Below are 57,464 nucleotides of genomic sequence, written 5' to 3'. Positions count from 1 at the left end.
ATCCGCGATCCTTCAAGGACTCAAACGGCGACGGGATCGGTGATATTCCTGGCATCACCTCAAAGCTCGACTATCTGCAAAAGCTTGGGGTAAATGTCATCTGGCTCAGTCCGCATTACGACTCTCCCAACGCCGACAATGGCTATGACATTCGCGACTATCGCAAAGTGATGGCCGAGTTCGGCACTATGGCTGATTTCGATACGATGCTTGCCGGTATCAAGCAGCGCCACATGCGTCTGATCATCGACCTCGTCGTCAACCACACCTCTGACGAACACCATTGGTTCGTCGAAAGCCGCAAATCCAAAGACAATCCTTACCGCGACTATTATTTCTGGCGTGATGGAAAGCCCGGCCCCGCCGGTCCGGATGGCAAGACAAGGATGCTGCCGCCAAACAACGATCCGTCGTTCTTCTCCGGCTCTGCGTGGCAGTTCGATTCTGCGACTGAGCAGTACTATCTCCACTACTTCGCGGTAAAACAACCTGATCTCAACTGGGACAATCCCAAGGTTCGCGAAGAGGTTTACAGCCTTATGCGATTCTGGCTCGACAAGGGCGTCGATGGCTTTCGTATGGACGTGATTCCGCTGATCTCGAAGAATCCGGCCTTCCCGGATCTGACTCCTGACCAACTTCACAACTACGGCAACGCGTACGCCAACGGGCCCCACATGCATGACTATCTGCAGGAGATGAATCGTAACGTCATGGCCAAGTATGACGTGATGACCGTAGGCGAAGCTCTTGGCATCTCCCTGGAGCAGACTCCGCTTATGGTGGGTGAGAATCGCCATGAATTGAACATGATCTTCAACTTCGATGCCATTCGTTCTAACCGCGAGGGCATCAAGCTGAAGCCCTTCGATCTGCTTATGCTCAAAGCGATCTACACCCATCACGCAGAGGTGCTCGACACCCATAGCTGGGATACGGTCTTCCTCTCCAATCACGACAACCCGCGCATCGTATCCACCTTCGGCGACGACTCTGCTGAGTTCCGTGTTCCTTCTGCTAAATTGCTTGCGACGATGCTGCTTACTCTCCGCGGAACGCCGTTCCTTTACCAGGGGGACGAGCTCGGAATGACCAACTACCCTTTCCGCAGCATTAATGACTTCGACGACATTGAAGTCAAGAATGCTTATAAGGCAAATGTTCTGACTGGCAAGATTCCCGAGGAGACTTTTATTGCCGACCTTCGACATACGAGTCGAGACAACTCGCGAACTCCGATGCAGTGGGACGAGTCTGCGAATGGCGGCTTCACGACGGCAGCTAAGCCCTGGCTTGCTGAGAATCCAAACTACACGCAGATCAACGCCAACGCCGAAGTAGCCGATCCGAATTCTATCTACAACTACACCCGGAAGCTGATCGATCTTCGTCATGCCCACCAGGCATTCGTCTATGGCGAGTACAAAGATCTTGACCCGGAGAATAAGTCTATTTTTGCCTACACTCGCGCTCTTGGGTCGGATCGATATCTCGTTGTCTTGAACTTTAGCTCAGGCCCTGTGGCGTACACCCTACCAGCTAAAGTCAAGGTGGATTCTCTTGTTTTGTCGAATCTCGATTCTGCGGGCCTTGTTACCGATACCTTCAATCTTGCAGGCTGGGAGGCTCGCATCTACAAGCTGAAGTAGTCCGCGCGTACCGCTCTCACCGTAAAATAGGACTATTCGCATGGGACGCAACCTCTATATCCTCGCTGGCAGTCTTGTTTTGTTTGCTTTCATCTCCTGTGGCGTTGCGTACACCAACATCGCGCAGCAGCCCGGGTCTCCGGGCGATGTCTCTCTCTGGCGCACCATGGGCCTTGGCCTCTTTGTGGTTGGCCTGCTGGTTGCGCTTGCCGGCATCCTCTCGTCGCTCTTCGAGCAGGCTGAGCGCCGCGACGAGGAAAGCCGCCGAGCAAAACGCCGCCGCTAGCCCGTCCGTCCGCGCAAAACGGTACAATCGAAGAGAGGCTGCCGCCACGTCCTCAGCCCACCTCACACTCCTCCAGACGCGGCACTGAAAGATCGAAGGGATTCCTAGAACCATGTTCGAAGTAACTGTAGAAGCCGGCTTTTCTTCCGGCCACTACCTCCGTAACTACCGAGGCAAGTGCGAGAACCCGCATGGGCACAACTACAAAGTCTTCGTCACGCTTGTTGGTGAAAAGCTTGACGAAGCTGGAATGCTGCTAGATTTCAAACTGCTTAAGCAGGTGATGCGCCCCACTGTCGATTATCTTGACCATTTCATGATCAACGACCTTGCGCCCTTTGACAAAGAGATCAATCCGAGTGCCGAGAACCTTGCCAAATACTTTTACGAACAGACGAGCAGTCAGCTTCATGAGATGACCGGTGGACGGGTTCGCGTGAAGGACTGCACCCTCTACGAGACCGACACGAGCTTTGCCCGCTACTACGAGTAGTGAAACTCATTGGTTCGGGCACTCCTCTCCCTTTGCCATTGAAGTATCTTTCGACATGAAATGCATCTAATCGAACTTTACAAATCCGTCCAGGGCGAGTCGTCCTTTGCTGGCCTCCCATGCATCTTTGTCCGTCTTGCGGGCTGCAATCTTCGTTGTGTCTGGTGTGACTCCGAGTACACCTTCTCGGGCGGTAAGGCGTACACCGCCGATGAGATCGTCGCGCAGATTGAAGCTCTTGCTCCTTGTCGTCTCATCGAGTTTACTGGCGGAGAACCCATGCTTCAGGCCAAGGAACTCCTGCCGTTGATGGAGCGGCTGCTGGCGCAGAACTACATCTTGATGATGGAGACCAGTGGCGAACGTCCTTTGGCGGATGTTCCCAAGGCGGTTCACAAGATTGTCGACGTCAAATGCCCTGGGGCGGGCAGCGCAGCCAACAGCTTTCGTATGGAGAATCTCGACGCACTCACAAAAAATGACGAGATAAAGTTCGTGATCTCGAATCGAACAGACTACGATTTCGCACGCGACTTTATCCGCGCTCATGGTCTCCATGAGAAGGCTGGCCAGATCCTTTTGAGCCCGGCCTTCAACAAGGCTCCGAGCTTGCTCCGAACAACCGACAACGCCATCCTCGATCCTCGCATCCTCGTGGAGTGGATGATGGCCGACGGAATCGACGCTCGATTGTCGCTACAGATTCACAAGTTCATCTGGGAGCCTGTCAGGAAAGGCGTCTAGCTCGAATCAGTTCAGCAGGGCCAGCGAACATAGCGACGTGATTATTGTAATCAGCACGACCGTCTCGTATCCATGTCCCTTTTTGTCGCGGGTCTTAGACTTCATCTCGGACTTCATCTCGAAGACGCGGGCATTCTTGCTCTGTCGCTCGGGCTTCGGTTGCTTGCGCATCGCCCTTCCACAACACTCGACTAAAGGAATCCAAGCGGCCATCACCGCAAAGAAAGCGATGGTCACTACAACTGCAGCAGTGTTTTCTGACATGTCAGTCTCCTTCCTTGCTTATGCAAGATAGTGCAGGAGCTCGTCAGTCCGTTACAAAGGCGTGCGGTTGCTGCGATACCATTTGCCATGCGCCTCTTTTTCATGCTCCTTTGGTCTGTCGCGTTGAGCGTGTCTGCAAGTGCCTGTTGTCCCCCTCCGCTGGCTCCAATTGCCACTATCGATGAGCACCTGACCGCTTTCATCGAGGTTCCGGAGAAGCCTTCGAAGCCGATTGAGATCAAAGTGGTGGTCATCAATATGTTTGAAGTAGGCTCCGATACGGGCGATGCACCTGGTGAGTATCAATACTGGGTTGAGCGAGAACATCTCGATACGGTCATTCCCTTTCCCATGGGTTATCACGACCTCCGGCTCAATGAAAAGAGCGGGATCCTTGGTGTGCTGACCGGAGTTGGAACCGCCCGCACCGCCGCCACGATCATGGCACTGGGCCTCGACCCGCGCTTCGACCTTACGCACGCCTACTTCCTCGTTGCCGGCATCGGCGGCATCGACCCTCGCATGGGTTCGCTTGGATCTGCAGTCTGGTCTGACTACATCGTCGACGGCGACCTTGCCCACGAGATCGACGCTCGCGAGATTCCCAAAGACTGGCCGACGGGATACGTGCCACTTGGCAAATCCACTCCGTATGAGCAGCCCCGAACTGCCAGGTTTGGCGACGACGGCAACATCTATCACCTCAACAGCTCTCTGGTTGACTGGGCCTTCGCGCTTACCAAGGAGATGCCGCTTCCTGATACGCCTGCAATAGCGGCTCGCCGGCAGCAGTATGCTGAAGAAGCGGCACATCGCGCTCCCTTTGTTCTGCGGGGCGATAATCTTTCCGCCTCGACCTTCTGGCATGGCAAGCTCCTCAACCAGTGGGCCCGGGATTGGGTGAAGTATCAGACCGATGGCCACGGCACCTATGCGATCTGCGGCATGGAGGACACCGGGACCATGCAGTCGCTCACTTGGCTTGCTCATGCACACAGGCTCGATATCAACCGAGTCCTTATACTTCGAACGGCTTCGAACTTCGATCAGCAGCGGCCCGGAATCACCGCGGCCGAAAGCCTTGGCGAAACCAAAGTCCGCCAGTACAGTGCGTACCTTCCGGCGCTCGATTCCGCTTATCGTGTTGGCCACCTGGTCGTGGATCAACTGGTTGCCAACTGGTCGCAGACTCGTGATCACATCCCTGCCGGCACCGGCCCGGTAAAATAGGCTCTGGAGCCGACACTGAAGATCCTTATCCTCTCTCCACACCGTGATGACGCTGCGTTTTCACTCTCGCTTGCCATGACTCACTGGCTTACTGCGCGCCATACTGTGACGTTGCTCAACGTGTTCACGCGCAGTCGCTATGCTCCTTACTCGGATGCGGCGTTTGTGCACGAGAATGATGAGCTTTCGTACGTCTCGGCTATGCGTCTGCGTGAAGATGAGCTTTTTGTCCGGCGGATGAAGGAGTCCTTGCCGAAGGGTCTCAAGAACAATCTTCAGATGCTTGATCTGAACCTCAAGGACGGACCGATCCGGCTCAGAGTGCCGCTTGATCAGTTGCGTGCGACTCCGGTGAATCCTGCTGATCCGTCTATTGAAAAGATTCGTAAGGCTCTCGCTCGGCAATCCGAACTAGGGGCGATGGAGACGCTTGTTGTTCCGGCGGCGGTGGGCAATGATGTCGACCACCTTACGGTACGGGAGGCGGCGATGCCCTTTACTGCATTGCTGCCTACTGCTTTCTATGAAGACCTGCCGTATCTGGCTACTGATGCCTCCGCCTCTGATGACCTCGAGACGATGCGAGGGTCTGCATTAGAAGCTGGCAGTCCGCTTACCCCGGTTGTCCTTTCTGCCGACGAAGCTTCAGACGCCGCGATCGCTCGCAAGCGAAAGCTGGTTCTAAACTATGCGTCGCAGATTGATGACGAAGCGGGCGCCGTCATCAGCGGCGTTGCTGCCAACTATAACGGCGGCGAACGGCTTTGGGTGAATCTATCCTGGCTCATGTGCTTTGCTTCGGAGTGAAGCTGGTTTGGTTGTGTGACGGTGCCGTGAGAGACCTACCCCAGCATCTTTCTTACGACTCGGCGGACGGTTTCGGTGACCATGCCATAGACGACGTGGGTGGCCATTTCGCTGGTGCGCTCGCGGGTGGTTTGATCTTCCAGTTCAGCGGAGAGACCTAGCGCCGGCAGTGCTGTGCCGTGGGTCAGGGAGGTGAGGGCCATTCCAAAGCCTGCGCCATCCTTTGCTGTGGCCTGTGGGTAGTACTCTGCCAGCGCTCCGTAGGCTGCTCCGGTGAGCGCTCCGAAGCTCCAGTGGATCGTCTCCATGGCTGCCAGCTTTTTCGCGCCCTCCAACCTATGTCCTGCAATCTTTTCTGCCAGCACCAGCGGAGGCTCTGGCTCGCCGTGAGTGCGTGGGGGATAGATCTTTTCGGCAAGTGTCTTTGCGGCTGTTGACACCAAGCCGCCAATCAGCCCCGCCAGCAAGCCTTTTGCCAGCGACCTTGTTACTGTTTTTTCCTGCAGGTGTTTCATTTGTTCGACCTCTTCTGAATTTATCTAGCTTACGATGCGTCCGAGGCTCCTTTGGGGTGTCGAATGAAATAACGCTCCACGGTCGGTCGAATCTTTTTCACACCCTTCCCATAGGGCTATGGCGATCGCTGCGGCAAGGCAAAGGCGCTGCACGGATGCAGCGCCTTGAGATGCGCCCGGCTGGGGAGGCCTATTTTGACTCGACTTTGTCGTGCCAGGAGTGGGCAAGTTTGAGGGCGTTGTTGACATTGGTGATGTTTTCTACACCGGTGGTGTTGAGCCAGTCTTCGAAGGCCTTGGCACCCTGCTTGGCGTAGATGGGGATGCCATCCTTCCAGGTGGCTCGGCCGCAGAGGACGCCGTTGAAGCTGGTTCCGGATTCGACGGCGAGCTCAAGGGTCTCGATGAAGACGGGGTTGGAGACGCCGGCCGAGAGATAGATGAAGGGCTTGTGGGTCATGGTGGCGGCGTCGCGGAAGTGCTGGAGGGCCTCGGCGCGGGTATAGGCCTTCTCTCCCTTGAAGGATTTGGTGCCTTCGACGAAGGCCATCTCGACGGGGACTTCGACCTTGAGGACGTCGACGTGGTACTTCTCTTTGCCAAACTCGGCCATGGACCCGGAGACGATCTCTGGCTTCTTTTTGGCGTAGCCTATCGATTTTTCGTCCCCACCGTCGGCGTCGTAGCCGACAAACTCGAGGAAGAAGGGGATGTCGTGCGCGATGCACTCGGCGCCGATGCGCTCGATCCACGCCTGCTTGAGATCGTTGACGGGCGACTTCTCGTATGGGGTGTAGTAGAGGAGGATCTTGATGCAGTCGGCTCCGGCTTCCTTGAGGCGGGCAACGCTCCAGTGGTCGAGGAGGTCGGGCAGGCGGCCGGGGGTGGTGGCGTCGTAGCCGGTCTTCTCATAGGCGAGCAGGAGGCCTTTGCCGTTGCGGTGCTTGGAGGCGGGGAGGCCAAACTCGGGGTCGAGGAGGATGGCGGAGGCGTGCTTGGTGAGGACAGAGGTGACGAGGGTCTTGAACTGCTCGAGGTCGTGGGCGTCTGCGGCCGCTCCGCGCTCCTTGGCGAGGGACTTCTGGAGGGATCCGCGCTGGTCCATGGCGGCGGCGGCGATCACGCCACGATGGTCGGAGACGGCTTTGAGGCCGGCTAACTTTCCTGGTGTCAACTTGATCATAAGAGCTTGTCTCCTGAGACGGTTCGAGTGATGGAAGGACTACGAAGGGCCATTTTACACAGCGGAGGATGGGGCAGGTGTGAAGGGGCGGGCTGTGGTTTGTATCCGAGGGAATCAGCATCCCCTTAGGGGTACCCCCCCTATTGCCGGGGCGTAAATTCCTTTGTTGCAGCAAGATACAGGGACCAACCTCGGCTAAATAAGTGCAAATAAAGGGGTTCCGTCCAAATACGTGCCAGTAAAGGACTTAGAGGCCGATGTCTAACATTATTGCGGGCTTTCTGAATATGTTTCTATTTTACCGGATTGGGGGTAACTGATACGCCACATGTAAGTGGTTTTGGATGAGTGGGTTGAGTGGTTTTGGGGGTTGACAAGGTTTTGGTGTGGCTTGCGTGATGTGGGTAGGGGCGGGGGAAGGCGAATGCGGGGGTCTCTCCGCTGCGCTGCTCACGATGAGACTGTGAGCAGCTTCGGTCGAGATGACGATGTTTTTTTGAGGGGGTTGTGGGACGACGGAGTGTAAGTGCAACCGCAACGCTAACAACAATAGCAATAGCAATAGCAATAGCAACTGCAGAGCAACTGCAAGAGCAAGCAACAGCAACAGCAACAGCAACAGCAACAGCAAGAGCAAGAGCAAGAGCAACAGCAAGAGCAAGAGCAAGAGCAACTGCAACCGCAGATCCCCTTGCGGGGATGACAACAAGAAAGGCAAAATGCAGCGACAACTGCAAAGCAACTGCAAGAGCAAAAAGCAAAAGCTATCGCCAACTGAAGGGTTTTAGTGGGCGGCGGCGGTGTGTGAGGCGTGGCGGGGATCTTGTTCGATGTCTTTGCGGCGGGAGGCGAGATAGCCGAAGACGGCGATGTAGATGTAGCAGACGGCTGGGATGATGAAGGCGTGCTGGACGCCGATGCGGTCGGCGAGGTGGCCTTCGGCGAGTGGGAGGATGGCTCCGCCGACGATGGCCTGGACGAGGAGGCTGGAGCCTTTGCTGGTGAGTTCGCCGAGTCCGGCGAGCCCGAGGCTGAAGATGCTGGGGAACATGATGGAGTTGAAGAAGCCTACGGCGAGGACGGTGTAGAGGGCGACGGGACCTCCGGTGGCCATGGTGGCGAGGACGAGGCAGAATGCGATGAAGGCTGCTGCTGCCAGGGCTTTGCCGGTGCTGACATAACGCAGGACGTAGGAGCCGATGAAGCGGCCGATCATGGCTCCGCCCCAGTAGAAGGAGACGTAGTGGGCGGCGGTGCGCTCGGAGAAGTTCATGATGTGGGGCAGGCCGAGGTAGTTGATGAGGAAGCTGCCGATGGAGACCTCGGCGCCGACGTAGACGAAGATGCCGATAGTGGCCATCAGAAGATAGGGCTGGTACCAGATGCTGCCTGCGGCGCGGCCGACGAGTTCGCCGGGGCGGAAGTCGCGGGTGAAGTCGGTGGTGGGAAGTTTGATGAGGCCGATGGCGACGGCGAGGACGAGAAGGGTGAGAGCGATGACGAGATATGGCATGCGGACCGACGATGCCTGCTGCTCGCGGTAGGTCTGGAGGGCTGCGGTGGAGAAGGATTTGAGCGCCTCGGGTGAGGCCTGGATGGCGCCGAGGATGAGCGCTCCCCCGAAGAAGGGAGCGATGGTGGTGCCGAAGGAGTTGAAGGCCTGGGCGAGGTTGAGGCGGCTGGCTGCGGTGGCCTGCGGGCCGAGGTTGGTGACGTAAGGGTTGGCCGAGACCTGAAGGCAGGTGATGCCTGCGGCGAGGATCACGAGAGCGGAGAGGAAGAGCGGGAAGGATGCGGTGCTGGCGGCGGGCAGGAAGAGCAGCGCACCGGCGGCCATGACGATGAGGCCGACAACCATGGACTGCTTGTAACCGCGCCAGTCGACGAGTTTGCCGGAGGGCATGGCGAAGATGAAGTAAGAGGAGAAGAAGGCGAACTGGACGAGCAGGGCCTGGCCGTAGTTGAGGCTGAAGATGCCTTTGAGGTGGGGGATGAGGATGTCGTTGAGACAGGTGAGAAAGCCCCACATGAAGAAGAGGACGGTGGCGATGCTCATGGCGCGAACGTCGGTGGCCTGGGGGTCGCGGGTGTCGGTCTGCTGGGTCGTAGTTGTGTTCAAAGGTTTTTCCCCTGCCTCTTCGAGCTAGTTATGATGGCGTCACAGATTCTACAGGTTTGGAGTGCGGCGATGGGCATTTGGTGGCAAGAGAGGTGTGCGCAGTTGCAACCCCGTGGAAGGGTGGGGTCATCTAAGAGGTGATTGCGGCGGAACGGGGGCTGCCAATTCCCTTGCCGAAAGCCAGTGGCATGCGGTTTTTGACGAGGTGAGCCTATGTCCAGGCAGAAGCGGATCAGTTTATTGGTGGTCTATGTGTTCGCCACGGTGCAGTTTGTGTGGTGCTATCTGTGGCTGACGCGGCCGTATGTAAATACGCTGCTGTATGAAGAGGGCCGGGAGCGGATGCCGTTCCAGGGGCGAAGCCTGATGATGCTGCCGATGCGGTGGGCGCATGAGAGCATAGGCCTGGCGTGGGTGGCGGGACCGCTGTCGAGGGCTCACTTCTGGTTTCCGAAGCCGGTGTCGCCCGAGGTGCTGGTGCAGGCGGCGATCGATGTGCTTTGCCTGCTTGTGGCCGCGTATATGACGACGAAGATCTACCAGGCGAGCTCCCGGCGGCGGCTGCTGACGCCGATGATCTATCCTCTGCTGCTGGTGGCCTGCGCGGCGACTTATGTGATGCACACGGTGCAGAACTTCCGGTTTATTTACGATCTGCCGAGCCTGGCGTTCTTTGCGACGGCGATGTACCTGATGTACTTTCGGTGGCACTGGATCTACTTTGCCGGGTTGTTTGTGGTGGCGACCTTGAACCGGGAGACGACGCTGCTGTTGCTGCCTCTGTTTTTGCTGAATGAAGCGGTGGAGGGCGGGCGGCTGCGCTGGTCGCGGATGCTGCGGGTACGCAGTCTGATGGCGGTTATGCCGCTGGCTTTGTTCTGGGCGGCGTGGCAGATCTTTCTTCGGCACGTGTTCGCGGGGAATGTCTCGGAGTTCTATCCGCGGATCGACTGGAATGTGAAGTCGCTGCTGTTTCCGCAGGCGTGGCCTCAGTTGATGAGCGCGTGCGGATATCTGCTGGTGTTTGTGGTGGTGATGCGAAGGCGGATTCGCGATCCGCGGCTGGAGGCGTGGCTTTGGCTGCTGCCGATCTGGTTCGGGTTCATGTTTGTGTATGGGATTTTGATCGAGACGCGGGTGTTTGGCGAGTTGATTCCGCTGATGGTGTGTGCGACGGCTTTGATTGTGGAAGAGGGGTTGCTGATGCGGATGCGGCTGAACCGGCAGCCTGCTTTGGAGTTGGCTGCGAGTGGCGCTTCGATGGGGGCTCGTGAGGCGGCTTGAGGAGGATTGTCCTGCCGGACGGGCTGCCTGCGCGGCAGGCGGTCACTTCGTGACTTGTATACCTTTTTGGGGTTGGGTAGGTGCCTGGGTCCTCCCTTTGGTCGGGATGATTGTTTAACTTATTTGGTTCAGGATTTCACGCTGTGCTGCGAGGAGTTCGTGAATGCCCTTTTCAGCGTAGTCGAGCATCTGGCCTAGCTGAGTGCGGGTGTAGGAGTCGTGTTCGGCAGTGGCCTGGGTCTCGACGAGGCCACCGTTGGCCAGCATGACGACGTTCATGTCGACGGCGGCGCGGGAGTCCTCTTCGTAGGCGAGGTCGAGCAGAACATGGCCGTCGACGATGCCGACCGAGGTGGCGGCGACCATTTGTTTGAGTGGGGATGTTTTCAAGGTGCCAGCCTTGAGTAGCTTGCCGAGAGCGAGTGCGAGGGCGACGCAGGCCCCGGTGATGGCTGCGGTGCGGGTTCCGCCATCGGCCTGGAGGACGTCGCAATCGAGGATGATGGTGCGCTCGCCGAGAGCTTTCATGTCGACTACGCTGCGGAGGGAACGGCCGATGAGGCGCTGGATCTCGTGGGTGCGGCCGCCGACCTTGCCGCGTTCGCTCTCGCGTGCGGTGCGGGTGAGGGTGGCTCGTGGGAGCATGCCGTACTCGGCGGTGACCCAGCCGCGGCCGGAGTTGCGGAGCCAGCCGGGGACGCCCTGCTCGATGGTGGCGTTGCAGAGGACGCGGGTGTTGCCGGACTCCATGAGGACGGAGCCTTCGGCCATGGCGATGTAGTGCGGGGTGATGCGGACCTGGCGGAGGGCGTCGGCAGAGCGGTGGTCGGGGCGGAAGATCTGGGGGGAGGGTGTGGCGGTGGTTACGGTGGTTACGGACATGGGGGAATTATAGTTGCGGGGTTTTGCGGGGGGATGGAGCGGTGGCGTGTGAGTCCTTTGGGGGAGTGTTCCGAAATGGGATTGGTTCCATAATGGGAAGCTGAATTTGGAGCTGAGTTTTGTTGAGGATTTGCGGGAGAGTGAGGATCTCGCGTTGGCTCGGTTCCCATATTGGAACGGTGTCTGATTTGGGCGGGCGAGGGGATTTGAGGTGTTTTGGATTGATGTGGAATCACTTAGGAAGGGAGTTCCAGTTTGGCACTTGAAGTGATTACAGGAGTGCATCTGCTGTAGGTTACTAAGCAGGAGAACGGTGGATTTAGAGAATGCAGGCAATGCAGAGCAGTACTGCCTCGGGGCCAGAGAGTTATTCAGGGAAGTTTGCGGCACTTCGCCACGTGACACGCCAGATGGGTCTTGGTGGGTTGGCGATGCCGACGGTGCGCAAGACGGTGGATGCGCCTGCTGCCGCGGAGGTGGCGGCGATTGCGGGCGTGGCGATTGCGGGTGTGGCGGAGGGCGCGGGACTGGCGCATGACGCGGGGAATCTGCTGGGGGCGCTGAGTCTCTACTCTGACTTGCTGGCGCTGCCTGGAGTGCTGCATGACGAGCATAAGGAATATGCCAACGAGTTGAGGATGTTGAGCGATCGCAGCTGGGCGATGATTGACCGGCTGGTGAATCATGCGCGGGCGGGCCGGGCGACGAAGGGGTTGGGTGAGTTTGCCGTGCTGCCGGATGTGGTGGATCGATGCAGAGGGCTGCTGAGCCGGGTGGCGGGGCGGACGGTGGAGATCTCTTATGGTGTGGGCGCGTTTCAGGCGGTGAAGGTGCCGGTGGAGTCGGTGGAACGGATACTGACGAACCTGGTGAAGAACGCAGCGGAGGCGACGCCTTGGGTGGGAGCGATCTCGATCCATGTGGAGGGCGTGCTGCAGGAGGGAGAGAACGAAGGCGAGGAGCCGCGGCGCAGGGTGGTGATGACGGTGAGCGATCGTGGCTGCGGGATGGATAAGGCTGCGGTGCGGAGGTTGATGCAGGCTGGCGGGATCTCTTCTGCGAATGGGAGGGGGCTGGGCTTTCGCGTGGTACGGGAGCTGGTGGCTATCGCGGGTGGAGTTGTGAGTATCGACAGCCAGCCGGAGGTGGGGACGAGCATCTCGGTGGAGTGGAGTGCGATGAAACGGCTGGACGCGGTGGTCGAGCAGGAGAGGTTTGAGATAGAGGAGTTTGAGATGACCGAGAAGCGCATGAATGATTCGACGGTGAAGATGGTAGTGCGGGGAGAGGCAGGATGGATCGCATGCTAAGGACGGGTTTCGAGACGGCGGGAGCGGGAACCAGTAGCGCAGGAGGTGTTTCGGTGTTGAGCGAGAGAACGAATAGTGAGCGGAGAAGAGACGATGGGGGAGCGGATTCGCCATCGGGAGTGCTGGTGGGCGTGTCACCGGTCTTGTCGACGATTTCGGCGCCGGATGCGAGAGCGCATGCGGTGAGCTCTGCAGAACATCTAGGGCTGCTGCATGTGCTGGTGGTCGATGATGATGAGGCAGTGCGGAAGGCTTGCTGCGAGATTGCTGCGGGGATGGGATTTGAGGTGGTGGGTGCCGAGAGCGCTACGGCGGCGCGGGCGATCCTGAAGCAGAGGCGGATTGATCTGTTGCTGCTGGATCTGAAGCTGCCGGGTGGTGGCGGGCTGCCGCTGCTGGAGCAGGTAAAGGCGCTGCATCCGGAGATGGCGGTGATTGTGATGACGGCGTTTGCTACGGTGTCGTCTGCGGTGGAGGCGATGCGGATTGGTGCGGGAGACTATCTGACCAAGCCGTTTGCGCTGGAGGAGTTGACGGCGGTGCTCGAGCGTACCGGGCAGCAGCTGCACATGGATGTTCAGAGCCGGCAGCTTCGCGAGAGGCTGAGGACCCAGCAGGGGATGGGTGGGCTGGTGGGCCGGTCTCCGGAGATGGAGAAGCTGTATCGGATCTTGTCGAAGGTGGCTTATTCGACGCATCCGGTTTTGATCCTGGGCGAGAGTGGGACGGGCAAGGAGTTGGTGGCGCGGTCGATCCACTTCAATGGGCCGAATGCGGCGAAGCCGTTTGTGCCTGTGGACTGCGGGTCGCTGGTGCCTACGCTGATTGAGAGCGAGTTGTTCGGGCATGTGAAGGGGGCATTCACGGGAGCGGATCGCGCGAAGGAGGGACTGCTGGCCTCTGCCGAGGGCGGGACGGTGTTTCTGGATGAGATTGGCGAGTTGCCGCTGGATCTCCAGGCGAAGCTGTTGCGGGCACTGCAGGAGAAGGAGGTTCGGCCGGTGGGGGCGACGCAGGCCAGGCCGATCTCGGCGCGGGTGCTGGCGGCGACCAATCGCGACCTTGCGACGATGGTGGAGCAGGGGCGGTTTCGCAAGGATCTTTATTTTCGTTTGAACGTGGTGAATCTCAGGATTCCTCCGCTGCGGGACCGGCGCGAGGATATTGCGGTGCTGGCGACGCACTTTCTGAAGCAGATGGAGAAGGAGACTGGAGTGGAGAGAAGCTTCTCGGACTCGATGCTGCGGACGATGGCGGAGTACGACTGGCCGGGCAATGTGCGGGAGTTGGAGAATGCGATCGAGCGGGCGTGTGCGCTGTCGTCGGGGCCGGTGCTGCATCTGGGCGATCTGCCGACACAGCTGCAGAACTTTCGCATGCAGCAGGGGCCGGCGATCCATGCGGTTGAGGAAGACGGAATGGGGCGGGAGACGGTGGGCGCTTCGCAGGGCGGCGGGATCGTGTCGATTGCGGAGATGGAGAGGCAGGCCATCCTGGGGACGATTCGGCAGTTGAAGGGCGATAAGCTGATGGCGGCGAAGCTGCTTGGGATCGGGAAGACGACGCTGTACCGGAAGCTTAAGGAGTATGGGATTACGGAGGGGATGGGGGATTAAAGACTTGTCCTGCCGGACGGGCCCACTTCGCTGGAGCGGCCACTTCGTGGCGGGTATACCCTTTCGGTTGGCGCTCCCGTTGGTCGCGAAGGAAGATAATTCCGACCAACGAGAGGACCACGCGAAGCTCTAAAGAGGCGTGCGAACGCCCGCGCTCCGCGCAGGAGGCCCGTCCGGCAGGACAGCTTCTACGCAGCCTCTTAGAGATAGAATCAGGCGAAGGCGGTGCGCGAATGGAATGTACTCATCTGGATCAGATTCGTAAGGTGAAGCCGTCGGCTAAAGGCTGTGAAGAGTGTTTGAAGATTGGCAGCAGCTGGGTGCATCTGCGGATGTGCCTGGAGTGTGGGCATGTGGGGTGCTGTGATTCGTCTCAGCACAAGCATGCGACCAAACACTTTCACAAGACACAGCATGCGATCATGCGGTCGGTTGAGCCGGGCGAGAGCTGGGGCTGGTGTTATGTGGATGAGATGGAAGTTGATGTGGTGTGATTGAGGGCTCTTGTCTTTTGAGTAGGGATGAGCAGGGATCGAACTTGAGGGTGGGGAGACAGGCTTCGCTGATCTGGTCGCGTCTGGATGGGGTGGATCTTCTTCGCGGCGTGGCCATTTGCATGGTGCTGATGAATCATGTCAACATGCGACTGCTTGGGGCGAATGTTCCCTACACGGATGGGCTGCCGCGGCAGCTTGTGTCTTCGCTGGTCTGGAATGGTCAGTTCGGTGTTCAAATCTTCTTTGTGATCTCCGGATTTCTGATTACCTCGACAACGTTGCGGCGTTGGGGTTCAGTGTCTGCGGTGAATGTGGGGGACTTTTATCGGTTGAGGTTCGCTCGCATCGCGCCTCTGATGGTGCTTGTTTTGGTGATCCTCAGTCTTCTTCACTTCGCGGGTGTCAAAGACTTTGTTGTTTATCGGAAGACAGGCGGGCTGGGGCGTGCTCTCGTCGCGGCGCTTACCTTTCATGTCAATCTGCTTGAGGCGCGAAGAGGATATCTACCTGCGAGTTGGGACATTCTATGGTCACTGTCGGTCGAAGAGATGTTTTATCTTGGTTTCCCGCTGGCTTGTAGAGTGTTTCGTCGCGTCAGCTTGCTCTCTGCTTTGCTCTTTGTCTTCGTCCTATTGGGACCCTTTGCGCGGTCGCAGCCCTTCAACCATAATCCGGTTTGGAGAGAATATTCGTACCTTGGTGGCATGGACGCGATCGCGTTGGGATGCCTGACGGCACTGCTCTCTGCGAAGGCACGTCTTTCCAGTACGACGCTGCGAGTACTTGGCACCGCTGGAATGATGATGTTGGTCTTTGTCCTCTGCTTTTCCGTCATCGCGCATCGTTGGGGGCTGGGCCGTACCGGGCTTGATATGACGGTGCTGGGCCTGGGTGTTTGTATGATGCTGGTCGTGGTTGCGCAGACGCGGTGGCAAGCGCCGAGATCTCTTGGTCCTATGGTGCTCATGGGGCGATTGAGTTATGAGGTCTATCTGACGCATGTTTTTGTTGTCTTGAGTCTTTTTCATCTTTTTCTGATTGTGGACAAACCAGTTCGGGCTGTTCCGGTGATGTTCCTTGCTGTTCTGCTGCTTTCGGGGGCGCTGGGAGCATTTGTCTCGCGGGGGTATTCAGAGCCGATGAATCGTTGGCTTCGAGCGCGCTGGGTGAAGGATGAAACGAGAGTTGGCTCGGTTCTCCAGGCAGAGGCGATGATTGTGAAGAGCAATGATGTTCTCTCGCTGTAGCGATGAGAGTAGAGGATCGGCCTCTTCTAGGCTGAGCGATGTGGCTGCCACGATTTTGCTATGCTGAACGCATCCTTTGTAAGAGAGAGAGTAACGAACGATGTCAGAAGAAGCGGTAAAGATTACGGTTCGGCCCAATGGACCGCTGCGGGTTGAAGGACATATTGTTTTGAAGGACGCAGATGGCAAGGAGTGGGATCTAACGGGGAAGCCTGCGATCTCGCTTTGCCGCTGTGGGGCCAGTGAGAAGCGGCCGTTTTGTGATGGATCGCATAATCGAGTGGGCTTTCAGTGTGCGGCTGGTCCTGAAGCAGTTCTGACCTAAATTAGGCCGCAGATTTCATTTGAAGAGATGGGCGAGTCTCACTTGATCCGTTCTCTTCCTGAGGATTCTGCGGTTTTTATTTTTCGTGCAATGATTTCACTTTGAGGTTGAGCTTGATGAAGATTCGTGGCTACTGTGCTTTGGTTCTTTCCGGATGGTTGATGGCTTCGGTGGCTGTGGGGGCGGCGCAGGAGGCGCAGACTGCTGAGAAGCATCATGCGATTACTCTGCCGGTTGGCGCGCTGGATGAGTACGTGGGGCAGTATCGGGATGAGGTGGAACCTGATGTGGTGAGCTCGGTGTATCGCGAGGAGGACAAGCTCTACATCGAAGGCGTGCGGTGGGCGCGATTGGAGCTGCAGGCTGAAGCGGCCGATCATTTCTATGCGAAGGGGCTGCGGATTGTGTTTGCGCGGAGTGCCGCTGGTAAGGTGTCTGGTTTGACTAGCACATATAGCGAACGTGGCGAGCGAGGCGTGGAAACGAAGGAAGAGCGCTTCAGTCCGGTGGGAATTCGGTTGAACCACTTCAGGGAGTACACGCGCAGTGAGGCGATGATTCCGGTGCGCGATGGGGTGAAGCTGCATGTGGTGATTCTGCGGCCGGCGGGGTCGGAGGCGACTGGAGAGGCGTTGCCGTTTTTGATGCAGAGGACGCCGTATGGGACTTCGTGGGCTTCGTCGGCTGCGGTGAATGGCAGCAAGCCGGAGCTGGCGGCGAGCGGATACATCTTTGTATTTGGCGATATTCGCGGGCGGTACGAGTCGGAGGGGAAGTTTGTGATGAACCGCGCGATCGTTGCGCATACGACGAAGAACGATGTGGATGAGACGACCGATACGCGTGACACGATCGACTGGTTGCTGAAGAGTGTGCCGAATAATAACGGCAAGGTGGGGGTGCTGGGGGTCTCGTATCCGGGGTTTTTGGCGATGTCGGCGGGGATTGAGGCGCACCCGGCGGTGAAGGCAATTTCGCCGCAGGCTCCGATGACGAATGTTTGGATGGGAGACGATTTTTTTCATAACGGGGCGTTTCGCGAGACGTATGGCTTTGACTATGTGCAACAGTTAGAGGCACAAAAGACGGATGCGCGGGTTGAGAGCAAGGAAGACACCTTCGATTTCTTTTTGCACCATGTGAACTTTGCCGGGGCTGCCGATGCGGTGAAGATGGAGAACCTGCCGACGGCGAAGATATTTCTGACGCAGCCTGCTTATACGAAGTTCTGGCAGGATATGGCGGTGGAGAGGCATCTGACGAAGGTGGAGGTGCCGACACTTGAGGTAGGTGGATGGTGGGATCAGGAGGATATGTGGGGGACGCAGGCGGAGTATGCCGCGTTGAAGCCGCATGATGCGAACGATGAGGTGTTCATGGTGCTGGGGCCGTGGAACCATGGTGGGTGGGGGCCGACGACGCGGCATCTTGGGGTGCTGGATTTTGGAGCGGCTACTGGGGATCAGTACAGGAAGACGATGGAGGCTCCTTTCTTTGAGAGGTATTTGAAGGGGCGCGGCGGGTTTGACCTGACGGGCGTGGCGAGCTTCCGGACTGGGGTAAATAAGTGGGAGCGGTATGAGGCGTGGCCTCCGAAGCAGGGGTTCAGAGAGGCGAAGCTGTTTTTGAATGCTGATGGAGGGTTGTCGAGGGATACGCCTGCGGCTGCCGGGAAGGCTGCGGCCAGCTACAACGCAGATCCCGCGAATCCTGTGCCGTATCGGAATCGGCCCATTCAATCGACGTATGGAGATGGATCGAAGTGGCGGACGTGGCTGGTGGAGGATCAGAGGTTTGTAAGTGGGCGGAAGGATTTGGCGAACTTTTCATCGCCGGTCCTGGAGAAGGATGTCACTGTGACGGGAGATGTCGTCGCGGATCTGTTTGCTTCGACGACAGGGACAGATGGTGACTTTGTGGTGAAGTTGATCGATGTTTATCCGGACGATGCGCCGGCGCCGATGGCGGGGTATCAGTTGATGATTGTGGATGAGATCTTTCGCGGGCGGTATCAGAAGAGCTTTGAGACGCCAGAGGCTTTGACGCCGGGAAAGGTGACTGAGTTCAGGTGGAGTCTGCATGGGGCGGATCATACTTTTTTGAAGGGGCACAAGATGATGGTGGAGGTGCAGTCCAGCTGGTTTCCTCTGTACGATCGGAACCCGCAGACGTTTGTGCCGAATATCATGACGGCTCCCTCGAGCGCATACCAGAAGCAGACGGTGACGATCTATGGATCGGGGGAGTATCCGTCGCATCTGGAGTTTTCGGTTCCTGACGGGGACTGAGTGGTGGTGGACGGGGGTGTCGTGGCGATAAAGACAATTAGCAGCCGGGAGGTCTATCGGAATCCGTGGACCAGGGTGCGCGAAGATGTGATCGAACGGGCGAATGGTAAGCGGGGGATCTATGGGGTCGTCGATAAGGATCCGGCTTGCATTGTGATTCCGCTGGAGGTGGGAGCGGAGGGTGAGTTTGTATATCTGATTGAGCAGTTCCGGTACACGGTGGGGGCGCGGCATTGGGAGCTACCGCAGGGCGGGTGGGAGTTGGCCGAGGTGGTGCCGGAGGAGTTGGCTCGGGGAGAGCTGCGGGAGGAGACCGGACTGACGGCCGAGCGTATGACGCTTCTGTCGACGCTACAGATTGCGTATGGAGTGATGAACCAGAGGCAGTATGTGTTTTTGGCTGAGGGGCTGACGATAGGCAAGGCCGACCCGGATGCTGAGGAGAGCGATTTGGTGGTGAAGCGGGTGAGCGTGGTGGAGTTCGAGGCGATGATTCTCGAGGGTACGATCGTGGATAACTGCTCGGTGGCGGCGTGGGGGCTGTATCGGCTTTGGCGGGAGCGGCGGGAGCTGGAGCTGTAATACCTGGTTACGAGAAGAGGTTGCTTCAAGAGCCTAGTACCTTCGCTTTGATGTTTGCATCTAAAAGTTCACCATGACTCTGCGGATGAAGTTTGTTCTGATTACTTTTTCTTTAGGCGGTTCCGTCGCGCTTGCGCAGCAGGGAGCTGCGTCGAACGTGCCTGGGAGGCAGTCTCCGGCGCAGCAGGTAGTGGTGCTGCGGAACGCGCGGGTGATTGACGGCACGGGTGCGGCGCCGCGGGAGCATGTTTCGTTGCTGCTGCGGAATGGAAAGATTGAGCAGATTGGTGGCGGCGAGATGGCTGCGCCGGCGGGAGCGCAGGTTCGGGATCTGACGGGAAAGACGGTGATGCCGGGGCTGATCAGCGCCCACTCGCACCTGGGTTTGCTGGTGGACGATGCGGAGTCTTCTGCTGCCGGGTATACGCGGGAGAATGTCACCGCGCAGCTGAAGCAGTATGAGCGATACGGTGTGACTGCGATCCTGTCGCTGGGCTTGAATCGCGATCTGGTGTTTGTGTTGCGGGATGAACAGCAGGCGGGACGATTGGGCGGTGCTTCGATCTTTACTGCTGGGAGGGGGATTGGAGTGCCGGAGGGGGCGCCTCCGCTGCCTGCGGCCGCGGATCAGATCTATCGTCCGGCAACGGAGAAGGAGGCGAGACGGGCTGTCGATGAGATGGCGGCACAGCGTGTGGACATCATCAAGATCTGGGTGGACAAGCTGCATGGCAAGTCACCGGAGATGACGCCGGAGATCTACAAGGCCGTGATTGACGAGGCGCATAAGCGGCATGTGCGTGTGGCCGCGCACGAGTATGCGTTGGAGGATGCGAAGCAGCTTGTAGCGGATGGTGTGGATGTGCTCGCGCATTCTGTTCGGGACCAAGTGGTGGATGATGCGTTTGTGCGGGCGATGAAGCAGCATCGTGTCTGGTATGTCCCTACGTTTACGGTGGATGAGTCGGCTTATATCTATGCGGACGATCCTGCTTTCATGAAGACGACCTTCTTTCAGCAGGCCGCGGGTCCGAAGCTGTTGGCGAAGTTCAGCGCGCCGGGGTATGGGGAGAAGATCGGTCAGGATCCGCAGACGGCGCAGCATAAGAAGGACTTCGACGTGGGGCAGCAGAACTTGAAAAAGTTGTTTGATGCCGGCGTGAGTGTTGGGTTCGGAACGGACTCGGGCGCGTTACCGGGACGCATTCCAGGGTTTGCGGAACATCACGAGCTTGCTTTGATGGTGAAGGCGGGGCTTACTCCTCTACAGACTATTACAGCGGCTACGGGAGGAAATGCGAAGCTGCTGCATGCGACCGATCGCGGAACGATTGAGGTCGGCAAGCGTGCCGATCTGCTGGTGCTGGACGCGGATCCGCTGGTTGACATCGGCAACACGCAGAGGATCTTCGCGGTGTATCACGATGGGCACAACATCGTCGATCTGCCCTCGCTTGTGAAGTAGCACAGGGCTTGCAGTTTGCCCGCGTGTCTTTTTCGTAGATGGCTTTTGTTTTGTAGTGTCACATAAGTGGCGGCCTGACGGATCGTGTTGGTTTGTTTTTGACCCTGAGCCGCTCTTCAGTTTTCCGCATCAAACCTCACGGAAGTTGTGATCGAAAAACATGAACGAATCGATAAGTGATTTGAAGACTCGGAGGCATCGAGGGGTGTGGGGTTGGATTTTGATCTCTTTGCTGATTGCGGTCATTGTTCTTGCGGTGATCGGCGAGATCGTGGTTCATCGGGCGATGCCGATTTTGAAGGGGCGCGTCATCGAGACGTTGAGCACTCGCTTCAACAGCAGGGTGGAGATGGATGGCTTTTCCGTCTCTGTGCTGAAGGGGCTTGAGGTGTCCGGAGATGGGCTGCGTATCTATCCGCAGGACGAGGTGGTTGCGGCTGGGGCTAAGGATGCTCTGATATCGCTTGGTCACTTTTCGTTTCATGCGAGCCTGTCGGGCTTGTTTGTGAAGCCGATGCATGTGGGAACGGTGCATGTTGCAGGTATGGCGATTCACATTCCGCCGCGAGAGATGCGGCAGCAGGCGCCGAAGGGACAGCGACATCTGGGCAAGATCAAGATCCTGGTGGATGAGATTGTGTTCGACGATTCGAAGCTGATCATCGGGACGATCAAGCCGGACAAAGAGCCGAAGGAGTTCGAGATGAGCCGCATTGTGATGCGGAACGTTGGGCCGGATGCGCCGTGGAGGTACGATGCGACGCTGGTGAATGCGATTCCGAAGGGCGATATTCATGCGACGGGAACGTTTGGGCCGTGGAATAACGAGAGCCCGGGCGACTCGACTGTGACGGGAAGATACACGTTCGATCATGCGGATTTGAATACGATCAAAGGGATTGGCGGGATGCTGTCTTCGGTGGGTGAGTTTGGCGGGCAGTTGAACAGGATTGTGGTGGATGGGACGACGGAGACGCCGAACTTTTCGCTGGATACGGCGAATCATCCGGTGCCGCTGCATACGAAGTTTCATGCGATTGTAGATGGGACGAGTGGCGATACGTATTTGCAACCGGTAGAGGCACGATTGGGCAGGTCGGAGTTTACGTGCAGCGGAGCGGTGGTGAATGTGAAGGGTAAGGGACACATTATTGATCTCGATGTGAATGTGCCGGCGGGGCGGATACAGGATTTTTTGCAGCTTGCGGTGAAGACCACGCCGGTGGTGATGACAGGTCGGCTGCAGATGAAGACGAAGCTGCATATTCGTCCGGGGCCGGAGAGCGTGGCGAAGAAGATCGGATTGAAGGGTGGCTTTGTGCTCGAGCAGATTCATTTCTCCAATCCCGAGATAGAGGACAAGGTGGATATGTTGAGCCTGCGGGCGCAGGGAGATCCGAAGGCCGCGAAGCCTGGTGCGGAGGACGTGCCTTCCGAGATGGTGGGAGAGTTTGTGATGGATGCTGGGCGGCTTAGTTTCAGCAAACTGAACTACAGCTTGCCCGGAGCGGATGTGATGCTGGCGGGAGAGTACACGCTGGATGGAGAGCGCTTCGAGTTCGCGGGGAAGGTGCGGACCAAGGCGAAGGTGTCGCAGATGGTGGCTTCGAGGTGGAAGTCGATTCTACTGAAGCCGGTCGATCCATTCTTCAAGAAGGATGGGGCAGGTGCTGTGATTCCTGTGAAGGTGAGTGGGACGAAGTCAGCACCGAAGTTTGGGCTGGATCTGCATCACTAGAAGTTATTTGAGAGTGCGCCGCCTGGAGAAGCGGGTGGCGCTTTCGATCAGGATGAGGGCAAGTCCGAAGAAGAGGATGGGGCCTGACCATGCGGAGGCCTGTCCGAGGTGGGGCGAGAGAGTTCGCACGATAAGGAGCCAGAGGAGGATGGCGAGGGCGAAGCTGCTGTCGTCGACGAAGAGGCCGAAGATCTCGCGGAGGATCGTTTTGATCGAGTTCAGGGCGGTCTCCTTATGGGATTGATGGCTCGGTTTGCGAGCGACTGCGGCAGAGGGGAACCATCGCCAGGGCTAGGAGCAGGTAGGCTGCAATGAGGGCGAGGATCGACCAGTCGGCTGCGGGCCAGTGGAGGTCGAGGCCTTCGCCCACCCAGAAGGTTCCGAAGGCAGAGAGCAGGATGCCGACGAGGAACTTGAGGGTGTTTTCGGGGACTCGCGCGAGGGGGCGGTGAAGGATGAGGCCGAGGGCGATGACGACGAGGAGCGCAGCCACTGCGCCGAGGCTGGCGGGGAGGAGCGTGCCGGCGCGGCCTGCACCGATGGCGATGACGATGAAGACGACTTCGGTGCCTTCGAGCATGGTGATGTTGAAGGCGGCGGCGAAGGCGATCTTGTCCCAGGCGGTGGGGAGGTTGGCGTGCCGGCGCATGGCCTCCGTGTTCTTGGAGAAGGCAGCGGCTTCGTCGTGAAGAGGGATGAGGCCCGCGGCTCTGAGGATGGCTTTCCGCAGCCAGCGCAGGCCGAAGAGGAGCAGGAGAGTGCCTACGGTGAGTTGAAGGAGGTGTAGCGGGATGTGGGTGAGGACGTTGCCGAGCGCTGCGATGATGAGGAGGAGGACGGCGATGGCTGAGGCGCTGCCGATGAGAGCGGAGCGCCAGCCGCGGACGCTGCCCACGGCGAGGACGACGGTGAGGGCTTCTACGCACTCGACGAGGGAGGCCAGGAAGGAGGCTGTGATTGAGGTGCCGATATGTGCCCAGCCTGTGCCCATCATTTTCCTTTTGATGATGTTAGCTGATAGTTGTCCTGCCGGACGGGCCCGCTGCGCGCGGCGCGGTCACTTCGTGACTGGTATACCGCTTCGCTTGGTCCTCCCGTTGGTCGGAGGGAGTTTAATGCACGGTTTTCATGCGGCGGGACATGAAGTCCATCAGGAGATAGTTGCCTAGATTTTCGGGGGTGGTGAAGTAAGCTTTGCCGCGGCACATCGCGCTGACCTGCTGGACGAACTGCACGAGGGAGAAGTCGCTGGCGAGCATGAAGGTGTTAATCATGATGTTGGAGCGCTTGCAGCGGGAGACTTCTTCGAGGGTCTCGGAGATGACGAGGGGGTCGAGACCGAAGGCGTTCTTGTAGATGCGACCGTCGGGGAGGGTGAGGGCGGAGGGCTTGCCGTCGGTGATCATGACGATCTGCTTCATGTCTTTATTCTGGCGGGCGAGGATACGCTGCGCCATGCGAAGGCCTTCGCGAGTGTTGGTGTAGTGCGGGCCGACCTTGACGCGGGAGAGTTGTGAGACGGGGATCTCTTCGGCGGTGTCGTGGAAGAGGACGAGGTTGAGGGTGTCACCGGGGAATTGGGTGCGGATGAGGTGTGAGAGGGCCATGGCGACGCGCTTGGCGGGGGTAAAGCGGTCCTCACCGTAGAGGATCATCGAGTGGGAGCAGTCGAGCAGGACGACGGTGGCGCAGGAGGATTGGTAGTCGGACTGATGGACGTGGATGTCGGAGTGGTAGATGTTGAGCGGCGCATGCTCTTCGCCTTCGATGGCGGTAGCGAGCCCTTCGCGGGCGAAGACGCTTGAGAGGGTGGCGGTGATGTCGAGATTCAGGGTGTCGCCGAACTCATAGAGCTTGCTGCTGCCGTTAGTCTCGACGCCGGCGGCTTCGTGGCGAGTGTCGTGACGGCCAAGGTTGGATTTGCCGAGGGGGCCGAGGAGTTCGCGTAGGGCTTTGTAGCCGAGGAAGTCCATGCCCTTGTCGGTGACCTCGAAGCGGGCGTCGCCGTCGCCGTCGCCTTGTTCGCCCTGGCCTTGCTGGGGCATCTCGGCGTTGATAAAGTTCTGCTCCTGCATCTTCTGGATGATCTGGTCGATGAGTTCTTCGACCTGTTCTTCGGAGAGGGCTTCGTATTTTTCCTGGGCTTCATCGTCGAAGAGTTCGCCGGAGTCGAGGGCTTGGCGTATGGCTTCGCGGAGGTTCTCCATGGTCTGGTCGCCGTCGAACTCCTGGAAGCGGGACATGGGGTCGTTGAAGCCGGAGTCGAGCAGAAAGTCAGAGAGGGCCTGCATGAGGTCTTCGAGGCCGAAAGAGGAGGCGAGGTCGCCGGTGAACTTTGTGTATCGGACGCGCTTCATAGTTTTCGCCTAGTGGACCCAGCGGGTGTTGACGACGGTGAGTTGCGGGCAGCCTGCCTTGGCTGCGAGCTGTTTGTCGGTGAGTGCGGGTGCTTGCGACTGCTGCCTGATCTTCGATTGAAACGACTTGATGTCGTCGAAGCGGAAGACCTGACAGCCGCGCAGGAAGTCGACCACGTCGCCGGTGGTGGGGTCGATGGAGTACATGCGGACTAGATGGGCTTTTTTGTAGATGCCGATCGAGTCGAAGCCGTCATCGGTGTCGGGATGCATGGGGTCGAGGGTGTAGTCGGGGTCGCTCAGGGGCCAGCCTTCGTCGTGGGCGAGGATGGTGGCGATGTCGTTGAGTTGATCCGCAGAGAGGTGCGGGCGCGCCTTCTCCGGGGGAGCGGCGAAGGCAAGCAGCGCGAGGGTGGATGTCAGGAGCATAGTTTGAGCCGTTACGTGAGGAAAGCCCGAATCTACCTTGAGCTTTCCTCATGCGGGTAGAGAAGTGCTTTTAATTGAAGCCGCGGCGGGTGCGCTTGGCATAGTCGTCACGTTCGATCTCGCGGTCGCGCATCTTTTCGGCGTACTGCGAGGCTTGGTCGTTACGGGACTTCTTTTCGGCGGCGCTGAAGGCGCGCTCTTCGGTGCGGCTAAGACGCTTGTGGGCGTACATGCCTTCGAGGAGAAACTCGGCGGCGCTTACGGTGATCTCGGGTTTGGACTTTGAGTTGATCTCGAGCGGTGAGAGTTTTTCGATGAGGCCCTGAATCTGTTTGAGCTCTTCGAGAGAGCCGCTGGAGGGCTGCTCGTCGTTGAGCTGGACGGTGCCGCCGAGGTTGAACCACTGCTCGATCTGCTGGGTGTTGGTGGCGGCGAAGTACTTGTCGAAGACGTTCGCTACACTGGTGCGGATGATCTCGCGAATGACGGTGTCGGCTCCGCGCATCTCGCCTTCGTACTCCAGTTCGATCTTGCCGCTGATGCCGGGGAGTGCGGTGTAGATGTCGCCTACCCGGGGGACGGCTATGGTTTCGTCGTGGAGCAGGGCGCGGCGTTCGGCGTTTGAGACGACTAGCTCCATTGTGGAGATGGGAAGACGCTGCGAGACACCGCTGCGCTTGTCGACCTTCTTGTCTTCGCGTGCGGTGAAGGCGATCTGTTCGACGATCTGGCGGATGTAATGAGGGATTTCGATCTTGGAGGCTGGGCGTGAGGACCAGGCTTCCTGCGCGGTGATGGCGATGCCTTCTTCGACATTTTCTGGATAGTGAGTGCGGATCTCGCTGCCGATGCGGTCTTTGAGCGGGGTCACGATCTTGCCGCGGGCGGTGTAGTCCTCGGGGTTGGCGGAGAAGACGATGGCCACGTCGAGCGGGAGGCGGACGGGGTAGCCTTTGATCTGCACATCGCCCTCCTGCATGATGTTGAAGAGAGCGACCTGAATCTTTCCGGCGAGGTCGGGGATCTCGTTGATGGCGAAGATGCCGCGGTTGGCGCGGGGGAGCAGGCCGTAGTGCATGGTGAGTTCGCTGCCGAGATCCTGATTGCTGCGGGCGGCCTTGATGGGATCTATATCTCCAACCAGATCGGCTACTGTCACGTCGGGGGTGGCTAGCTTTTCGACGAAGCGGTCATTTGGTGTAAGCCACGCTATGGGCGTGTCTTCTCCGAGGCGCGCGATGAGGTCGCGGCTGAACTTGGAGATGGGGGCGTAGGGATTGTCGCGGATCTCGGAGCCGGCGATGTACGGGCAGTGCGGATCGAGCAACGTAGTGAGCGAGCGCAGGATGCGGGACTTCGCCTGACCACGGAGACCGAGGAGGATGAAGTTGTGCTTCGAGAGGACGGCGTTGACGATCTGGGGGACGACGGTGTCCTCGTAGCCGACGATGCCGGGGAAGAGCGGGGCCTTGTTGCCTTCCTTCGATTGGGCGGAGGCGCGAAGTTTGGCGATTAGATTTTCACGGAGCTCGTCTTTTACGCTGCGGGCGAGGCGGGCTGGGGTGAACTCGCTTGCGCGGAGAGAGCCTAGGGTGGTCGGGAGTGAGGTCGCCATGTCTAAGTATAGATGTTTGGCGTTGATCAAGGGTTCAGACGCTCTGCGTATGAACAAATGCGCTTGCAAATTTCGATATGAAACTCAAATGCGTTCGTATGGGGTCAGGTGGTGAGGTCGTCGCGGAGGGCTTCCATCTCGGCGAGGGCGTGCTGGTTGTTGGTGCGGTTGGCGGTGGCGATGCCGTGGTGGAGGCGTTCGAGAGCTTCTTTGGTGCGGCCTAGTTTAACGAGGGTCTGGGCGGACATCTGATAGGCGGGGACGTAGTCGGGGCTGTGCTGGATGAGGGTGGTGAACTCGGCGAGAGCGGTGTCGGTGTGGCCCTGGCTGATGTGCTCCATGGCGAGGCCGTAGCGGGCGAAGGCGTTGGTGGGGTCCGCGGTGAGGATTTCAGTGAGAGCGGCGATCTTGTCCATGGATCGATGGTGCTGTGTAGGGGGCCGGGTTGGCAAGTTCTGTGACTTGGATTCTGCTGTGGGCGCGCGGCGTGGCGCGGTGGCATATCTTCAGCAGATCGGTTTGCGGCGATTTAGACTTGTAGGAATGAGCGATCTGGTTTTAGAGCGGACGGTGGCTGAGTCGCAGTCGGAGCGTAGCGAGATTGTATTGCCTGCGGACTCGAATGCGCTGGGGAGCCTGTTTGGCGGGCGTTTGATGCAGTACATCGATCTGGTCGGCGCGATGGCCGCCAGCCGGCATGCCCGGGCATTTACGGTGACGGCGAGTATGGACCATCTGGATTTTGTTGCTCCGGTACGGGTTGGGGAGTTGCTGATCTTGAAGGCGAGTGTGAACCGGGCGTTTCGGACGTCGATGGAGATTGGGGTGCGCGTGATGGTGGAGGATGTGCGGGAGCAGAGATTGCGGCATGTCTCTTCGGCTTACCTGACGTTTGTTGCGGTGGATCGTGAGGGGAATCGGTTAGTGGTGCCACAGGTGGTGCCGGAGACGGAGCATCAGAAGCGCAGGTTTGACGATGCGGGGCGGCGGCGAGAGATGCGGGCGGGAGAGACGCTGAGGAAGAAGGAGATGAGGGCGGCGCTTGGGGCGGGATGGCATGTGTGAGTGTCGACTAAGCCAGCATCGTTCCGCTCTGTGAGCAAAATGCGGGGGTTTTTCGCTTCGCTCAGAATGACAACTTTATAGACGTTTGGATAGGGGATGAGTATGGGACATATGGGAGCAGGAGCACCGCAGGGGCCGCAGCCTTTGCCGGGAGTGGCGCATGTGGTGGCGATTGGCAGTGGCAAGGGCGGTGTGGGGAAGACGACGGTTGCGGTGAACCTGGCGGTCTCGTTGGGCAGGCTGGGGTATCGCGTGGGGTTGATTGACGCCGATATCTACGGGCCGAATGTGCCGATGATGCTGGGCGTGACGCGGCAGCCGAATATTGTGGGGGAGAATCGGATTGAGCCGATTCTGGCGCATGGGGTGAAGTTTATTTCTGTCGGGCTGATCTCGCCTGGGGATAAGCCCATGGTGATGAGGGGGCCGATGCTGCACCAGATCATTCGGCAGTTTCTGCAGCAGGTGGAGTGGGGGGAGTTGGATTTTCTGATTGTTGATCTGCCGCCGGGGACGGGTGATGTGGTGATTTCGCTGGTGCAGACGGTGCCTTTGACGGGGGCTGTGGTGGTTTCGACGGGGTCGGGCGTGGCGCTGCAGGATGCGCGGAAGGCGTTGGAGATGTTTCACCAGGTGAAGGTGGAGGTGATTGGCCTGGTGGAGAATATGTCGCAGATGACATTGCCGGACGGTCAGGTGATCGACGTGTTTGGCGCGGGTGGGACGGAGCGGACGGCGGCACAGTTTGGGCTGGAGTTTCTTGGGGCCGTGGAGCTTGATCCGCAGGTTCGCGAGGGGGGAGATAAGGGGCTGCCGGTGGCGCTGGCGGGACCGGATTCGAAGTTGGCTAAGGGTTTCTACTTGATTGCGGCTAAGGTGGCGGAGAGAGCCAAGGCGATTGCTGCTAAGACGGAGGATGTGCTGGAGATCTCGTAAGTGCCTTGTCCTGCCGGACGGGCCTCCTGCGCGGACGGCGCCCACTTCGTGGGGCGTGTACCTTGTCTGGGTGGATTAGCTGCGTTGGGCCTCCCGTTGGTCGGCTTGAAGAGTGCTCCCGAGCTTCGGCGGTACACCGCGTTATATGCACTTGACGGGTGGCGTAGAGTTAAGGACGGAGGGATGAATGGCGGATGCGGAGCGGGTTACGGCGCGGCAGAGAGCTATTCTGACCGCCATCATCGAGAACTACATCGAGACAGGCGAGCCGGTCGGGTCGGGGACTATTGCTCGTCTACAAAGTGGTGAAAGTGCTGGGCTTAGCCCGGCAACGGTACGGAACGAGATGGCCGAACTGGCGGATGCGGGCTTGCTGGAGCAGCCACATACCTCGGCTGGGCGGGTGCCTACGGCTAGGGCGTTCCGGATGTTTGTGGAGCAGTTGAGTGGCGGGGTGAACCCGAGGATTGATGCGGCGCGTTTGTCGGCTCGGTCGCGTTCGCAGATTGACTCGAGTTTTGTTGGAGTTGCGGGGACGCAGGCGGTGTTGGAGAGGACCTCGCATGTGCTGGCTACCTTGTCGAGCGGGGTAGGCGTGGCCATTGCTGCGGCTGCGGATGGGGACATGCTGGAGCATGTGCACTTTTCGCGGCTGGCTCCGGCGCGGGTGCTGGCGGTGGTGGTAACGCGCAGCGGGCTGGTGCGGGACCGGGTGCTTACGCTCGATAAAGACTTGACTTCGAGGGAGTTAGAGGTTGCAGCAAACTTTCTGAATGATAACTTTCGTGGATGGAGTGTGGAGCGGGTTCGGGCGGAGATTGCGCGGCTGGTGGAGCGGGAGAAGAGCGAGTATCAGAGATTGCTGAATTCTGTGCAGCAGCTTTGGATGAGGGCGGTGCCGGAGGCTGGGGTGCCGCTGCAGACGGTTTATGTGGATGGGGTGGCGAATCTTGTTGGTTCTCAAGAGGATAGGGAGAGGCTGCGAGAGGTTTTGACGGCGCTCGAGGCGAAGCAACGGCTGGTGGAGTTGTTGAATGCCTACATCGATGCGCGGCAGGAGAGTGTGCGGGTGGTGTTTGACCTGGAGGAGCAAGCTCCTGAAATGGCGGGACTTGTGCTGATTGCTGCGCCAGCGCGGATGGGTGGAGAGAGCCGCGGGACGGTGGGCGTGATTGGGCCGAAGCGGATGCACTACGAGAATACGATGAATGCGGTGAGCTATATTGCGCGTGTCTTTGACCGGATGCTGCATTCTGTAGATTGATTTTGGGGAGTGATTTTTTTCTGGCGTGGTCGGGGTGTGGTTTTTGCCGGTGTTTTTAAGAGAATAAGGTGTTTGGACGTGGTGAATTTGTGGTGTGGATGTGGTGTTTTGCGTGGCTGAGTGTGGCTGTTCGCCGCATAGTTTTGAGCGATTAAGAATACGCCAAGGTTTTGAGATTTATTTTCTTGCCGGGTGAGAGGGTACTAAGAACAGACAATGGCTTGACGAGGGTGGAAAGGTACGAGCGTCTTGGCAGGGCGGAGTTCGTCGGGATCCTTCGCTGCGCTCAGGATGACAGCAAAGGCACAACGTCGGGATATGGGCTTTGCTAGCCGAACAAAGGCGAAGACATAACTGGGTTTTGCGGACGGCAAGCGAGGTTTTTAGGATGAATGCCAGGGAGCAGTTCGCGCGATGGGCTCGGATGGGCAACAATGGAAGAGGTAACACGATGAGGAGTTCAAAGAAGATGCAGGATCAGATGGCGGAACAGGAAACGACTGGGCAGGGAACGATGGAGCCGGAGGTGGCTGTGGGTTCTGAGGTTGAGCCGATTAATGAGGTGAGCCCCGCTCAGGCGGAGCTGGAGCAGGTGAAGGGCGAACGGAATCAGCTGCTGGACCGACTAGCGCGGCTGCAGGCCGAGTTCGACAATGCTCGCAAGCGTGAGGCGAAGGAGCGAGCGGATTCGCGGGACTATACGGTTTCAAATACGGTTGAGCCGTTTCTGGGCGTGATGGACAACTTTCAGCTGGCGCTGAAGGCGAATGGGACGAAAGAGCAGTTGCGGGGCGGTGTGGAGCTGATTCTGAAGCAGATGGAAGATGCGCTGAAGGGGTTGAATGTTCAGGCGGTGGAGACGGTGGGGACGCAGTTTGACCCTCGAATCCATGAGGCCCTGGGGAGCATCGAAACCAAGGAGTTCCCGGACCACCAGGTGTTGGAGGAGATTCGGCGGGGGTACAGTATCCGCGAGAAGCTATTGCGGCCGGCGCTGGTGAGGATTGCCGCGAATCCGAATCAGGTTGCGGATTAGGAGAAGAGGGCATACCCCAGGGGCTAAAGCCCCTCGTTTTCTTTTTGTAGAGAGGCCCAAGGATGAAGCCTTGGGGTACCTAGAGGCAAAGACAATTGCAACTGCAACGACAGAAATAAATGCTTGCGGGATGACAGGAAAAGGGCAAGAGCAACGACAAGATGCGGCTGAGTGAAGGCGTACTTTCCCACCCATCGCAGGAACGCGATGGATGGGGCACCCGATGAGTATTGGCCGGTTGGGGATGAGAGTACACCGCAGTAACTGTAAATGAATACCAGCACGCATCAGTCGCAACTGCACGGCAACACAGATTAGAAAGAGACTTTCAGGGATATGGCGACGGCAAACGTGACGAAGGTTGACTACTACGAAGTATTGAGTGTTTCGCGGGATGCGAGCGATCAGGAGTTGAAGACTGCCTATCGCAAGCTTGCCATGCAGTACCACCCGGACCGGAACCCGAACAATCCTGAGGCTGAGGAGAAGTTCAAGGAGTGCGGCGAGGCCTACTCGGTGCTGAGCGATGTGGAGAAGCGCGCGGCCTATGACCGGTATGGTCATGCGGCGTTTCAGAACGGCGGCGGGGCCGGTGGTCCATTTGGTGGTGGGTTCAGCGGCAATCCGCAGGACCTGGGAGATATCTTCGGCGATCTCTTCGGCGAGATGTTCAACATGGGCGGCAATGGTCGCCAGCAGGCTTCACGGGTGCAGCGCGGACGCGATCTGCGGTACGACATGAAGCTGGAGTTTGAAGAGGCAGTCTTCGGCAAGGAGAAGGAGATCACGATCCGGCGGATGGAGACCTGCATCGACTGCAAGGGCTCGGGTGCGTCGCGGGGTAAGGCTCCGGTGACTTGTACGCAATGCGGCGGCCGCGGGCAGCAGAGGTTTCAGCAGGGGTTCTTTTCGGTGGCGCGGACCTGCTCGGTGTGTGGAGGGACGGGGACGCTGATTGTTGATCCTTGCCAGACCTGCAAGGGCGAGACGCGGATACAACGCGAGCACACGATTATGGTGAAGGTGCCGGCGGGTGTGGAGCAGGATACGCGGATTCGCTACTCGGGCGAGGGTGAGGCGGGCAAGTTTGCGGGACCTGCTGGTGATCTTTACGTTGTGCTGAATGTGAAGGCGCACAAGTTCTTTGAGCGCGATGGGGATGATCTGCATTGCGTGATGCCGATCTCGTTCCCGCAGGCTGCGCTGGGGACGGAGCTTGAGATTCAGACGCTGGAGGGTGCGGCGACGATCAAGGTTCCTGAGGGGACGCAGAATGGGAAGGCGTTCAAGCTGAAGGGCAAGGGCGTGCCGCATTTGAACTCGCATGGGAAGGGCGATCTGATCGTGGAGATTCGGGTGCAGACGCCGGGCAAGCTGACCAAGCAGCAGCGGGAGTTGTTGAAGCAGCTGGACGAGATGATGGTGGTGGAGAATACGCCGACGTCGCGTGGGCTGTTCGACAAGGTGAAGGATATGTTCAGCTGAGAGGCAGCGAGTCAGGTGGTCAGCGGGTTAGCTAGTTAGCGGGTTAGCGTAAAAGACGAGCAACGGCAACGCAGGTGCAATGACAAAAGCAACTGCAAGTGCAAGTGCAAGTGCAACTGCAACAGCAGACGCAAATCCCCTTCGGGGATGACAACAAAGAAACTGCGGTCAGCTGGGTTAGCTAGTCAGCTGGAAACTGGTCAGCGCGACGGTGACGTTTTGTGGCTTTGGAGCGAGGATGGGCTTGGGGAGGAGAGCGGTTCGCGCCTGCCGGCGCGAATACCCCACCCTATCGCGATGAGGCCGCGAAAGGATGGGGCACCCGGCTTGGGACGGCTGGCAGGGAGCAAAGGCAGGATGCGGGAGCCTCTCTTGCGCATCTCACTATGAAGCTTTGGTGCTCGGTCGATGACGGCTTTGTGGTGGGGGCGCTGACCGCTTGCTGGATGGGCTAATGTGCTCGACGGGGGTGTGGATGCTGTTGGCGATCTGGCATGCTCTGAGGATGTCGTTGACGATGGGGTGGGAGATTCTTTGGGCGTTGATTCTGGGATTTCTGCTGTCAGCGGTGGTGCAGGCGGTGGTGTCGAAGGAGGAGATGTCCGGGCTGCTGCCGGATGACCGTGCGGGGACAATTGTGAAGGCGTGCGGGCTGGGGGCAGCGAGTTCGTCGTGCTCGTATGCGGCGGTGGCGCTGGCGCGGTCGATGTTCCGCAAGGGCGCGAACTTTACGGCTGCGATGGCGTTTCAGTTTGCGTCGACGAACCTGGTGATGGAGCTGGGGATTCTGCTGGCGGTGCTGATGGGTTGGCGGTTTACGCTGGCGGAGTTTGTGGGCGGGCCGCTGATGATCTGGGTGCTGGTGGTGTTGTTCCGATTGTTTCTGCGGCGCGGGCTGGTGGAGGCGGCGCGGGAGCAGGCGGACCGGGGCGTCGCAGGGCGCATGGAGGGGCATGCGGCCATGGACATGAGCGTGCATGAGGGAACGCTGTGGCAGCGGGCGGCGTCGGAGAAGGGGCGGACGGCGATCAGCCACTTCTTTGTGATGGACTGGGCGTCGCTGTGGCTGGATATCGGGGTGGGGCTGCTGATTGCGGGAGCGTTGGCGGCATGGGTGCCGAAGCAGTTCTGGCAGACGTTCTTCTTTGCGGGGCATCCGGTGCTGGCGAAGTTGTGGGGTCCGCTGGTGGGGCCGGCGGTGGCGGTGGTCTCGTTTGTGTGCTCGGTGGGCAATGTGCCGCTGGCGGCGGTGCTGTGGAACGGTGGGATCAGCTTTGGGGGCGTGATCGCGTTTCTGTTTGCGGATTTGATTATTCTGCCGATTCTGAATATCTATCGTAAGTATTACGGGTGGAAGGTTAGCGCATTCCTGTTTGTGACGTTCTATGCGGCGATGGCGGTGGCGGCGCTGGTGGTGGAGTTTGTGTTTGGGTGGCTGCACCTGATTCCACAGCAGAGGAACGCGCGGGTGATGGAGGAGGCGATCTCGTGGAACTATACGACGTGGCTGAATCTTGGATTTCTGGTGGTGGCGGCGCTGTTAGTGGTGCGGTTCCTGAGGACGGGCGGTCCGGCGATGCTGCGGATGATGGGGGAGCCGCAGAAGACGGGATTGGAGCACTCGCATACGCATCCGGCGGCGGGCGCGGATTCGCATGGATAGGCGTGGATTAGGCGAGGTGGGTGGCGGCTATGGCGATGGCGGCTATGGCGGCGGTTTCGGCGCGGAGGATGCGGGGGCCGAGGGTGACGGGCTGCCATTGATGGGTGGTGAAGAGGGACATCTCTTCGGGGGTCCAGCCGCCTTCGGGGCCTATGGCTAAGGCGGTTTGACGGTCTACCTCCCACCCTTCGCGGTGAGACTGCGAAGGATGGGGCACCCGGTCTTTTGTGGCGGGTGATGCTCCTTCGAGGGCGGCGGTCAGGGTTTGGGTCTGCTCGGTTTCGGATAGGAGGATGCGGGTGGGGGATTTTTCGCTTTCCAGGGCGGACTTCAGTGGGGTGGGGTCGGCGATCTCGGGGATGTCGGTGCGGCGGGATTGCTTGCTGGCTTCGAGAGCTATGCGGCGCCAGCGTTCGGAACGCTTGAGAGCGGATTGCGCGAGGTGCTTTTCGGTGCGGCGGGCGAGGATGGGTGTGATCTTTGCGATGCCTAGTTCGGTGGCTTTTTCGATGGCCCACTCCATGTGGTCGAACTTGAAGACGGCGAGGAGGAGATGGAGGGGGAGGGCGGCGTCGGACTGGAGCTCTTCGTGGAGGGTGAAGAGGACTTCTTTTTCGGAGACGGTGAGGATTTCGGCGCGGTGGAGGAAGCCGTTGGAGACGACGTCGTAGATCTGGCCGGGTTCGGCGCGGAGGACGCGGGCGAGGTGGGCGGCCTGGTCGCCGGTGAGGGATGCGGTGGTAGGGGTCCAGGTGTCGGCGATCCAGCGGCGGCGGGTCATGGGGTTAGTTTACGGTTTTATGGTGGATTCTCATGGGGGGCGGGGCGCTTCGGGCAAAATGCGGATGTCCCTCCACTGCGCTACGCTTCGGTCGGGATGACGGGATTTGTGGTGCGCCCCAGAAGTAAGTTGAGGATTTTGTGGGTGCGTCCCAACGTCAATTGACTCCATTGGTGCGTTCCCCAAGGTTCGTGGGCTGCGTCTCAGGGGGCAGTTGAGTCAGTTGGCTACTTTGGTGGCGGGGTTTGGGACCGCTTCGCTGGCGCGGCTGATCATGATGGACTGAAGGCCCTGATGGTAGAGGTCGACGTTGAGGGCGGCGGTGCGGCGGTGGTCCCATACCTCCTGGGATATGGGGAAGTGAAGGATAATCATGCCCTCGGCGGATTGGCCGGGGTTGATCATGGTCTCGCGAAGGAGGGGTTCGGAGGCGAGGGGCTTGAGTGCGGGGAAAGCGGATAAGACGCTGGGAAGGTCGTCTTTTTCGACGGCGCTGGTGGTGATCTCTTCGCCGTCGCCGGTGGTGAGGGTGGCGGTGAAGTCTTTGAGGAAGAGGGGGAGGCGGAGGCCGTCGGTGATGCGGAGGGTGGTGAGGACGTAGAGGTCGTCCTGGCCCCGGTCGTGGCCGACGAGGATGGACTCGCCTTTGAAGACGGTGTGGGCGGAGTAGACGTTGGTGTGGAGGATGTCGAGATCGGCGGTCTTATGCGGGGTGAAGCGCATGACCAGGGCGAGGGTGATGCCAAGGATCAGAAACGCCAGAAGGACCGGAGCCAACAGGTTGCTGCGAGCGGGTTGGGCAAACTTGAGATCTGACACTGGCATGAGAATAGCAAGGGCGGTTGGTTTTCAGAAGATTAAAAGAGCTGGAATTTAACCTAACGTTGGTGGTGCGAGTCTGTAAATAGTGACGGAGATGGGAATGCGGTGAGCGTACCACAAAAGTTGCAGGCGGGGGATCATTCCTTTTGGACGGCGTACTCCTCCAGCAGGACGGTGATGAGGGCGGCGGTGGGGACTGAGACGAGGGCTCCGACGATGCCGGCGAGGGCGGTTCCGAGGAGCAGGGCTACCAGGACGGTGAGGCCCATGAGGTTGACGCTGGAGCGCATGATGCGGGGGGTGAGGACGGCGTTTTCGACGTTGATGTAGATGGCGTAGAAGAGGAGGACGCTGGCCATCTTGGTCCAGGAGTCGAGGGCGGCGACCCCGGCGGCGATGATGATGGTGATGACTCCGCCGGCGATGGGGATGATGTTGAAGAGGCCCATGAGGAAGCCGAGGAGGAGGAAGTATCGGACGTGAAGGAGGCCGAAGACGATGGTGCTGGAGACTCCGAGGATGAGCATGAGGAGTCCCTGGCCAAGGAGCCACTTGCTGATCTTGCTCTCAGCTTTTTTTAGAGTGGCGTTGAGGCGGGGGCGATCGGCGCTGGGGAAGAGGGAGAGGAAGAACTGGTAGGCGTGCTCGCCTTCGAGCATGAAGTAGATGCAGAGGAAGGCGGCGGTGAGGATGTCGAAGAGGTGGGAGAGCCAGAGGGGGAGCGAGGTGAAGAGATAGGTGGCGGTGGCGTCGAAGGCTCCGGCGGCGCGCTGGGCGAGGGAGTCGATGCCGAACTTGTCGGCGAGGGGGAGCTTCTTGATGCGGGCGACGACCTCGGGGATGCGCTGGGGCAGCTCGGCGGAGAAGTTGCGGAGGTCGCTGAGGACAGGCGGTAGGCCGGTGGTGAAGAAGAGGGCGAGAACGCCGGCGACGGCAGCGATGAGGATGACGATGGCAACGCCGCGGGAGGGCTGGTAGTTGCGGATCTTCAACTGACGGATGCGCTTGACTGCGGGCATGAGGACGACGGCGAAGAGAGCACTGACGTAGAGGATCAGCAGCTCTTTCTGGAGGGTCCAGGCGAGGGCGAGCAGGAGGATGACGGCGAAGAAGAAGAGGATGTTGCCGCGGACCTGGGCGCGGTTTTTTTTCTCGTAGGGTGTGAGGTCGTCGGGCGTGGGGTTGGTCAGCCGGGTTCTCCTGTGGGTGCTGACGTTGAGATGCAGATATTGTGCGCTTTCACTGCTTAGGTGCGGGAGTGCGGAGTTTGAGTCCGGGGTTTGGTTGAGCAGAGTGCGCTGCCTTCGATCGAAATGGCGGCTCTTTGTTGATGTCTATGGCAATTTGCCTACTAGTGTAGAAACTGCAAATGCAGATTCCCTTCGGGAATGACAACAAAGGGAGGACGGCTCTAACTCCTGCTTTGAGTCAGGGCGAGGAGGAGGGCTTCGACGGTCTGGGCGGGAGTCTGGTCGGCGGTGGCTATGGTGAGTGCGGCCATGCGGCGGTAGAGGGGGTGGCGGCGCTCGAAGCGGATCTGGGCGGCGGCGGGGTCTTCGAGGACGGGGCGGGCGTTGGGACGACCGAGGTCCTGTAGCATGCAGCGGTCGAAGAGGGTGGGGAAGGGGGCGTCGAGGAAGATGGTGAAGGTGGCGGGGGTTTGTTCGAGGAGGAGGCGGTTGGTGAGGTCTTCGGGGGTTCCTCCGCCGAGGGCGAGGACGATGTTGCTGTAACCAAGGGCGGAGGCGAGGGCTGTGGATTCGAGGCGGCGGAAGCGGGCTTCACCTTGCTGCTCGAAGAGCTGAGGGATGGTGGCGTTGGTGCGGGACTCGAGGTGGGCGTCGAGGTCGAGGAAGTTCCAGCCGATGCGGGCGGCGAGGAGGCGGCCGATGGTGGATTTGCCTGCTCCCATGAAGCCGGTGAGGACGAGGCGTTTGAGGTGGGCTAGGGCTTGGGTCATGATCTCGGTTGGGGTCTTGATTTGGGTCTCGGGCTCGGGCTTGGTTTGCGTATCGGGTTCGGTGGACGTCATTGCCTCTCCTTAGTGTGCCTGTAAAACGTTGCGGAAAACGAAAGAGCCGCAACCTGGTGTGGGTTGCGGCTCGGGAAGGTCGAAGACTCTGAAGTTTTTAGGTCTTTTCAGAGATGCATGCGAGGACTCCACTGGCCGCTGGATGGCGCCAATAGGAGCAGGTAAAAAAAGCGAACTGGAAGCGGCTCGACATGCTGGTAAGACGATACACCGGGGGTTTGGGGTAGTGCAAGGGGTTGGTAGCGGTTGGTAGCAGAATGCGGGGGGCCGCGAGATGCCCGTTTTCCGGATAAATAACATAGATGACGACAAGCCGACTTCTAGGGAGTTGAGAGCCGAATTTCTAAGGGCCCGAGGAGGATGTCGACCATCTTTGATGGTGTCGGTTCTCGAACTTCGTTCAATGAAGGTTGTCAAGAAACGCATTCATCTCTGCGACCACCTGAGCTTCGTTGCTCAAATACACATAGTGGTCTGCGTTCGGGATCATAACGATATGGGCGTTGGGCACGCCCCTGCGGAAATTATCGGCCCAGCGCGTGCAGCGCGCTTTATCGTCCTTGATCAAGGCGGCCTTCCTGTCGCCATCAGGTAGGCGGTCCCAGTTGTGCGGACATGCATAGATAGCGAGAGCGGGAACTGAAATGCTTGTGTACTTTTGCGTGCCGAAGTTGAGCGCCGCACCGATTGGCGAACGAGGCGGCAGGGGCGGCATATTTGCTATCTCCGCGTTGTCATGATGTAGGACGGTCTCGAAGCGTGCTGCAGCAATCTCCAGTTTCAATAGCTCTTTCTTTTCATCCACCCCACCTGCTTCGATCTTGTCAATGCGCTTCTTCATGTCATTCATCTCGTTTGTCAGAAGTGGATGCTCAGGATCATCGAGAGCAAAGTCAGTCGCAGCATCCAGATAGATCAACCCGGAAACCTTGTTTGGAAAGCGGCTCCCGATCGAACTCAACTCCTCTCCGGCCATGGAATGCCCCACCAGCACAGGACGGTCGATGCGGAGCGCCTTCCCCACCGCAAGCACATCATCGCCAAGGCGGTCCGCTGAATAATTCCCATTGGCCGGTGCGGGACTGCTGGAGGCGCCAAATCCTCTCCGCGTGACGGCGAAAACGTGGTGCCGCTTTTTGAATTGTGGAGCGAAGCCATCGAAACGATGCGCTGTATCGCCGTTCCCAGCCAGAAAGATGAGAGGTCTTCCGGACCCGCCCCAATCCAGAACTTCGAGCTGAACGCCCGGTTCGACCACTACCATTTGGACTGAGTGTGGTGACGAATCCGTTTGAGCCATCGAATACGCGGTAATCCAAGGTGAGATGATGAGCAAGAATGATAGTTTCCTGATTTGACGCATAGTAGGTCTCCCTGAACCGAGCGGTCACCAATATTTCACAAGTAACCCACATCAGTCCTGATAAACGCCGTTCGCATCAAAAGCGATAGAGGAGGCTGCTTCGATTTAGCATTGGAGCATGCAAGAGATTGTGATTGGGAGCAGACAGAAGATTGACCCGGAGACTTGGGAGCGACGCGCGAGCTTTCATTTCTTCAAGAGTTTTACCGAGCCCTATCACGGCGTCTGCCTCCGCGTTGACTGCACAGAGACCTACTATTACGCCAAGAAGCATCAACTGTCAGTCTTTTTGTCACTGCTGCATCGCTCACTTGTCGCTGCGCACCAAGTTGAGAACTTCAAGACGCGTATTGTTGGCGACACCGTCTGGAGCTATGAACAGATCAATGGCGGAAGTGCTGTGGGACGCGAGAATGGCACCATCGGCCTAGGACACTATCAGTTCCGGCCGCGAATCGATGAGTTCGTGCGGGAGGCGGCTATCGAACTCGACCGGGTGCGGCAGAGAGATGACATCGAGCGCTATCCGGAGACCAACCTGATCCGTTATTCGGTGCTTCCCGGTTCGACTTCACCTCCATTTCGCATGCTCGCGACTTCGCGCACGAAGACTCCGCGTCCCGCATCACATTCGGCAAATTACTGAGGCGGGTGGCCGCTGCACAATGCCCGTATCGATCCATGTGCATCACGCTCTAGCGGATGGCCTGCATGTGGCTCAGTTCGTTGAGAAGTTTCAATATTGCCTGGATGCCCCAGTCGATCGCGAGAATGGTTAGGCGCGCCCACTTCGGTTGGTAGCGACAAGCCGATTTAGCGTTGCTATCCCACGCCCGACCGAAGGCGGACCATCGCGCAGCTGTGAAGAGCAAGTCTCCAGATCTGAAACCAAAGGGATTGACTCGGCTATAAGCAGCCACTCATGGGCCTTGCGTGGTGGCTACGTTTAGGCTTTTATGGAGGGGGCCAGGTAGCCTTCGGTGGCCAGGTGTTGGCCCATCTTGGCGTACATCGCTGGGTCTTCGGGTTGCCAGGTGGCGAGGCCGTCGACGTAGCGGTTGAACATGCAGAAGGCGGCGGCGATCAGGACCGTGTCATGGATCTCGAGGTCGGTTGCGCCTTGTTCGCGGGCGGCTGCGATGTCTTCTGAGGTGACGTGCTTGCCGCCTTGTTGAACCTTGCCTGCGATGGTGAGGAGGGCTTTTAGTTTGTCTGAGACGGGGGCCTGTTCGTAGTTTTGTCTTACCTGTTCGGTTAGACCCCAATCGTTGCCGAGGTGCGCGGCGGCTGCTGAGGCGTGGCTGGTCTGGCAGAAGTAGCAGTCGTTCTGACTGGAGACATAGGTGGCGATGAGTTCGCGCTCTCCGGGGGTGAGCGTGCTGGGCTCGTGGAGGAGGACGTGGGCGAGTTCGCGCATGGGCTTGGCGGTTTCGGGGCGGTAGACGAATCCGCTGCTGATGCCGGGGAAGCCTTCGGGTAGTTTGATGTGGGGCATGAGGATCTCCTTATGGCGATTTGCCTGATGGTGAACTGCAAAAGCAGATTCCCTTCGGGAATGACAAACAAAAAAGCGACGACTCTAAACCAACTAGTGTGCGGCTTCGGCTGGTAGATATTCCTTGCTGACGTTGACGTATCCGTCGCGTGCGATCCACTTGCCGCGTTCGCGGTACATGGCTTCGTCGCGGGGCTGTGTGGTGGCGAGTCCGTCGACGTAGCGGTTGAACATGCAGAACGCGGCGGCGATGAGGACGGTGTCGTGGATCTCGATGTCGGTTGCGCCCTGGGCGCGGGCGGCGGCTACGTCTTCGGTGGTGACGTGCTTGCCGCCGCGCTGTACCTTGCCGGCGATGACGAGGAGAGCCTTTAGTTTTTCGGAGATGGCAGCGTTGTGGAAGTCGTGCTTGACCTGTTTGACGAGGGCTTCGTCACCGTTGAGGCTGGCTGCGGCTATGGCTCCGTGAATGGTTTGACAGTAGTAGCAGTCGTTTTCGGAGGAGACGTAGGTTGCGATGAGTTCGCGCTCGCCTGGGGTGAGGGAGTTGGGGCCGTGGAGGAGGACTTCTACGAGGTCGTTGAGCGGCCTTGCGGTGGCGGGACGGAAGGCCATTGCGCCGCGTATGCCGGGAAGACCTTCGGGGAGTTGGATGTGTGCCATGGGTCGTTCCTTTCAGGATGTGATCTGGTGCGGAAGTGGATTGGCGTTGACGTCTGCCTTGGAGAAGAAGAGACGGCGGACGGGTTCGCCGCAGAGGACGATGACTAAACCGATAAGCGCGGGGATGGGATCGTGCAGGAGGATCATCAGGTCGATGACGGCACAGCCGAGGAGGAAGACGATGGGTGCGGTGGGGAACCACCATTGGCGAACGGGCTGAGGCATGCGGAAGAGGGTGGTGACGGAGAGGGCGAGAAAGCAGAGCGCGGAGAAGATGATGAAGGAGAGGATGCGGTTGAAGGCTCCGAAGCTTAGGACAAAGAGGGCGAGGCCGGTTTGCAGGAGGATACCGCTGGCGGGAGTGCCGAAGCGAGGATGGAGCTTGCCGAAGGGGGCGAAGAAGGCGCCGTCTTTTGCCATGGCGTAGTAGACGCGCGGGGCTGCCATGGTAAGGGCCATGAGTCCTCCGAGGACGGAGAGCAGGACGCAGGCGGAGAGGACTTTGCCTCCGATGGTGCCGAAGAGCGCTTCGCCGAACTGGGCTATGAAGGCTGTGTTGGAGACGATCTTTTCGAGCGGGACGACCATGAGGAACGAGGCGCTGACCAGGAGATAGACAGCGGTGACTAGGACCACGCCTCCGGTGAAGGCCAGGGGCATGTTGCGGCGTGGGTTGCGTACTTCGCCGGCGATCTTGCCTGCCTCCCACCATCCGCCGAAGCTGAAGAAGGCGCTGATGGTGGCTCCGGCGATGGCGGCGAAGAGAGGTTCGGAGCCGGGGCGGCGTGTGGTGAGGGGTAAGAGGTTTGTGGCGGTCGCGTGCCCGGAGATCCATACCCAAAGCACGAGGCATACGAGAACGGCGATCTTCAAGAGGTTGGCGGTGGTCATGACGCGGCGGCTGAGGCGAGTGCCGATGTAGTTGAGTAGAGCGAGGCCGCTGAGGATTAGCGCGGGGATGACGATTTGCGTGCGCGGCGGGAGTCCGAAGAGGGAGAGGACATAGGGGGCTGCGCCTACGGCGAGCGCGGCGGCGAGGCCTGGGTCCATGACGGCGGCGGACATCCAGCCGTAGAGGAATGCGAGGCGGGTGCCGTAACCCTGGCGCAGGTAGACGTATTCGCCGCCAGTGAGGGGGTAGTTGATGGCCAGCTCGGAGTAGCAGAGCGCTCCGCATAAGGTGATGAGGCCCATGCCGCACCATACGGCCGCCAGCAGGAGAGGCGAGCCCAGCGATCTTGCCATTGCGGCGGGAGTGAGAAAGATGCCGAGCGCAATCGACTCTCCAGTAACCACGGAGAGGGTTGCGGCCAGTCCCATCTGCCGACGCTGTTCCATCAGGGAGCTATGCTACTCGTCTGATTTGGAATCTCCCATCCATCAAAGGGTTGAGATCGTGGGTGCTCAACAGCCGATGGCGGAACAGCAACCATGCAAATGCACCGGCAATAGCGAAATGCGGGGTTCTTTCCCTTCGACAAGCTCAGGGCGCGGAATGACAAGAAAAGGCAAAGACAAATACGGGGATTCTTCGACTGCGTTGCTCACAAAAAGCCGTGAGCAACTTCGCTCAGAATGACGATCCTTTTTTGGGTAGCAGGGAACGACAATTTTGGGTAACGGGGGAACGACAATGCGAATGCGAAGCAACGGCGACACGGCAGTCGGAGGGTTATTCGTAACGGAGGGCTTCCATTGGTTCTACTTGAGTGGCGCGGCGGGCTGGGATGCCGCTGGCGATGAGGACTACGGATGCGAGGATGGCGACGGCGAAGAGCAGAGGAGTCAGCGTCTGGTTGGTTGCCGCAGCCCAGTGAGCCAGACCTTTTTGCAGCAGGATGGTGAGCAGGATTCCTATCGCAACGCCGGCGCCGACGCTTGTGATGGCGGAACGGACGACTAACTCGAGTACGCTGCCGCGCGGGGCACCGAGGGCCATGCGGATGCCGAACTCGTTGGTGCGCTGCGAGACGGTGTAGGAGACGACGCTGTAGAGGCCGACGGCGGCGAGAAGGAGAGCGAGGATGGCGAATCCGGCGAAGAGCCAGGAGAGGAGCTGGCCCTGGGCGTACTCGGGTTGGGTGCTGATCCAGTGTTCGAGGTCCAGGACCGACTGGCCTATCTGTTGGTCGTGATCGACGGAGGCGACCTGCTGGCCGATGGTGTGGATCATGGCGGTGGGTGGGCCGTCGGTGTGGACCAGGAACTGGGTGTAGCCCCACATGGCGAGGGTGTATGGGATGAAGGCCTCGGGGGCGACTGGATTACGCAGGCCATCATCGAGCTTGTCTTCGGTGACCCCGATGATCTGGATCCAGCCCGTTGCACTTGGTTGAGGGGTGACCTCTGGAGGCGCGTTTTTGAGAGCCCCTATCGTGAGGGAGTGGCCGATGGCATCGCCGTTGGGGAAGTATTTGTGGGCGAAGGTCTGGTTGATGACCGCGACGGGGTTTGCGTTATGGTTCTCGGATTCGGTCCAGAGGCGGCCCTGGAGCAGGGAGATTTTGAGCAGCGGAAAGTATCCCTCGCTGACGAAGTTGATCCGCGCTTTCCGGTCCTGGGAGGAGGGTTGGCCCAGGAGTTCGATCGGCGAGTTGAGGCCGTTGTTTGGCGGCGTGGCATTGGCGGAGATGGCTACCATGCGAACGCCGGGGATCTCGGCGATTTTGTTGCGGAGGAGTTCGACGTAGGCGATGCGAGCGGGGAGGGTGGAGTAGGCGGACTCGCGAATGGGCAGACCGATCGACATGGTGTTGTGCGGGTCGTATCCGAGAGGAGTGTGGGCGAGCTTGAGAAAGCTTTGGACGGCTGCGCCGGCGGCGGAGAGGAGCAGGAGCGTGAGTGCGATCTGGCCGGCGATGAGGGCGTTGTGGAGAGCCCGGCCGCTGACTGTGCCGGCGACCTTGCGGGTGCCGGTCTGCATGGCCTCGCGAACATCGGGGCGGGAGAGACGCAGCGCAGGCCAGAGGCCGAAGAAGATCCCGGTCAGCAGGGAGACCACGACAGAGAAGGCAAGCACGGGGAGGTTGATGGCGAAGGCGGCCTCGTGGGGGAAGGAGTATTGGGGCAGGAGCGCGATGATGCCTGCGAGCAGCTTATAGGCGAGGAGCACTCCCAGCGCGGCGCCGGTGACTGAGAGCAGGAGGGCTTCGGTGAGGAGCTGACGGACGATGCGTGCGCGCGATGCGCCGATGGCGGCGCGAACGGCGAACTCATGCTCGCGGGCCACACCTCGGGCGAGCAGAAGGATCGAGACGTTGCCGCAGCCGATGGCGAGGAGCAGGAGCACGGCGCCGAAGAGGAGCGCGAGGGAGGGGCCGATCGCTTTCATGAACTGATCGTTGAGGCCGATGACGGTCAATGGTCCAGGGTTGGGAGGAAAGCTTCGTGGGGTTTCCTTTTCAAACTGGGTGAGGAGCGGTTGGAGTTGCTGTTCGGCGAGGTGGTGGCTGACTCCGGGCTTGAGGCGGGCCTCTACCTGGTAGGCGTCGGTGCCTGCAGTTGTCTTCATGGGTAGATAGACATCGGCGTCGCCCCAGGTAAAGCGCTTTGCGGCAACACCTACTACGTTGTAGGGCTGGTGATCCAGTTGAATGGTTTTGCCAATGAGGGTGGGGTCGCCGTTGAAGCGGCGCTGCCAGAATTTATAGCTGATCACGAGGATTGGCTGCGGATCGCGGTCGTCGCTTGCGTCCGATGGCAGAATTCCTCGGCCGAGCAGGGTGGGCACGCCGAAGAAGTTAAAGCCATTGGACGTCATCAGGGTGCTGTGGACGTCTTCCGGCAGGTCGCTTCCAGTGATGGTCATGTTTTTGAAGTTCATCAGGACCGAGTCCTCGATGGCTGGGACTTTGCGGAGTTGTTGCCACTGGGTGGCTGTGATCGCTACGCCGTTGTAGCCGTTGGCTGTGGCGCCTCCGAGGGCGAAGTGCACCATGCGGTCGGGGGCGGCGTAGGGGTAGGGGTTCATGACGACTCCCCAGACCACGCTGAAGACGGCTGAGGTTGCGGCGATTCCGCAGGCGAGGGAGAGGATGGCGGTGGCTGCGAAGCCGGGACTCTTGAAGAGTTGGCGGAGAGCGTAGCGTACGTCTTGAAGGAGAGATCTCATGCAGACTCCTTGCGCAGCCTATTGGACCCGCTGGAGTGAGTGCATGTGAGTGACCAAATGAAATGAGGCGGTTGAGCGCTAATTGACTCGTATTTCGCGGTGTTTGCAGGGTTTTCGCTGTGTGGCTTCGGAGAAACGATGTCCGTAAGTGGACGGAGGAGTCCATATACGCACAGCTTGCACTGGAAAGAGCAGAACAGCCCAGCCTCTGCGATGACGCTGCGGAGGCTGGGCTGCTTGCGTCGGTGCGGTTTTGCCAGATAATTCGCTAGACAGTTTGTGGGATTGGGAGGTCGTCTTCGCCAGCGGTGCCCTGCTTCAGCTTGTTCTGGATGTTGCTCCAGACAGCGTCGCTGGGGTCCTGGTCTTCGGTGGGTTCGAAGAGGCTGCGGGCCTGGTCGGCGATAGCTTCGAGGTCACGAACGAGGGCGGCGCAGTCGGGATTATTCGCGAGGAAGGTCTGGAGGCGCGGATCGGTGCTGACGTGGCCATCTCCGTTGGCAAAGAACTCGGGCAGATAATTCTCGAAGTCGGCGGGAGTCATGGTGTCGAAGTCGAGAGATTTGAATTCCGTCATACCGCTACCTCCTTGAGGCCGTTTGGCTGGGCAGCTGGTTCAGGCTGGCGGAGGAGTTCGCGAAGTTTGAGGCGGGCCTTGTGGAGCTGCGACTTGCTGTTGCCGGTTGAGCACTCGAGCATGGTGGCGATCTCGTTGTGCTCGAAGCCTTCGACATCGTGAAGAACGAAGACCATGCGATAGCCGGGGGGCAGAGAGGCTACGGCACGCTCGAGGGCTACGCGGTCGACTGAGCCGGTGAGGGCCAGGTCTCGGCTGCCGAAGTCGCGCTTGGGTGCGTCTTCTTCCGAAGGGTTGATGGTCTCTTCGAGGGAGACCAGGTTGAGGCCTTTCTTGCGGAGGTGCATGAGCACCAGGTTTACCGTGAGTCTGTGGAGCCAGGTGGAGAAGGCCGATTCCCCGCGGAAGCTGCCGATCTTGCGGAAGAGATGCAGAAAGGCCTCCTGGGTCATATCTTCGGCCTCGGAGACGTTGCCGAGCATGCGGAGGCAGAGGGTGTAGACGCGGCGTTTGTGCAGGGCGTAGAGCTTGGAGAAGGCTTCTGCATCGCCGTTCTTCGCGGCTTCGATGGCTTCGGCTTCCCCTGCGATGGGTGGGTTGCGTTTGAAGACACCAGGAGTGGGTGGTGTTGGTTGGGTCATTTGTAGGCCTTGGACGTCCATAGCTAGACTCCGGACAAATTAATCATTTACGTTCGAGTTTTCGCCTGCATCGAGCCTACCGCAAACGGAGGAAATATTCTGTCGTAGAAGACTTGGATGGAGGACGGACGCGAAGGGTTGTTTGAGGGGAAAGAACTTAGAAGGTTGGCGTTGAAGACGACGTTGATCAGGAGCCGATGAAACGGGCGTAGAGAGAGCGAGCGAGGGTGATGTCGGTGGTGCCCTGTATGAGGGCGCGGCCGTCGGGAAAAAGGGTGAAGGTGTGAGGGCCGCGTTGGAAGCGGAGGAGGAGCTGGTTGAAGCGGAGGTCGTGGATGTCTGCGTGAGACGCGAGTCGATTGCGCATGGCAGCGAAGTCGACTGGGCGATGGTGCTCGTGAATTTGAACAGAGTTGCGGCCGCAGAGGGTGATGTGAGGGCGGCCTTCGCCGGCGAGGTGGGGGAAGAGGCGCTGTCCGCAGACGGTGCAGGAGGGGTTGGGTTTGGAGGCGTTGATCTCAGTGCGCTCGTTGGACCAGAGGTCGTGGGAGAGGAGGGTGCGGCGCATGAGGTCGGGCTGGTTGGTGAGGAGTTTGAGAGCCTCGGTGGTTTGGATGGAGGCGGCGAGGTTGACCGCGGTGGAGAGGATGCCGGCGGTGTCGCAGGTTTCTACGGGGCCGGTGGGCGGCTTGGGGAAGATGCAGGCGAGGCAGGCGGTGGGGGTGTATTCCAGCGCGTCTTTTATGGGTACGTCGCTCCGCTCCGTTCGTAAAGACGAAATGCGGGGGTTCTTCGACTCGGCGGCTTCGCCATCGCTCAGAATGACAGCTTTTGAAGAGTCGACAGGGATGGGGAGGATGTTCATGGTGGCGGCGTAGGCGCCGATGGCGGCAGCGTAGATCCAGGGCTTGGATTGCTGGACGCAGTAGTCGTTGAGGAGGTAGCGGGTCTCGAAGTTGTCGGTGGCGTCGAGGATCAGGTGAGCGGGGGTGAGGAGCTCGTGGATGTTGGCGGGGACCAGGTCTGCGATGTGGGAGTGGACGGTGATGCCCGAGTTGAAGAGGGCGATCTTGCGGCGGGCGGCTTCTGCTTTGGGGAGGGAGTCGCGGGCGTCTGCCTCGTCGAAGAGGATCTGGCGCTGGAGGTTGGAGGGCTCGACGAAGTCGCGGTCGATGAGGGTGAGGGTGCCGACGCCGGCGCGGGCGAGAAGGGAGGCGGTGGCGGCTCCGGTGGCTCCGACGCCGATGATGGCGACGTGGGCGGAGGCTAGAAGATGCTGGCCGGTGGGTCCGATGCCGGGGAAGAGAATCTGGCGGGAGTAGCGTTCCGTATCGAGGATGGGTTGGCGGGCGGCTGATGCGGGGGACTGCGTGGCGGGGGTGCCGATGTGGATGCTCGTGGCGGGTTCTTCGAGGGAGGGTGCTGGATGCTTTGACATGATGAAGGTCGCGTCCGTCCAAAAAGGGCTGCTGTTTCGTAGTATAGGGAAGGACGGATGTGCAGGGGAACCGGCTGACAGTCCATTGGCTGTCGGCATCCTACGGGAGAATGAGTTCACGGCGACTGCACGGGCTCTGGATGCGGGTCCTATGCATGGTGAAGGATTGTCGGGTCTCCTCAAAATTAGATAAGGAATGATGGGTGGTTTTTTGGGTCAGGTGCTTCGAGGTCGCGCGCGAATACGACGGTGGGTAAGGTGCGGACGTGGAGCTGCGGCTGTGTGGGCTGGGTTGTGGGTAAGTTTGGGGTTGGCATTTGGGCTTGCGGGCGGCGCGGCCCTGGGACAGGAGATTCCGGCAGCGTCAACGCCGGCGCGTACGCTGAACACGGTGCCGAGTGGAGCGACACCTGCGCAGGGGCAGCAGACAAAACCGGTTGCGGAGAAGCCGGATTCGGTTGACGACAAAGACGTGGGGCTGACGACTTCGCTGTGGCAGTGGAAGGGGCTCGTCGTCGAGAAGATCTTGTTTGAGGGCGTGAAGTTCGATGCGACGGATACGCTGCCGAAGGAGTTGCCGCAGAAGGTTGGGGTGCCGCTGGATCCGCAGGAGGTGCGGGCTAGCCTGCGGCGTTTGTTTGCTAGTGGCAGGTATCGGGATATTTCGGTTCGCGGGATTCGCAAAGGAGACCAGGTGACGCTGGTGTTTGCGGGACTGGCTCGGTACTACGTGGGACGGGTGACGATCGCGGGGGTGAAGAGCGAACGGCTGACGTCGCTGCTGGAGTTTGCGACGAAGCTTTCGCCGGGGACTGCGTTTACCGAGGCGCAGATACCTGCGGGGACTGCCGGGATCAAGGAGATTCTGCAGCAGCAGGGTTACTACGAGCCGACGGTGGCGGTGAAGCCGGAGACCGATGAAGCGGGCGATCAGGTGAATGTAACCTATACGGTTGCAATTGGACCGCAGGCGAGGGTGGGAGAGATAAAACTGGTGGGCGACGATACGGGGTTGACGCCGGAGGAGTTTCGGAAGAAGTCGAAGCTGAAGGAGAACAGCAAGGTGCGGCGGGATACGACGAGCAATGCGCTGGACCGGCTGCGGAAGCTGTATCAGAAGAAGAATCGGTTGGAGGCGACGGTTTCGCTGCAGAAGCAGACGTATGATGACGCGCGGGACAAGGTGGACTATGAGTTCCACGCGAACCAGGGGCCTGAGGTGAAGGTGTCGGTGGAGGGGGCGAAGATTTCGACGGGGCGGCTGCATCTGCTGGTTCCTATCTTCGAGGAGGGAACGATCGATAACGATCTGCTGAACGAGGGCGTGTTCAACATTCGCGACTACGAACAGCAGCAGGGATACTTCGACTCGAAGGTGGATGTGAGGGTGGTGGGGAACGGTACGACGGCGGAGCAGGTGGTTTTTACTGTGGATCGCGGGGTGAAGCACAAGGTAGTGGCCGTGGATTTGAGGGGCAACAAATACTTCACGGACGATCTGCTGCGGGAGCGGATGCGGGTGCAGAAGTCGAATGCGTATCAGCGGAGCGGGCGTTACAGTCCGGCGCTGGTGTCGGGAGATGTGGGTGCGATTCAGGCGCTGTATCGGGCGAATGGATTCGATCAGGCCAAGGTGACGACGGATGTGAAGGATGTTACGACCGCGAAGAACGGGAAAAAGCTGAAGGTGGGTGAGATTGCGGTGACGTTCACCATCGTTGAGGGGCCGCAGCAGAAGTTTGGCAAAGTTGATTTGACGGGAGTGGACGCGGCTAGAGTGCAGAGTGTGCGGGGCCTGATGAATGCACAGGCAGGCCAGCCGTTTTCGCTGGTGACGCTATCAGGCGATCGCGACACGGTGTTGCAGTATTACCTGGCGAATGGATTTGACCAGGTGAAGGTGGAGATAAGGCAGACGAAGGAGTCGGCGGATGCGGATAAGACGGATGTGTCGCTGAACGTGACGGAGGGGCAACAGGTCTTCGTGAATCGCGTGCTGCTTTCGGGGGTGGAGAAGACGAGGCCGAGTGTTGTGGCGTCGCAGATTCTGGTGCACCCGGGGGATCCGCTGGACCAGACGGCGCTGTTGCAGACACAGAGAAATCTTTACAACATTGCGCTGTTCAACGAGGTGGTGGCGGCGGTGCAGAATCCCGCGGGAGACGCTCCGCAGAAGAATGTGTTGCTGCAGTTGACGGAGGCGAAGCGGTGGAACGTGACGTATGGGTTCGGCTTCGAGGCGGCGCTGGGAACACCGCAGACAGGGACGATCTCGGAGGCGTCGTGCATCCAGCTTGGACTGACCTATCCCTGTAACCAACTGTCTCCGGATGGCAAGCCCGGCGTAAGCCCACGGGTTTCGCTGGATGTGTCGAGGATTAATCTGCGGGGGTCGGAGGATTCGCTGACGCTGCACACGACGTACGGTTTGCTGGAGCAGGTGGCGACGTTGACGTTGCAGAATCCGCATCTGCGGGGGAGCAAGAACTTCAGCGCGGCGATCGCAGGCGGCTACTCAAATGTGCAGGATATTACGACGTTTCAGGCGTCGACGCTGCAGGGGGACTTTCGCATTACCGAGAAGTTTCGGCGGCGGGACACATTTATCTATGACTTTCTCTATCGGCGGGTGAAGGTAAATCCGAACAGCCTGCAGGTCTCTGCGGATCTAATTCCATTGCTGTCGCAGCCTGTGCGTGTAGGAGGGCCGAGCTTTACCTGGTTTCATGACACGCGGTCACCGGGGCCGCTGGATGCGGTGAAGGGGCAGTACTCGACGGTGCAGGGCTTTGTGGCTTCGTCGAAGTTTGGATCGCAGACGGACTTCTGGAAGCTGGATGGAACGAACTCGACGTACTACCAGTTTGGCAAGCTGAAGTATGTATTTGCTCGGGAGACGAGGATTGGCTATGAGCGGGCGCAGGGCGCAAATCCGAATGTGGGAAACACTGCATGCGCGGGAGTTTTGCTGACGACGAATCCGAGCTGCAATTCGATACCGCTGCCGGAGCGGCTGTATGCGGGCGGTGCGAACTCGCATCGCGGATTTCCCATCAATGGTGCGGGGCCCAGAGACTTGCAGACCGGCTTTCCGGTGGGTGGGTCGGCGGCATTCGTGAATTCTTTTGAGCTGAGACTGCCGGCGCAGACTTTGCCTCTGGTGGGCAATAGCGTGAGCTTTGTGATCTTTCACGATATGGGCAATGTGTTTCAGAATGCGAAAGATATGTTTCCAAGCTTTACACGGTTCAATCAGCCGAACAAGCAGACGTGCGCGAATGTTTCAGGGATCATCGGGACCTGCAACTTCAATTATTTTTCCCATGCGGTTGGGTTGGGCGCGCGGTATAAGACGCCGGTTGGGCCGATTCGCGTGGACTTTAGCTATAACCTTAATCCGCCGGTGTATCCGATTATTTACGACTTCAACAATAACCCTCCGCATGAGGGGCAGGCTTCGCACTTCAACTTTTTTTTCAGTATTGGAGAGAGCTTTTAGATGCGTTGGATGACGCACAATTCGAGGTTGCTGCTGGTCGCGTTTGCGCTGACGCCCGTGTGGAAGAGTGGGCAGGCCTGGGCGTTTTTGCAGACTGCTGCTGGGCAGACGGCGACACCTCAGGCGGGGGCTACGAGTACGGCGCCTGCTGCTACGCCCGGTGCTGCGGCGCCACAGGGCGTTGTGCTGGATCGCGTGGTTGCTGTGGTGAATGGCGATGTGATTCTGGAGAGCGATGTCGATGAAGAGCGGCGGTTTGAGGATATTCAACCTTATCGAAGGACTGCAGGGGATCGCTCGAGGGAGAGAACGATTGAACGGTTGATCGATCGCGATCTGATCTTGCAGCAGGCGGAGCAGGAACCGGAAGATGCAATCACCGACCAGGCGCTGGATGAGCAGTTGACGATGCTGCGGAAGGATATTCCTGACTGCAAGGCGTATCACTGCGAGACCGAGGAGGGTTGGAAGAAGTATCTTAGCGACCACGGATTTACGGTGGAGGAGTTCCGCGAGCGGTGGCGGCTGCGGATGCAGTTGCTGAAGTTTATTGAGGTACGGTTTCGGAATGGGATCAAGATTTCAGACGCAGAGATCAAGGAGTTTTACGAGAAGAGAATGGCACCGGAGTATGCGAAGCGAGATGTGACTCCACCCAAGATGGACACGATCTCAAAGAGGATTGAAGAGGTGCTGCTGCAGCAGCAGGTGGGAGCGCTGCTGGTGGACTGGTTGAAGTCGCTGCGGGTGCAAGGCAGCGTGAAGATTATGAATCCGGGCGAGGTGGCGCCGTGAGCGACCTGGAGAAGAAACTCAGCGAGAAGAAAGAGGAGATCGAGGCGAAGGTTGCCGGCGAGATGGCGAAGGTGAAGCGATCGCTGGCGAAGCGGATGATGATTTGGATTGGCTGGACGGTGGGGGCGTTGCTGGTTCTGGTGCTGGTGTTGTTCGGGGTGTTTGCGTGGTACTCGAAGACGAACGACTTCAACCGAAGAGTGGGCAAAGAGGTGGTTAGAGTTCTGGAGGATACGACTGGCGGAAGAGTGGAGCTGGGGAAGATCAGCTTCGATCTGTGGCATCTTGCGGTGGAGGCCGATGGGCTGGTGATTCATGGGCTGGAGGGGCCGGGAGAGGCTCCATATCTCGCGGTGGATAAGGTTCTGCTGCGGGTGGAGATCTTCGACTTCTTCACGCATGTCAGCGGCACGGGCATCTCGTCGCATGTGCGGCTGAACTATCTCGGTGTGGAGCATCCTCAGTTTCACTTGATTGTGGATAAGGATGGAAAGACGAATCAGCCGGTGCCGAAGCATCCTAGTACAAGCAACAAGCCCGTTCTCGACACGGTACTAGACCTGAAGGCGCAGGAGGTTGTGGTGTCGGATGGAGTGGCGTTGCTGAATGATTTGGCGATTCCGTTCCATCTTGCTGCGCGAGATCTGGATGCGAAGGTGCATTACATTGCGTCGACGGATCGCTATGGTGTGACGGTCGACCTGAAGGATCTGCGGACGAAGATGGGCAAGCAGGTGGAGGCGCAGTCGGGGTTGAGTCTGGCGGTGGAACTGGGAAGAGACACGATTGAGCTACAGCGGTTGAACTTTACGACGGGCAAGAGCTCGAAGCTGGATGCGACCGGGAGCGTCAAAGACTTTGCCAGGCCGGAGTGGCAGGCGACTGTGAAGGGGACGGTGGAGATCAAGCAGGTCTCGGTGCTTGCTGATGTGGACGGTTTGAATGCGGGCACGGTGGACCTGGATTTGAATGGGCATAATTGCACGACCTCACCTGCTGTGGCGCAGAAGCATCCGCCGTTCTGGCGGCGAAGCCATCCTGCGGAGACGGCGAAGCCTCTGCGTCCGTTGCCGCCTGATCCCGATTGTGTGGCTGGATATCTTCTGGTGGGGACGGCGAAGATTCATAAGGCGGCTTACCGGGATCAGAATGTGCGACTGCATGATATCGACGGCGGTGGAACGTTGCATGTGACGCCTACGGAGTTGTTGCTCACCGCGTTGACGGGATATCTGCCTGGCGGAGGCAGCGCGGCGGGTGAGCTGCGAATTGTGAACTGGCTAGGAGAGGTACCGCCGCAGGATATTGCAGTGAGTTCGTCTTCGACCAAGGCTGCGATAACGACAGCCAATACCACAGCCAAGACGATTGGGGCGAAGGCTCCGATGAGCGAGACGGCGAAGGTGCCCCCGGTGCAAACGGCTCATGCTTATTTGACTGCGACGGTTACGAAGATTCCGCTGCGAACCATTATGGATGTGACGGCGCCGGAGGACTATGGCGATCTGGGATTTGATACCGCTGTGAGTGGGCCGGTGAAGGTGGAGTGGGGCGGTCCGGCGAAGAACATTGCGGATACGGTGGAGGTGGATGGGAATTTGACGTTTACGCCGACGGGGGTGAAACGGCGGGGCGCGTTGAACGATGTTCCTGTGACGGGGCAGGCTCTGGCGCATTACACGGGTCGTAACGAGACAGTGCGAATTCAGCGGATTGCGTTGCAGATGCCACAGACGAACTTTGAGGCGTCAGGAGTTCTGGGTGTGAACGAGGGTGATCCACTGACTGACCTGCGGGTGGATATGACGGTGCGAGACCTGTCGGAGTACAACCAACTGCTGACGACGCTGGACCTGGAAGGAAATGGAAAGAAGGGTACCGCGGCGATTCCTGTGGTACTGCATGGCGCGATGCAGTTCAACGGAACGGCGAAAGGGAAGATTGCGGATCTTGATGTGAAGGGACATCTGCAGGCGACGAATGCGGAGTTTGCGCTGGGAACGACGGATGTGTTGCTGGATTCGCTGGTGACGGATGCGGAGTACTCGCCGAACACGGGTGTTGTCGTGGCGACTTCGACGATCAAGCGCGGGACTGCGGTACTGAATGTGGAGGGCAAGATTGCGCCGCGGAAGGTAGTGTCGCCTCGCGGTGCGGTGAGTTATCTGTGGGACGACGGGATGGCTCTGGATGCGAAGGTGCAGCTGGCCAATGCGCAGGTCGTCGATGTGTTGCAGATTGCGGGGCAGCAGGAGAAGGTTTCGCTAACAGGAACAGTGGCGGTGGACGGGCATGCGGCGGGAACGCTGAGGAGTTTGAGTGGGGGTGGCCATGTCTCGTTGATGAACGGGGTGGCCTATGGGGAACCGTATGAGTCTGCGGTGGCGGATTTGACGGTGCAGGGGAAGGATTTGGAGGCGAGCAATGTTGTGCTGCGCGTGCATGGGATGCAGATTGCAGGTAACGGCGGGTACGACATGGGAACGGAACACCTACATGGCCATGTCGAAGGGCATGATATTCAGCTGTCGAAGTTTGAGATGGTGAAGAAGGCGAAGAACGATGTGGATGGGACGGTGGACCTGGTCGCGGATGCGAATGGGACGATGACGCAGCCGGGGCTGAAGGCGAAGGTCACGTTGAATGGGATGTCTTATCGAGGGCAGACGATTGGCGAGGCGGCGGTGGAGGCGCATAGCCAGGGAGAGGTGATGTACTTTACCGCAGACTCGACGCTGGTGGGAGCGAAGCTGAATGCTTCGGGAGAGTTGCGGCTGACGGGGGATTATCAGACGCAGGCGAAGATGACGGTGGCGGGTCTCGATATCGGCAAACCGCTCGGGATGTTTGGGCCGGGGACGATGAAGGCGCAGTCGATGATCAATGGGACTGCGACAGTGAGCGGGCCACTGAAGACACCGAAGGCGCTGCGTGGCGAAGCCGAGTTCAACCAGGTGGATGTGAAGTTGCAGGGAGTGGAGCTGAAGGCGGCGGAGCCTCTGCGGGTGGGACTGCGTGATGGTGTGGCTACGCTCGAGCAGGTTCATATCACCGGGCAGGATACGGACATGCGGGCGAGCGGGACGGGACAGCTGTTTGGAGCGACGGATCCAAAGGGAGGCAAGCTGGATGTGAAGGCGACCGGAAGCGTGAGCATGACGCTGCTGCATACCTTCGACTCGGATGTTATTTCGACCGGCAAGGTGGAGTTTACTGTTGGCGCTGACGGGTATGTGATGAATCCGGAGCTGACGGGAAGGGTTCAGTTCGAGAAGGTGAATGTTGCGATCGATGGAATTCCGAATGGGTTGAGCAATATGAACGGTACGCTGGTGTTCAACGGCGATCGGTTGCAGGTGGAGAACCTGGCTGCGACGACTGGCGGAGGAACGTTGAAGATCGGCGGGGCTATTCGCTACAAGAATGGGTTGTATGCGGACCTGTCGGCGACCGGCGATGTGGTGAGGGTGCGGCTGTATGGGCTGAGCGCGACGGCGAATGCGAATCTGAAGCTGCAGGGAAGCCCGGACAGTGCGCTGTTGAGTGGAACGATCCTGATTACGCGATTTGGCGTAGGGGCTGATGTGGATTTTGCGGCGTTCGGATCTGCAGGGGGAGTGAGTCCGCCGCCCGATCCAAATGCTCCGGCGAACAAAATTCGTTTGGATGTGCATGTGACGAGTGCTCCGCAGCTTGATTTTCAGAACTCGTATGCGAAGCTGGCGGGGACGGTCGATCTGCAGATTCGCGGGACGGCTGCGGACCCTTCGTTGCTGGGACGGATCGAGATCAACGAGGGAAGCGCAACGTTTGCTGGGACGAAGTATCAACTGCAGCGCGGGGAGATTTACTTTACCAATCCGGTGCGTATTGACCCGATCATCGACCTGGATGCGACTGCGCAGGTGGAGAACTACGACATTACGATTGGGCTGCATGGGACATCGACGAACTTGAAACCGACCTATCGGTCGGAGCCGCCGCTGAGCGAGTCGGATGTGTTTCAGCTGCTGGCGCTGGGCCGGACGCAGGAGGAGGCACAGCTCTACCAGGAGAGACAGGTGCAGCAGGGCACCGATCCGACGACGAGCGCGTTGCTGGGTGGGGCATTGAACGCTACGGTCAGCAACCGCGTGGAGAAGCTGTTTGGCGTAGGCAGCGTGAAGATCGATCCGGCGTTTGTGGGGACGCTGGGCGGGTCGTCGGCCAGGATTACGGTGCAGCAACAACTGTCGCGGCAGATTACTGCGACGTTTGCGACGAATGTGAATACTTCGGCGCAGCAGCTGATCCAGGTGCAGTATGACTTGAACCACGACAACTCGATTGTGGTGTCGCGTGACGAGTCGGGCGTATTCAGCGTTGTCTATAAGCTGCGGAAAAGGTATCGTTAGCGCGCTGAGGTAGAGGCTGCATCGTACGAGGTGTGGATGAGGGCACGGATGCCGTTTTTCGCGGCGCTAACGATCTTCGGAGGGAAGACTATGAGCAGGATGAAGAACTTTGCATGCGCCGGCGTGTTGGTTTTTGCCGGTCTGACGATGTTGGATGGGGCATCGAGGGGCGTGGCCCAAAGCGCGCAGGGCAATGTCGGGCCGGGGCCAAACGACGCGCGGATTCAGGCGGAGGTGACGAAGGCGCTGGATAACAAGCGATTCAAAGATGTGAAGAGCTCGGTGCAGGATGGCGTTGTGAAGCTGACGGGGACGGTGGAGCTTTACAGCGCGAAGCTCGACGCGGACGACCGTGCCCACCACCGGCAGAATGTGAAGGGGGTTGAGAATCAGATTGAGGTTGCGGGGCCTGATGTCGATGACATGACGCTGCGGAACAAGCTGGCGGAGAAGCTGGCGTATGACCGGGTTGGGTATGG

At 59.2% G+C, this 57,464-nt stretch carries 53 protein-coding genes (2 of these 53 cut by a window edge); 29 read left to right on the top strand and 24 right to left on the bottom strand.

Annotated features, from left to right (window positions below; translation table 11 throughout):
* The 4 genes from HDF08_RS14435 to HDF08_RS14420 all read left to right on the top strand — a co-directional run.
* Nucleotides 1-1,649, top strand: partial view of a glycoside hydrolase family 13 protein gene (locus HDF08_RS14435; RefSeq protein ID WP_373563200.1) — the 3' portion only. It extends 151 nt beyond the left edge of the window; the window shows 1,649 of its 1,800 coding nt (coding positions 152-1,800); its start codon lies off the left edge, out of view; its stop codon occupies nt 1,647-1,649.
* A gap of 40 nt (nt 1,650-1,689) precedes the next feature.
* Nucleotides 1,690-1,935 (top strand): hypothetical protein, encoded by a 246-nt coding sequence (locus tag HDF08_RS14430; protein ID WP_179639333.1) that lies wholly within the window; start codon nt 1,690-1,692, stop codon nt 1,933-1,935.
* 112 nt (nt 1,936-2,047) lie between these two features.
* A complete protein-coding gene (gene queD, locus HDF08_RS14425; protein ID WP_179639332.1) occupies nt 2,048-2,428 on the top strand; it encodes a 6-carboxytetrahydropterin synthase QueD in 381 nt (126 codons plus the stop codon).
* Between the two features lie 60 nt (nt 2,429-2,488).
* The gene (locus HDF08_RS14420; protein ID WP_179639331.1) at nt 2,489-3,172 is read left to right on the top strand and encodes a 7-carboxy-7-deazaguanine synthase QueE; all 684 of its coding nucleotides are present in this window, start codon (nt 2,489-2,491) and stop codon (nt 3,170-3,172) included.
* 6 nt (nt 3,173-3,178) lie between these two features.
* Here the strand turns inward: HDF08_RS14420 and HDF08_RS14415 are convergent, their stop codons facing one another.
* Nucleotides 3,179-3,436, bottom strand: a complete 258-nt coding sequence (locus HDF08_RS14415) for a hypothetical protein (protein WP_179639330.1) — start codon at nt 3,434-3,436, stop codon at nt 3,179-3,181.
* 87 nt (nt 3,437-3,523) lie between these two features.
* On the opposite strand from HDF08_RS14415, the gene HDF08_RS14410 reads away from it, so the two are divergent.
* Nucleotides 3,524-4,666, top strand: a complete 1,143-nt coding sequence (locus tag HDF08_RS14410) for a purine nucleoside permease (RefSeq protein ID WP_257031147.1) — start codon at nt 3,524-3,526, stop codon at nt 4,664-4,666.
* 120 nt (nt 4,667-4,786) lie between these two features.
* Nucleotides 4,787-5,473: a hypothetical protein gene (locus HDF08_RS14405; protein WP_257031146.1), complete on the top strand. Its 687-nt coding sequence runs from the start codon at nt 4,787-4,789 to the stop codon at nt 5,471-5,473.
* 35 nt (nt 5,474-5,508) lie between these two features.
* Here HDF08_RS14405 and HDF08_RS14400 read toward each other — a convergent pair whose 3' ends face one another.
* The 4 genes from HDF08_RS14400 to HDF08_RS14385 all read right to left on the bottom strand — a co-directional run bounded on the left by HDF08_RS14400 (nt 5,509) and on the right by HDF08_RS14385 (nt 9,290).
* Complete coding sequence (locus tag HDF08_RS14400; protein WP_179639329.1) at nt 5,509-5,988, bottom strand: DUF1440 domain-containing protein; 480 nt, start codon at nt 5,986-5,988, stop codon at nt 5,509-5,511.
* A 190-nt stretch (nt 5,989-6,178) separates the two neighbouring features.
* On the bottom strand, nt 6,179-7,171 hold the full coding sequence (locus HDF08_RS14395; RefSeq protein WP_218884713.1) for a tagatose 1,6-diphosphate aldolase: 993 nt from the start codon (nt 7,169-7,171) through the stop codon (nt 6,179-6,181).
* Nucleotides 7,172-7,464: 293 nt separating this feature from the next.
* Nucleotides 7,465-7,932, bottom strand: coding sequence for a hypothetical protein (locus tag HDF08_RS14390; RefSeq protein ID WP_179639328.1), 468 nt, complete (start codon nt 7,930-7,932; stop codon nt 7,465-7,467).
* A gap of 23 nt (nt 7,933-7,955) precedes the next feature.
* Nucleotides 7,956-9,290, bottom strand: a complete 1,335-nt coding sequence (locus HDF08_RS14385) for a sugar MFS transporter (RefSeq protein WP_257031145.1) — start codon at nt 9,288-9,290, stop codon at nt 7,956-7,958.
* A 213-nt stretch (nt 9,291-9,503) separates the two neighbouring features.
* Here HDF08_RS14385 and HDF08_RS14380 point away from each other — a divergent pair, with 213 nt between their 5' ends.
* On the top strand, nt 9,504-10,574 hold the full coding sequence (locus HDF08_RS14380; protein ID WP_179639327.1) for a hypothetical protein: 1,071 nt from the start codon (nt 9,504-9,506) through the stop codon (nt 10,572-10,574).
* 114 nt (nt 10,575-10,688) lie between these two features.
* On the opposite strand, the gene rph is transcribed toward HDF08_RS14380, so the two are convergent.
* Nucleotides 10,689-11,456, bottom strand: coding sequence for a ribonuclease PH (gene rph, locus HDF08_RS14375; RefSeq protein ID WP_218884712.1), 768 nt, complete (start codon nt 11,454-11,456; stop codon nt 10,689-10,691).
* 335 nt (nt 11,457-11,791) lie between these two features.
* Between rph and HDF08_RS14370 the strand changes: the two genes are divergently transcribed.
* From HDF08_RS14370 to HDF08_RS14330, 9 genes are all read left to right on the top strand, one after another.
* Complete coding sequence (locus HDF08_RS14370) at nt 11,792-12,766, top strand: sensor histidine kinase (RefSeq protein WP_179639326.1); 975 nt, start codon at nt 11,792-11,794, stop codon at nt 12,764-12,766.
* A complete protein-coding gene (locus HDF08_RS14365) occupies nt 12,751-14,382 on the top strand; it encodes a sigma-54-dependent transcriptional regulator (RefSeq protein WP_257031144.1) in 1,632 nt (543 codons plus the stop codon). Before HDF08_RS14370 ends, HDF08_RS14365 begins: the two co-directional genes overlap by 16 nt.
* Before the next feature lie 233 nt (nt 14,383-14,615).
* Entirely contained in the window at nt 14,616-14,876 is a 261-nt protein-coding gene (locus tag HDF08_RS14360) for a ubiquitin carboxyl-terminal hydrolase 14 (RefSeq protein ID WP_179639325.1), read from the top strand.
* Between the two features lie 17 nt (nt 14,877-14,893).
* Complete coding sequence (locus HDF08_RS14355) at nt 14,894-16,126, top strand: acyltransferase family protein (RefSeq protein ID WP_257031143.1); 1,233 nt, start codon at nt 14,894-14,896, stop codon at nt 16,124-16,126.
* 100 nt (nt 16,127-16,226) lie between these two features.
* A complete protein-coding gene (locus HDF08_RS14350) occupies nt 16,227-16,451 on the top strand; it encodes a CDGSH iron-sulfur domain-containing protein (RefSeq protein WP_179639324.1) in 225 nt (74 codons plus the stop codon).
* A 116-nt stretch (nt 16,452-16,567) separates the two neighbouring features.
* Nucleotides 16,568-18,739 carry a CocE/NonD family hydrolase gene (locus HDF08_RS14345; RefSeq protein WP_257031228.1) on the top strand — a complete coding sequence of 724 codons (2,172 nt, stop codon included), beginning with the start codon at nt 16,568-16,570 and terminating at the stop codon, nt 18,737-18,739.
* 21 nt (nt 18,740-18,760) lie between these two features.
* Nucleotides 18,761-19,321, top strand: a complete 561-nt coding sequence (locus HDF08_RS14340; protein WP_179639323.1) for an NUDIX domain-containing protein — start codon at nt 18,761-18,763, stop codon at nt 19,319-19,321.
* Between the two features lie 73 nt (nt 19,322-19,394).
* Complete coding sequence (locus tag HDF08_RS14335) at nt 19,395-20,786, top strand: amidohydrolase family protein (RefSeq protein ID WP_257031142.1); 1,392 nt, start codon at nt 19,395-19,397, stop codon at nt 20,784-20,786.
* A 160-nt stretch (nt 20,787-20,946) separates the two neighbouring features.
* A complete protein-coding gene (locus HDF08_RS14330) occupies nt 20,947-22,524 on the top strand; it encodes an AsmA family protein (protein ID WP_179639322.1) in 1,578 nt (525 codons plus the stop codon).
* A gap of 3 nt (nt 22,525-22,527) precedes the next feature.
* Here the strand turns inward: HDF08_RS14330 and HDF08_RS21750 are convergent, their stop codons facing one another.
* The 6 genes from HDF08_RS21750 to HDF08_RS14305 all read right to left on the bottom strand — a co-directional run bounded on the left by HDF08_RS21750 (nt 22,528) and on the right by HDF08_RS14305 (nt 27,341).
* Nucleotides 22,528-22,653 carry a hypothetical protein gene (locus tag HDF08_RS21750; protein ID WP_257031141.1) on the bottom strand — a complete coding sequence of 42 codons (126 nt, stop codon included), beginning with the start codon at nt 22,651-22,653 and terminating at the stop codon, nt 22,528-22,530.
* Nucleotides 22,654-22,756: 103 nt separating this feature from the next.
* Nucleotides 22,757-23,518 carry a COG4280 domain-containing protein gene (locus tag HDF08_RS14325; protein WP_218884710.1) on the bottom strand — a complete coding sequence of 254 codons (762 nt, stop codon included), beginning with the start codon at nt 23,516-23,518 and terminating at the stop codon, nt 22,757-22,759.
* Between the two features lie 118 nt (nt 23,519-23,636).
* Entirely contained in the window at nt 23,637-24,881 is a 1,245-nt protein-coding gene (locus HDF08_RS14320) for a vWA domain-containing protein (RefSeq protein WP_179639321.1), read from the bottom strand.
* Between the two features lie 9 nt (nt 24,882-24,890).
* A complete protein-coding gene (locus HDF08_RS14315) occupies nt 24,891-25,310 on the bottom strand; it encodes a hypothetical protein (RefSeq protein WP_179639320.1) in 420 nt (139 codons plus the stop codon).
* A 70-nt stretch (nt 25,311-25,380) separates the two neighbouring features.
* Nucleotides 25,381-26,925: a sigma 54-interacting transcriptional regulator gene (locus tag HDF08_RS14310; RefSeq protein WP_179639319.1), complete on the bottom strand. Its 1,545-nt coding sequence runs from the start codon at nt 26,923-26,925 to the stop codon at nt 25,381-25,383.
* A gap of 104 nt (nt 26,926-27,029) precedes the next feature.
* Entirely contained in the window at nt 27,030-27,341 is a 312-nt protein-coding gene (locus HDF08_RS14305) for a tetratricopeptide repeat protein (RefSeq protein ID WP_179639318.1), read from the bottom strand.
* A 127-nt stretch (nt 27,342-27,468) separates the two neighbouring features.
* On the opposite strand from HDF08_RS14305, the gene HDF08_RS14300 reads away from it, so the two are divergent.
* The 7 genes from HDF08_RS14300 (at nt 27,469) to HDF08_RS14270 (ending at nt 34,374) form a co-directional block, all read left to right on the top strand.
* Nucleotides 27,469-27,990: an acyl-CoA thioesterase gene (locus tag HDF08_RS14300; protein ID WP_179639317.1), complete on the top strand. Its 522-nt coding sequence runs from the start codon at nt 27,469-27,471 to the stop codon at nt 27,988-27,990.
* Nucleotides 27,991-28,092: 102 nt separating this feature from the next.
* Nucleotides 28,093-28,926, top strand: a complete 834-nt coding sequence (locus tag HDF08_RS14295) for an Mrp/NBP35 family ATP-binding protein (RefSeq protein ID WP_179639963.1) — start codon at nt 28,093-28,095, stop codon at nt 28,924-28,926.
* Between the two features lie 187 nt (nt 28,927-29,113).
* Complete coding sequence (hrcA, locus tag HDF08_RS14290; protein WP_179639316.1) at nt 29,114-30,190, top strand: heat-inducible transcriptional repressor HrcA; 1,077 nt, start codon at nt 29,114-29,116, stop codon at nt 30,188-30,190.
* Between the two features lie 451 nt (nt 30,191-30,641).
* Nucleotides 30,642-31,226: a nucleotide exchange factor GrpE gene (locus tag HDF08_RS14285; protein WP_179639315.1), complete on the top strand. Its 585-nt coding sequence runs from the start codon at nt 30,642-30,644 to the stop codon at nt 31,224-31,226.
* A gap of 336 nt (nt 31,227-31,562) precedes the next feature.
* Nucleotides 31,563-32,711 (top strand): molecular chaperone DnaJ, encoded by a 1,149-nt coding sequence (dnaJ, locus tag HDF08_RS14280; RefSeq protein ID WP_179639314.1) that lies wholly within the window; start codon nt 31,563-31,565, stop codon nt 32,709-32,711.
* Nucleotides 32,712-32,932: 221 nt separating this feature from the next.
* Nucleotides 32,933-33,166, top strand: a complete 234-nt coding sequence (locus HDF08_RS14275; RefSeq protein WP_179639313.1) for a hypothetical protein — start codon at nt 32,933-32,935, stop codon at nt 33,164-33,166.
* Nucleotides 33,166-34,374, top strand: a complete 1,209-nt coding sequence (locus HDF08_RS14270; RefSeq protein ID WP_257031140.1) for a permease — start codon at nt 33,166-33,168, stop codon at nt 34,372-34,374. The genes HDF08_RS14275 and HDF08_RS14270 overlap by 1 nt, the downstream gene beginning before the upstream one ends.
* A 7-nt stretch (nt 34,375-34,381) precedes the next feature.
* On the opposite strand, the gene HDF08_RS14265 is transcribed toward HDF08_RS14270, so the two are convergent.
* From HDF08_RS14265 to HDF08_RS14245, 5 genes are all read right to left on the bottom strand, one after another.
* Nucleotides 34,382-35,155: an RsmE family RNA methyltransferase gene (locus HDF08_RS14265; protein WP_179639312.1), complete on the bottom strand. Its 774-nt coding sequence runs from the start codon at nt 35,153-35,155 to the stop codon at nt 34,382-34,384.
* 219 nt (nt 35,156-35,374) lie between these two features.
* On the bottom strand, nt 35,375-35,980 hold the full coding sequence (locus tag HDF08_RS14260) for a hypothetical protein (protein ID WP_179639311.1): 606 nt from the start codon (nt 35,978-35,980) through the stop codon (nt 35,375-35,377).
* 134 nt (nt 35,981-36,114) lie between these two features.
* The gene (locus tag HDF08_RS14255; RefSeq protein ID WP_353070350.1) at nt 36,115-37,098 is read right to left on the bottom strand and encodes an AI-2E family transporter; all 984 of its coding nucleotides are present in this window, start codon (nt 37,096-37,098) and stop codon (nt 36,115-36,117) included.
* A 290-nt stretch (nt 37,099-37,388) separates the two neighbouring features.
* Nucleotides 37,389-38,009: a shikimate kinase gene (locus HDF08_RS14250; RefSeq protein WP_179639310.1), complete on the bottom strand. Its 621-nt coding sequence runs from the start codon at nt 38,007-38,009 to the stop codon at nt 37,389-37,391.
* Nucleotides 38,010-38,409: 400 nt separating this feature from the next.
* Complete coding sequence (locus tag HDF08_RS14245) at nt 38,410-39,345, bottom strand: alpha/beta fold hydrolase (RefSeq protein ID WP_179639309.1); 936 nt, start codon at nt 39,343-39,345, stop codon at nt 38,410-38,412.
* 145 nt (nt 39,346-39,490) lie between these two features.
* On the opposite strand from HDF08_RS14245, the gene HDF08_RS14240 reads away from it, so the two are divergent.
* Both HDF08_RS14240 and HDF08_RS21745 read left to right on the top strand, forming a co-directional pair.
* Nucleotides 39,491-40,018 (top strand): hypothetical protein, encoded by a 528-nt coding sequence (locus HDF08_RS14240; protein WP_257031139.1) that lies wholly within the window; start codon nt 39,491-39,493, stop codon nt 40,016-40,018.
* A gap of 19 nt (nt 40,019-40,037) precedes the next feature.
* Nucleotides 40,038-40,151, top strand: a complete 114-nt coding sequence (locus HDF08_RS21745) for a CatA-like O-acetyltransferase (RefSeq protein WP_257031138.1) — start codon at nt 40,038-40,040, stop codon at nt 40,149-40,151.
* A gap of 167 nt (nt 40,152-40,318) precedes the next feature.
* Here the strand turns inward: HDF08_RS21745 and HDF08_RS14235 are convergent, their stop codons facing one another.
* The 7 genes from HDF08_RS14235 to HDF08_RS14205 all read right to left on the bottom strand — a co-directional run bounded on the left by HDF08_RS14235 (nt 40,319) and on the right by HDF08_RS14205 (nt 48,300).
* Nucleotides 40,319-40,867: a carboxymuconolactone decarboxylase family protein gene (locus tag HDF08_RS14235; protein WP_179639308.1), complete on the bottom strand. Its 549-nt coding sequence runs from the start codon at nt 40,865-40,867 to the stop codon at nt 40,319-40,321.
* Nucleotides 40,868-40,960: 93 nt separating this feature from the next.
* On the bottom strand, nt 40,961-41,530 hold the full coding sequence (locus HDF08_RS14230) for a carboxymuconolactone decarboxylase family protein (protein WP_179639307.1): 570 nt from the start codon (nt 41,528-41,530) through the stop codon (nt 40,961-40,963).
* A 12-nt stretch (nt 41,531-41,542) separates the two neighbouring features.
* Nucleotides 41,543-42,868, bottom strand: coding sequence for an APC family permease (locus tag HDF08_RS14225; protein WP_179639306.1), 1,326 nt, complete (start codon nt 42,866-42,868; stop codon nt 41,543-41,545).
* Between the two features lie 334 nt (nt 42,869-43,202).
* Nucleotides 43,203-45,641: an ABC transporter permease gene (locus HDF08_RS14220; RefSeq protein WP_179639305.1), complete on the bottom strand. Its 2,439-nt coding sequence runs from the start codon at nt 45,639-45,641 to the stop codon at nt 43,203-43,205.
* Nucleotides 45,642-45,909: 268 nt separating this feature from the next.
* Nucleotides 45,910-46,218: a hypothetical protein gene (locus HDF08_RS14215; RefSeq protein ID WP_179639304.1), complete on the bottom strand. Its 309-nt coding sequence runs from the start codon at nt 46,216-46,218 to the stop codon at nt 45,910-45,912.
* A complete protein-coding gene (locus tag HDF08_RS14210; RefSeq protein WP_179639303.1) occupies nt 46,215-46,880 on the bottom strand; it encodes an RNA polymerase sigma factor in 666 nt (221 codons plus the stop codon). The genes HDF08_RS14215 and HDF08_RS14210 overlap by 4 nt, the downstream gene beginning before the upstream one ends.
* Nucleotides 46,881-47,046: 166 nt before the next feature.
* Entirely contained in the window at nt 47,047-48,300 is a 1,254-nt protein-coding gene (locus HDF08_RS14205; RefSeq protein WP_373563225.1) for a ThiF family adenylyltransferase, read from the bottom strand.
* A 307-nt stretch (nt 48,301-48,607) separates the two neighbouring features.
* Here HDF08_RS14205 and HDF08_RS14200 point away from each other — a divergent pair, with 307 nt between their 5' ends.
* The 4 genes from HDF08_RS14200 to HDF08_RS14185 form a co-directional block, all read left to right on the top strand.
* Nucleotides 48,608-51,796: a POTRA domain-containing protein gene (locus tag HDF08_RS14200; protein ID WP_257031137.1), complete on the top strand. Its 3,189-nt coding sequence runs from the start codon at nt 48,608-48,610 to the stop codon at nt 51,794-51,796.
* The gene (locus tag HDF08_RS14195; RefSeq protein ID WP_179639301.1) at nt 51,797-52,591 is read left to right on the top strand and encodes a peptidylprolyl isomerase; all 795 of its coding nucleotides are present in this window, start codon (nt 51,797-51,799) and stop codon (nt 52,589-52,591) included.
* The gene (locus HDF08_RS14190) at nt 52,588-56,985 is read left to right on the top strand and encodes a translocation/assembly module TamB domain-containing protein (RefSeq protein ID WP_179639300.1); all 4,398 of its coding nucleotides are present in this window, start codon (nt 52,588-52,590) and stop codon (nt 56,983-56,985) included. The genes HDF08_RS14195 and HDF08_RS14190 overlap by 4 nt, the downstream gene beginning before the upstream one ends.
* A 90-nt stretch (nt 56,986-57,075) precedes the next feature.
* Nucleotides 57,076-57,464: the beginning of a BON domain-containing protein gene (locus HDF08_RS14185; protein ID WP_257031136.1), read on the top strand. Its footprint extends 418 nt past the window's final position; 389 of the gene's 807 nt are visible here — the first part of the coding sequence; the start codon lies at nt 57,076-57,078; the stop codon falls past the right edge of the window.

This window comes from Tunturiibacter empetritectus, from assembly GCF_013410875.1.
Classification (GTDB): Bacteria; Acidobacteriota; Terriglobia; order Terriglobales; family Acidobacteriaceae; genus Edaphobacter; species Edaphobacter empetritectus.
The sequence above is the reverse complement of the archived record's forward strand: the minus strand, read 5'-3'. Positions and strand labels throughout refer to the sequence as shown.

Coding starts and splice junctions, on each gene's coding strand:
- HDF08_RS14430 (WP_179639333.1), top strand. CDS start 1,690: ATGGGACGCAACCTCTATATCCTCGCTGGCAGTCTTGTTTTGTTTGCT.
- queD (WP_179639332.1), top strand. CDS start 2,048: ATGTTCGAAGTAACTGTAGAAGCCGGCTTTTCTTCCGGCCACTACCTC.
- HDF08_RS14420 (WP_179639331.1), top strand. CDS start 2,489: ATGCATCTAATCGAACTTTACAAATCCGTCCAGGGCGAGTCGTCCTTT.
- HDF08_RS14415 (WP_179639330.1), bottom strand. CDS start 3,436: ATGTCAGAAAACACTGCTGCAGTTGTAGTGACCATCGCTTTCTTTGCG.
- HDF08_RS14410 (WP_257031147.1), top strand. CDS start 3,524: ATGCGCCTCTTTTTCATGCTCCTTTGGTCTGTCGCGTTGAGCGTGTCT.
- HDF08_RS14400 (WP_179639329.1), bottom strand. CDS start 5,988: ATGAAACACCTGCAGGAAAAAACAGTAACAAGGTCGCTGGCAAAAGGC.
- HDF08_RS14395 (WP_218884713.1), bottom strand. CDS start 7,171: ATGATCAAGTTGACACCAGGAAAGTTAGCCGGCCTCAAAGCCGTCTCC.
- HDF08_RS14380 (WP_179639327.1), top strand. CDS start 9,504: ATGTCCAGGCAGAAGCGGATCAGTTTATTGGTGGTCTATGTGTTCGCC.
- rph (WP_218884712.1), bottom strand. CDS start 11,456: ATGTCCGTAACCACCGTAACCACCGCCACACCCTCCCCCCAGATCTTC.
- HDF08_RS14370 (WP_179639326.1), top strand. CDS start 11,792: ATGCAGAGCAGTACTGCCTCGGGGCCAGAGAGTTATTCAGGGAAGTTT.
- HDF08_RS14365 (WP_257031144.1), top strand. CDS start 12,751: ATGGATCGCATGCTAAGGACGGGTTTCGAGACGGCGGGAGCGGGAACC.
- HDF08_RS14360 (WP_179639325.1), top strand. CDS start 14,616: ATGGAATGTACTCATCTGGATCAGATTCGTAAGGTGAAGCCGTCGGCT.
- HDF08_RS14350 (WP_179639324.1), top strand. CDS start 16,227: ATGTCAGAAGAAGCGGTAAAGATTACGGTTCGGCCCAATGGACCGCTG.
- HDF08_RS14345 (WP_257031228.1), top strand. CDS start 16,568: ATGAAGATTCGTGGCTACTGTGCTTTGGTTCTTTCCGGATGGTTGATG.
- HDF08_RS14335 (WP_257031142.1), top strand. CDS start 19,395: ATGACTCTGCGGATGAAGTTTGTTCTGATTACTTTTTCTTTAGGCGGT.
- HDF08_RS14330 (WP_179639322.1), top strand. CDS start 20,947: ATGAACGAATCGATAAGTGATTTGAAGACTCGGAGGCATCGAGGGGTG.
- HDF08_RS14325 (WP_218884710.1), bottom strand. CDS start 23,518: ATGATGGGCACAGGCTGGGCACATATCGGCACCTCAATCACAGCCTCC.
- HDF08_RS14320 (WP_179639321.1), bottom strand. CDS start 24,881: ATGAAGCGCGTCCGATACACAAAGTTCACCGGCGACCTCGCCTCCTCT.
- HDF08_RS14315 (WP_179639320.1), bottom strand. CDS start 25,310: ATGCTCCTGACATCCACCCTCGCGCTGCTTGCCTTCGCCGCTCCCCCG.
- HDF08_RS14310 (WP_179639319.1), bottom strand. CDS start 26,925: ATGGCGACCTCACTCCCGACCACCCTAGGCTCTCTCCGCGCAAGCGAG.
- HDF08_RS14305 (WP_179639318.1), bottom strand. CDS start 27,341: ATGGACAAGATCGCCGCTCTCACTGAAATCCTCACCGCGGACCCCACC.
- HDF08_RS14300 (WP_179639317.1), top strand. CDS start 27,469: ATGAGCGATCTGGTTTTAGAGCGGACGGTGGCTGAGTCGCAGTCGGAG.
- HDF08_RS14295 (WP_179639963.1), top strand. CDS start 28,093: ATGGGACATATGGGAGCAGGAGCACCGCAGGGGCCGCAGCCTTTGCCG.
- hrcA (WP_179639316.1), top strand. CDS start 29,114: ATGGCGGATGCGGAGCGGGTTACGGCGCGGCAGAGAGCTATTCTGACC.
- HDF08_RS14285 (WP_179639315.1), top strand. CDS start 30,642: ATGAGGAGTTCAAAGAAGATGCAGGATCAGATGGCGGAACAGGAAACG.
- dnaJ (WP_179639314.1), top strand. CDS start 31,563: ATGGCGACGGCAAACGTGACGAAGGTTGACTACTACGAAGTATTGAGT.
- HDF08_RS14270 (WP_257031140.1), top strand. CDS start 33,166: ATGTGCTCGACGGGGGTGTGGATGCTGTTGGCGATCTGGCATGCTCTG.
- HDF08_RS14265 (WP_179639312.1), bottom strand. CDS start 35,155: ATGACCCGCCGCCGCTGGATCGCCGACACCTGGACCCCTACCACCGCA.
- HDF08_RS14260 (WP_179639311.1), bottom strand. CDS start 35,980: ATGCCAGTGTCAGATCTCAAGTTTGCCCAACCCGCTCGCAGCAACCTG.
- HDF08_RS14250 (WP_179639310.1), bottom strand. CDS start 38,009: ATGACGTCCACCGAACCCGATACGCAAACCAAGCCCGAGCCCGAGACC.
- HDF08_RS14240 (WP_257031139.1), top strand. CDS start 39,491: ATGCAAGAGATTGTGATTGGGAGCAGACAGAAGATTGACCCGGAGACT.
- HDF08_RS21745 (WP_257031138.1), top strand. CDS start 40,038: ATGCCCGTATCGATCCATGTGCATCACGCTCTAGCGGATGGCCTGCAT.
- HDF08_RS14235 (WP_179639308.1), bottom strand. CDS start 40,867: ATGCCCCACATCAAACTACCCGAAGGCTTCCCCGGCATCAGCAGCGGA.
- HDF08_RS14230 (WP_179639307.1), bottom strand. CDS start 41,530: ATGGCACACATCCAACTCCCCGAAGGTCTTCCCGGCATACGCGGCGCA.
- HDF08_RS14225 (WP_179639306.1), bottom strand. CDS start 42,868: ATGGAACAGCGTCGGCAGATGGGACTGGCCGCAACCCTCTCCGTGGTT.
- HDF08_RS14220 (WP_179639305.1), bottom strand. CDS start 45,641: ATGAGATCTCTCCTTCAAGACGTACGCTACGCTCTCCGCCAACTCTTC.
- HDF08_RS14215 (WP_179639304.1), bottom strand. CDS start 46,218: ATGACGGAATTCAAATCTCTCGACTTCGACACCATGACTCCCGCCGAC.
- HDF08_RS14210 (WP_179639303.1), bottom strand. CDS start 46,880: ATGGACGTCCAAGGCCTACAAATGACCCAACCAACACCACCCACTCCT.
- HDF08_RS14195 (WP_179639301.1), top strand. CDS start 51,797: ATGCGTTGGATGACGCACAATTCGAGGTTGCTGCTGGTCGCGTTTGCG.